The organism is Bradyrhizobium sp. SZCCHNPS1003, from assembly GCF_032381555.1.
Taxonomy (GTDB): domain Bacteria; phylum Pseudomonadota; class Alphaproteobacteria; order Rhizobiales; family Xanthobacteraceae; genus Bradyrhizobium.
Window position 1 is genome coordinate 115,344 of the sequence record NZ_JAUHIU010000010.1, and the last position, 57,671, is coordinate 173,014.

At 64.0% G+C, this 57,671-nt stretch carries 45 protein-coding genes (1 of these 45 only partly in view); 34 read left to right on the top strand and 11 right to left on the bottom strand.

Features of this window, described 5'->3' with window-relative positions; translation table 11 throughout:
• A protein-coding gene (locus tag QX126_RS18140) for a nucleotide sugar dehydrogenase (RefSeq protein WP_315782703.1) crosses the window boundary here: on the bottom strand, positions 1-125 show its beginning. The gene continues 1,159 nt to the left of window position 1, outside the view; only the first 125 of its 1,284 coding nucleotides appear in the window; the start codon lies at positions 123-125; the stop codon falls past the left edge of the window.
• 186 nt (positions 126-311) lie between these two features.
• Here QX126_RS18140 and QX126_RS18145 point away from each other — a divergent pair, with 186 nt between their 5' ends.
• Entirely contained in the window at positions 312-1,274 is a 963-nt protein-coding gene (locus QX126_RS18145) for a lysylphosphatidylglycerol synthase transmembrane domain-containing protein (protein WP_315777129.1), read from the top strand.
• Positions 1,275-1,376: 102 nt separating this feature from the next.
• Here the strand turns inward: QX126_RS18145 and asnB are convergent, their stop codons facing one another.
• The 3 genes from asnB to QX126_RS18160 form a co-directional block, all read right to left on the bottom strand.
• A complete protein-coding gene (asnB, locus tag QX126_RS18150; RefSeq protein ID WP_315782704.1) occupies positions 1,377-3,347 on the bottom strand; it encodes an asparagine synthase (glutamine-hydrolyzing) in 1,971 nt (656 codons plus the stop codon).
• A 38-nt stretch (positions 3,348-3,385) separates the two neighbouring features.
• Positions 3,386-5,341: a TIGR04372 family glycosyltransferase gene (locus tag QX126_RS18155; protein WP_315782706.1), complete on the bottom strand. Its 1,956-nt coding sequence runs from the start codon at positions 5,339-5,341 to the stop codon at positions 3,386-3,388.
• Positions 5,342-5,747: 406 nt separating this feature from the next.
• Entirely contained in the window at positions 5,748-6,797 is a 1,050-nt protein-coding gene (locus QX126_RS18160) for a hypothetical protein (protein ID WP_315777126.1), read from the bottom strand.
• Between the two features lie 455 nt (positions 6,798-7,252).
• Between QX126_RS18160 and QX126_RS18165 the strand changes: the two genes are divergently transcribed.
• From QX126_RS18165 to QX126_RS18240, 16 genes are all read left to right on the top strand, one after another.
• Positions 7,253-8,755, top strand: coding sequence for an MBOAT family protein (locus QX126_RS18165; RefSeq protein WP_315782708.1), 1,503 nt, complete (start codon positions 7,253-7,255; stop codon positions 8,753-8,755).
• Between the two features lie 45 nt (positions 8,756-8,800).
• On the top strand, positions 8,801-9,940 hold the full coding sequence (locus tag QX126_RS18170) for a hydrolase (RefSeq protein ID WP_315782709.1): 1,140 nt from the start codon (positions 8,801-8,803) through the stop codon (positions 9,938-9,940).
• Positions 9,941-10,088: 148 nt separating this feature from the next.
• On the top strand, positions 10,089-11,198 hold the full coding sequence (locus QX126_RS18175; RefSeq protein WP_315782710.1) for a hypothetical protein: 1,110 nt from the start codon (positions 10,089-10,091) through the stop codon (positions 11,196-11,198).
• A 482-nt stretch (positions 11,199-11,680) separates the two neighbouring features.
• On the top strand, positions 11,681-13,168 hold the full coding sequence (locus QX126_RS18180) for a PfkB family carbohydrate kinase (RefSeq protein ID WP_409997764.1): 1,488 nt from the start codon (positions 11,681-11,683) through the stop codon (positions 13,166-13,168).
• A gap of 9 nt (positions 13,169-13,177) precedes the next feature.
• Positions 13,178-13,900, top strand: coding sequence for a nucleotidyltransferase family protein (locus QX126_RS18185; RefSeq protein WP_315782712.1), 723 nt, complete (start codon positions 13,178-13,180; stop codon positions 13,898-13,900).
• Positions 13,901-14,008: 108 nt separating this feature from the next.
• On the top strand, positions 14,009-14,947 hold the full coding sequence (locus tag QX126_RS18190; protein WP_315738896.1) for an SDR family oxidoreductase: 939 nt from the start codon (positions 14,009-14,011) through the stop codon (positions 14,945-14,947).
• The gene (locus tag QX126_RS18195) at positions 14,944-15,552 is read left to right on the top strand and encodes an SIS domain-containing protein (protein ID WP_315712798.1); all 609 of its coding nucleotides are present in this window, start codon (positions 14,944-14,946) and stop codon (positions 15,550-15,552) included. The genes QX126_RS18190 and QX126_RS18195 overlap by 4 nt, the downstream gene beginning before the upstream one ends.
• 12 nt (positions 15,553-15,564) lie before the next feature.
• A complete protein-coding gene (locus QX126_RS18200) occupies positions 15,565-16,563 on the top strand; it encodes an NAD-dependent epimerase/dehydratase family protein (RefSeq protein ID WP_315777123.1) in 999 nt (332 codons plus the stop codon).
• A gap of 42 nt (positions 16,564-16,605) precedes the next feature.
• Positions 16,606-17,454, top strand: a complete 849-nt coding sequence (locus QX126_RS18205; RefSeq protein ID WP_315777122.1) for a transketolase — start codon at positions 16,606-16,608, stop codon at positions 17,452-17,454.
• Positions 17,451-18,374 (top strand): transketolase family protein, encoded by a 924-nt coding sequence (locus QX126_RS18210; RefSeq protein WP_315782713.1) that lies wholly within the window; start codon positions 17,451-17,453, stop codon positions 18,372-18,374. The genes QX126_RS18205 and QX126_RS18210 overlap by 4 nt, the downstream gene beginning before the upstream one ends.
• Positions 18,375-18,382: 8 nt before the next feature.
• Positions 18,383-19,420 carry a zinc-binding dehydrogenase gene (locus tag QX126_RS18215; protein ID WP_315782715.1) on the top strand — a complete coding sequence of 346 codons (1,038 nt, stop codon included), beginning with the start codon at positions 18,383-18,385 and terminating at the stop codon, positions 19,418-19,420.
• 9 nt (positions 19,421-19,429) lie between these two features.
• Positions 19,430-20,047 (top strand): hypothetical protein, encoded by a 618-nt coding sequence (locus QX126_RS18220; protein WP_315782717.1) that lies wholly within the window; start codon positions 19,430-19,432, stop codon positions 20,045-20,047.
• On the top strand, positions 20,025-21,071 hold the full coding sequence (locus QX126_RS18225; RefSeq protein ID WP_315782719.1) for an aminoglycoside phosphotransferase family protein: 1,047 nt from the start codon (positions 20,025-20,027) through the stop codon (positions 21,069-21,071). The genes QX126_RS18220 and QX126_RS18225 overlap by 23 nt, the downstream gene beginning before the upstream one ends.
• Positions 21,072-21,098: 27 nt before the next feature.
• A complete protein-coding gene (locus QX126_RS18230) occupies positions 21,099-21,761 on the top strand; it encodes a class I SAM-dependent methyltransferase (protein ID WP_315782721.1) in 663 nt (220 codons plus the stop codon).
• A 650-nt stretch (positions 21,762-22,411) separates the two neighbouring features.
• Complete coding sequence (locus tag QX126_RS18235) at positions 22,412-24,460, top strand: TIGR04372 family glycosyltransferase (protein ID WP_315782723.1); 2,049 nt, start codon at positions 22,412-22,414, stop codon at positions 24,458-24,460.
• Positions 24,461-24,611: 151 nt separating this feature from the next.
• Positions 24,612-26,540, top strand: coding sequence for an acyltransferase family protein (locus QX126_RS18240; RefSeq protein ID WP_315782725.1), 1,929 nt, complete (start codon positions 24,612-24,614; stop codon positions 26,538-26,540).
• 26 nt (positions 26,541-26,566) lie between these two features.
• Here the strand turns inward: QX126_RS18240 and QX126_RS18245 are convergent, their stop codons facing one another.
• A complete protein-coding gene (locus tag QX126_RS18245; protein ID WP_315782727.1) occupies positions 26,567-28,606 on the bottom strand; it encodes a TIGR04372 family glycosyltransferase in 2,040 nt (679 codons plus the stop codon).
• A gap of 148 nt (positions 28,607-28,754) precedes the next feature.
• Entirely contained in the window at positions 28,755-29,024 is a 270-nt protein-coding gene (locus QX126_RS18250; protein ID WP_315782888.1) for a hypothetical protein, read from the bottom strand.
• A 400-nt stretch (positions 29,025-29,424) separates the two neighbouring features.
• On the opposite strand from QX126_RS18250, the gene QX126_RS18255 reads away from it, so the two are divergent.
• The 11 genes from QX126_RS18255 (at position 29,425) to QX126_RS18305 (ending at position 43,616) form a co-directional block, all read left to right on the top strand.
• A complete protein-coding gene (locus QX126_RS18255; protein ID WP_315782729.1) occupies positions 29,425-30,630 on the top strand; it encodes a class I SAM-dependent methyltransferase in 1,206 nt (401 codons plus the stop codon).
• Positions 30,627-31,163 (top strand): WbuC family cupin fold metalloprotein, encoded by a 537-nt coding sequence (locus QX126_RS18260; protein ID WP_315782731.1) that lies wholly within the window; start codon positions 30,627-30,629, stop codon positions 31,161-31,163. The genes QX126_RS18255 and QX126_RS18260 overlap by 4 nt, the downstream gene beginning before the upstream one ends.
• A complete protein-coding gene (locus tag QX126_RS18265) occupies positions 31,160-31,900 on the top strand; it encodes an SDR family oxidoreductase (RefSeq protein WP_315782733.1) in 741 nt (246 codons plus the stop codon). Before QX126_RS18260 ends, QX126_RS18265 begins: the two co-directional genes overlap by 4 nt.
• A gap of 69 nt (positions 31,901-31,969) precedes the next feature.
• Positions 31,970-33,235 (top strand): class I SAM-dependent methyltransferase, encoded by a 1,266-nt coding sequence (locus tag QX126_RS18270; RefSeq protein WP_315782735.1) that lies wholly within the window; start codon positions 31,970-31,972, stop codon positions 33,233-33,235.
• A gap of 145 nt (positions 33,236-33,380) precedes the next feature.
• Complete coding sequence (locus QX126_RS18275; RefSeq protein WP_315738922.1) at positions 33,381-34,223, top strand: ABC transporter permease; 843 nt, start codon at positions 33,381-33,383, stop codon at positions 34,221-34,223.
• A gap of 32 nt (positions 34,224-34,255) precedes the next feature.
• Positions 34,256-35,005, top strand: a complete 750-nt coding sequence (locus QX126_RS18280; protein WP_315738923.1) for an ABC transporter ATP-binding protein — start codon at positions 34,256-34,258, stop codon at positions 35,003-35,005.
• Between the two features lie 42 nt (positions 35,006-35,047).
• Positions 35,048-36,115 (top strand): glycosyltransferase family A protein, encoded by a 1,068-nt coding sequence (locus QX126_RS18285; RefSeq protein WP_315782737.1) that lies wholly within the window; start codon positions 35,048-35,050, stop codon positions 36,113-36,115.
• A complete protein-coding gene (locus QX126_RS18290) occupies positions 36,112-38,220 on the top strand; it encodes a TIGR04372 family glycosyltransferase (protein WP_315782739.1) in 2,109 nt (702 codons plus the stop codon). Before QX126_RS18285 ends, QX126_RS18290 begins: the two co-directional genes overlap by 4 nt.
• 197 nt (positions 38,221-38,417) lie before the next feature.
• On the top strand, positions 38,418-41,309 hold the full coding sequence (locus tag QX126_RS18295; protein WP_315782741.1) for an NF038122 family metalloprotease: 2,892 nt from the start codon (positions 38,418-38,420) through the stop codon (positions 41,307-41,309).
• A gap of 151 nt (positions 41,310-41,460) precedes the next feature.
• Positions 41,461-42,618 (top strand): glycosyltransferase family 4 protein, encoded by a 1,158-nt coding sequence (locus tag QX126_RS18300; protein WP_315782742.1) that lies wholly within the window; start codon positions 41,461-41,463, stop codon positions 42,616-42,618.
• On the top strand, positions 42,615-43,616 hold the full coding sequence (locus QX126_RS18305; RefSeq protein ID WP_315782744.1) for a glycosyl transferase: 1,002 nt from the start codon (positions 42,615-42,617) through the stop codon (positions 43,614-43,616). The genes QX126_RS18300 and QX126_RS18305 overlap by 4 nt, the downstream gene beginning before the upstream one ends.
• 4 nt (positions 43,617-43,620) lie before the next feature.
• Here the strand turns inward: QX126_RS18305 and QX126_RS18310 are convergent, their stop codons facing one another.
• Genes QX126_RS18310 through rfaD form a run of 4 tightly spaced genes read right to left on the bottom strand, consistent with a single transcriptional unit; the run spans position 43,621 to position 49,295 of the window.
• A complete protein-coding gene (locus QX126_RS18310; RefSeq protein ID WP_315759118.1) occupies positions 43,621-45,534 on the bottom strand; it encodes a nucleoside-diphosphate sugar epimerase/dehydratase in 1,914 nt (637 codons plus the stop codon).
• Positions 45,531-46,808 (bottom strand): O-antigen ligase family protein, encoded by a 1,278-nt coding sequence (locus QX126_RS18315; RefSeq protein WP_315782747.1) that lies wholly within the window; start codon positions 46,806-46,808, stop codon positions 45,531-45,533. The genes QX126_RS18310 and QX126_RS18315 overlap by 4 nt, the downstream gene beginning before the upstream one ends.
• The gene (gene rfaE1, locus QX126_RS18320) at positions 46,805-48,277 is read right to left on the bottom strand and encodes a D-glycero-beta-D-manno-heptose-7-phosphate kinase (RefSeq protein ID WP_315782749.1); all 1,473 of its coding nucleotides are present in this window, start codon (positions 48,275-48,277) and stop codon (positions 46,805-46,807) included. Before rfaE1 ends, QX126_RS18315 begins: the two co-directional genes overlap by 4 nt.
• A gap of 37 nt (positions 48,278-48,314) precedes the next feature.
• On the bottom strand, positions 48,315-49,295 hold the full coding sequence (gene rfaD, locus QX126_RS18325; RefSeq protein WP_315782751.1) for an ADP-glyceromanno-heptose 6-epimerase: 981 nt from the start codon (positions 49,293-49,295) through the stop codon (positions 48,315-48,317).
• Positions 49,296-49,442: 147 nt separating this feature from the next.
• Between rfaD and waaF the strand changes: the two genes are divergently transcribed.
• From waaF to QX126_RS18340, 3 genes are all read left to right on the top strand, one after another.
• Positions 49,443-50,507, top strand: coding sequence for a lipopolysaccharide heptosyltransferase II (gene waaF, locus QX126_RS18330; RefSeq protein WP_315782753.1), 1,065 nt, complete (start codon positions 49,443-49,445; stop codon positions 50,505-50,507).
• 110 nt (positions 50,508-50,617) lie between these two features.
• Positions 50,618-51,157, top strand: coding sequence for a D-sedoheptulose 7-phosphate isomerase (locus QX126_RS18335; RefSeq protein ID WP_409998114.1), 540 nt, complete (start codon positions 50,618-50,620; stop codon positions 51,155-51,157).
• Complete coding sequence (locus tag QX126_RS18340) at positions 51,158-51,685, top strand: HAD family hydrolase (RefSeq protein ID WP_315759124.1); 528 nt, start codon at positions 51,158-51,160, stop codon at positions 51,683-51,685.
• Here the strand turns inward: QX126_RS18340 and QX126_RS18345 are convergent.
• Positions 51,667-52,713: a glycosyltransferase family 4 protein gene (locus QX126_RS18345; protein ID WP_315782755.1), complete on the bottom strand. Its 1,047-nt coding sequence runs from the start codon at positions 52,711-52,713 to the stop codon at positions 51,667-51,669. The two genes, QX126_RS18340 and QX126_RS18345, sit on opposite strands and share 19 nt — an antisense overlap.
• Positions 52,714-52,842: 129 nt before the next feature.
• On the opposite strand from QX126_RS18345, the gene galE reads away from it, so the two are divergent.
• The 3 genes from galE (at position 52,843) to QX126_RS18360 (ending at position 56,498) form a co-directional block, all read left to right on the top strand.
• The gene (gene galE, locus QX126_RS18350) at positions 52,843-53,856 is read left to right on the top strand and encodes a UDP-glucose 4-epimerase GalE (protein WP_315738944.1); all 1,014 of its coding nucleotides are present in this window, start codon (positions 52,843-52,845) and stop codon (positions 53,854-53,856) included.
• 102 nt (positions 53,857-53,958) lie between these two features.
• The gene (locus QX126_RS18355; RefSeq protein ID WP_315782757.1) at positions 53,959-55,764 is read left to right on the top strand and encodes an ABC transporter ATP-binding protein; all 1,806 of its coding nucleotides are present in this window, start codon (positions 53,959-53,961) and stop codon (positions 55,762-55,764) included.
• Between the two features lie 32 nt (positions 55,765-55,796).
• Positions 55,797-56,498, top strand: a complete 702-nt coding sequence (locus QX126_RS18360) for a fumarylacetoacetate hydrolase family protein (RefSeq protein ID WP_315782760.1) — start codon at positions 55,797-55,799, stop codon at positions 56,496-56,498.
• Positions 56,499-57,671: the final 1,173 nt, after the last annotated feature.

The window sequence follows — 57,671 nt, forward strand, 5'->3', positions numbered from 1 at the left end:
TCTGCGACGCGGGCCGCATCGATATCGAACCCGATCGCCGGGCAGCCTGTCCGCGCGAACGCAGCCGCGACCGGCAGGCCGACATAGCCAAGGCCTATCACCGCAATCTTCCGGCCATGAGACATAAATTGATATTCCGGTCGTTTCGGAGGCCATTGACGCCACCCCTGCGACTGTTTAGCCACCGGGGCATCAGGACCGCAAGGGGCGGCTACGGCTCCCCTTACCCGGGGTCCGGCCCTGCCAGGACGGGCGTTGCGCGTATCGCACTCGGCTTGGACCGTTTCAACCAAGAGCGAAGCCAGCCTGGCATGCGTGCGTTTTTGATTCTTCTCCTCCGGATCGTGGTGTCGCTGGCTCTGCTGTATCTCGCTCTGCGCGGGATCAACTTTGCGGCGATCCGCGAGCGGCTCAGTCAGATCAACATCGGCTGGATCGGGCTGGCGGTGGCTATCACGCTGGTGCAGATCTTCATCGGCGCCCTGCGGTGGCGCGAGATCTCCGCGCTGTGCGGCGCGCCGCTGACGGACATGCAGGCGTTCCGCTACAACATGATCGGCGCCTTCTTCAATCAGACCCTGCCGTCCTCGATCGGCGGCGACGCCGTGCGACTGTGGCTGATCGGGCGCACCGGCGCCGGCTGGCGCGCAGCCAGCTACTCGATCCTGACCGACCGCGCCGTCGGCTTCATCGCGCTAGCGCTGATCATCGTCGCGAGCCTGCCGTGGAGCTATGGCATGATCGCCGACCAGCACGGGCGCCTGGCCCTGGTGCTGGTCGACGCCGCCGCACTGGCGGCCGGCGTCGGCTTCCTCACCATCGGCCATCTGCCGGCGGCGTGGATGAAGGCGTGGTGGCCGACGCGCCACGTCTATGCCTGCTCGGTGATCGCGAACAGGGTAATCTTCGGCCGGACCACGGCCGCGAAGATCGCCGTGCTGTCGCTTTCGATCCACGTGCTGGCCGTCGTCATCGCCTGGTGCGCCGTGCGCTCCATCGCGGCGCCAGCCGCATTCGAACAGCTATTCCTGCTGACCCCGCCAATCATGCTGATCACGATGCTGCCGATCTCGATCGCTGGCTGGGGCGTCCGCGAGGCGACGATGATGGTCGCATTCGGCTATGCCGGGCTTGCGCCGGCCGACGGCACCGTGGTCTCGATCCTGTTCGGCGCGGTCTACTTCATCGTCGGCGGCATGGGCGGCCTCGTGTGGATTCTCAGCGCAGAAAAGGGCGCAGGCCGCCTCGCCGTTCCCGCGACGGTCGAAGACTGACCTGGATCATGATGCGATTCCACGGAATCGCATCATGATCTCATCTCTTTGTTTGAGCATGATCTTTTCGGAAAACCGGTTTCCACTTTTCCGGATCATGCTCTAGGCGGCGCGCGCCCATTCGTCGTGCCAGGCCTGCGCCATCAGCACGTTCCAAAGCCAGTAGGAATGATTGTGGCGGCGGCTGAGATGCTCGTCGAACATGCGCGTCACTCGCACCGGATCGAACAGACCCTGCCGCCTCAGCCGCTCCGGCGACAGCAGGTCCGAGGCCCATGATTTCAACGGCCCACGCAGCCACGCGTCGAGGGGAATGCTGAAGCCCGTCTTCGGCCGATCGATCATCTCAGCCGGCACGTGGCGATACAGCACCTGTCGTACCAACCATTTGCCGCGACCGTCCCGCACCTTCATGCCGGAAGGAACCTTGGCTGAAAACTCGACGACGTCCTTGTCGAGGAACGGCACGCGCGTCTCCAACGCCACCGCCATCGCCGCGCGATCCACCTTCTGCAGGATGTCGTCGCTGAGATAGCTGAGGGAGTCTGCCAGGGTCATGCGGTCGAGCGGGTCGAGCTGTGCCGCAAGCTGCCGCATCTCGTTCCCTGCCCAACTTTCCTGCTCCATGCCGCCCACCACCGTCCCGGCCGGATCCTGATCGATCGAGCACAGCGCCCGGTAGAGACCATCAAAGCCGTCGGCGGCAATGACGCGGCCGAGCTTGGCCGCCTGATCGCCGGCATGCCGAACCTTCAATCGGGCCGGCAACACCGGCTGCAGCGCCCTGAGAACCGTATCGGCCGGCTCTGGGGCGATCGCACCGAGAACGGCACCAATCGCACGCCGCAGCGGCATCGGCACGCGACCAAGGCGCGCCTGTAGCGCGCCGCCCCAGACATGCCTGTTGTAGCCGCCGAACAGCTCGTCGCCCGCGTCACCTGACAATGCGACAGTCACATGCCGGCGCGCGAGCTGCGCGACCAGATGCGTCGGGATCTGCGAGGAGTCGGCGAACGGCTCGTCATAGATCCGCGGCAGCTTGGGCACCACGTCCATCGCGGTCCGCGCATCGACATAGAGCTCGGTGTGATCGGTGCCGAGATGCTGCGCGACGTTGCGCGCGTCCTCGGCCTCGTTGTAGCCGCCTTCGGCGAAGCCGATGCTGAAGGTGCGCACAGGCTGGCCCGCCTGCGCCTGCATCAGGGCGACAATCGTCGACGAATCGACGCCGCCGGACAGGAACGCGCCGAGCGGCACGTCCGACAAGCACTGTCGCTTCACGGCCACCGACAGCAGCTGCTCCAGCCGTTCGACCGCCTCGCCCTCGTCGGCAATGCGATCGTCCTGAGCGGCGGCGACACGATCGCGCAGCGACCAATAGGGTTGCGGCAGCGGCCAGCCGCCGGGAGCCGCATCCGCGGAGAAGCTCACGAACGACGCCGAGGGCAGCTTGCGTATGCCGGTCCAGATCGTGGCGGGCGCCGGCACGTAGGAATAGCGCATGAACGCCGTGAGCGCCGCTCGGTCGAGCGACGGCGCCCAGGAGGGATGCGCCGCCAGCGCCTTGAGCTCGGAGCCGAACACCAGATCAGCGTTGCTCCAGCCGTAGAACAGCGGCTTTTCGCCGAAGCGGTCGCGTGCCAGGATCAATTGCCGAGTCTCGGCGTCCCACAGCCCGAAGACGAACATGCCGATCAGGCGCTGAAGCGTCGGTCGAACGCCCCATCGGCTGATCGCGGCGAGCAGCGTTTCGGTATCGGAATGACCGCGCCAATTCGGCGCGTCGCCACCGGCCTCCAGCTCGGCACGGACATCGAGATGGTTGTAGATCTCGCCGTTGAAGGTGACGGTGTAGCGCCCGCAGGCACTGTGCATCGGCTGCGCCCCGGCCTCGGAGAGATCGAGGATCGCCAGACGGCGATGTCCGAAGGCGAGGCCCCTCGCAGCGCTGATCCAACTGCCGGACGCATCTGGCCCCCGATGCGCCAGCGCCGTCGTCATGCGATCAATGATTCCGGTCAGTTGGGCCTCGTCGGCTCCGCCGGGGCGAAGCAGGCCGGCTATGCCGCACATGGTGCCATCTCCGCCACCCCGTCCCCCATCTGCATGGCTCAGTGGCCCTCGACGGCGTCGCGCAGCAACTCCGTCTCATGATTGGCCAGGAAACCGAGGCTCGGACGGCTGGTGCCGTAGTAATAGGGCAGCCCCAGCGCACGCCTCCAGCGCGACAACAGTCCTGCGCCATCGTGATCGCCTTCGAATTCAGCCAACCGACCGTCGGCGATGGCCAGGACCTCATCGGCCGTGTGGCGGATGTCGTCCGCCGAGTTGGTCTCCGGATGCGCACCGCTCCGGCCCAGCACGGCCGCATCGAACACGCGCCAGCGCCAGGGCGACGTCGTCAGTTGATGCTGCGTCAGCACGGTGCCGTCTGCTAGCCTGACGGGCTTGAGGGCAAAACGGACGTTGCTGTTCCACAGCTGGGCGTCGGTCGTGATCGCATTCACGATCGCACAAGGAATTCCGAAACTGACAGCGACATTCGTCAACCCGGACGTCGTCCCAATGAATGCGTGGGCATGGCGAATCAGGTGGATGTCCATCAGCTCCGATCTGAATTCGCTCAGCGCGTAATCGATCGTGCGAGCCATCGGCGGAAGCCTCGGCGAGTTCGGACCACCGAGCTTGATGACCCATCCGCCATGGGTGGTGATCAGACGAATGGCGTCCAAAGACGTCTCGATCGGCGCATTGCGATGGGTCTGCCCTGTGCCCATGAACTCGAAATAGTGCGCAGCGTCCCGCGTGTGCAGGCACACATACCAGTCGTCGGGCTTCATGCCGTGGCTGGAACGGAACGCGTCGAAGCCAGCCGCTGCGGCGGCCGCACTCCGATCGTAGGCGTCACGCAGCGGATGCCCTCTTCCCTCGCGCTCCCATTGTTCGATGGCGATCGCACCGGCGTCCTGCCAAGGTACGACCCGCCCGTCCGGCAGCCTGAACGCGTTGAAATTCAACCCGTACCAGCGCTGCAAGGACAGCAGTTCTTCACCCAGTCGCTCCGATACGGTTTCACCGATCACCACGACCTTGCCGAAACTTTCAAACAGCTTGAAGAAGACCGCATTGGCGATGCTGTCGGGGCGGACGACGATCACGGCTTCGCCTGACCACCAGCCCAGCTCTCGCATGCGAAACAGGATGTCGAGCATGCCCAGATGGCCGATCTGCGTCGCCCATTCCTCAGGAACGAGCCGCAGCGCATCCAGGGTCACGCCGAGCCGGTCGAGCAGCCGCCTCAAATCATCAGAAAGCGGTGGCGGCGATGCCCGGAGTTCCTGCTGCACGTTCAAAGCCCGCTCGTACAAGCGAATTGCAATCTCGCCGCGACCGACATGCATCACGCGCTGGCCCGTGAAGTTGCACAGGTCGAACAGCCGGCCGCGAGCCCCGCAGAGGAAATCGAGGCTGTTCGGGAAGTAACGCGGTGAATTCCGAGCCGCGATGTTCTGGTGGGGACGGAAAAAATGCAGGCTGCTCCGACACGCCCAGAACATCGCATCGAGCGCCGCCGCTTCATCCCCTTCGATGAGGTCGACCATGGCCTTGTAGAAGGCGAGATCGACCATCGCCTCGAGCTGTTCGGGCTTCGCTCCTGCCGCGGCGTCGCGCGCCTCCGAAAACTCGCCCAGCTCGAACAAGGATCGAACCAGCGCGTATCTGGTCTCCGCGTCATCGGACGCCAAGGCATCGCGGCCGACCATGCCGGCGGCCTCGCGATAGGCACCGATGCTGCTCAGGGCTCGAAGCGAGGCAGCGGGGAAATGGCGGCTGAGAGCCGTCGAAAAACGAAACTCCGGCCGAGTTGCAAGATATGACGTCACATAGGGAAAATACGCCTGAGCCAGGCGCCGCCTGAGCGGAAGTCTCGCGGCGAAGGCGATCACCAGACCAAGGAACACCACGCGTCGCGGCAGCAGATTGAGGGTCGCCCCGACTATGACAAAGACCTGGTAGACAAACCGTCGGCGCCCGCCGCGCATCGGCCTTCGCTTTTGCAGTTTCATACGACCAAGTTCCACACAACCTTGAAATCCCCGATTCCGCGCGTTCGGATCAAGGCAGAGCTTGGACGACCGGCCGTTCAAGTCGCCTGCGCTGCGCGCCCGGGATCACTTCTCGGGATGAGGACAGCACGCTCGCCGGGTCGAATGCGAGATTCCCCCAAGGAGACATCGCCCCGCAAATGCCAACCAGGGATTGAACCGTTTGGATCGCACCTATAACAGAGGTGTCGGGAATTTTCCAAGCCGAACATGGGGATGAACGCGAGCAAACCTAAGAGAGAGGAGAATTCAGAAATTCCGGCATCCAACCGCACCTGGTCACATCGCCCCTGATGGCAGGGAGACGTCGACGTCTCGGACGAACCGGCATGGCGCCGGCGTCGCCTTTTGCTGAAATCCCGCACAATCATTTGCCGTCGGGAAATGCCCGTTTGAAGGCCGCCGTCTTGACGATCTCGCGAGCAAGATGGCTCGTAAAGACCTGAGCGCCCTGCCGATCCAAATGGCCGCCGCCGTCAATCGTCGTCAGGCCATCGAATGGCGGCGCGATCAGCTCGATGTTCAATTCTTTCGCCAGTTCCGCGGCCTGCTGGACGCAAGACTGGCTATGCGGGACCAATGTGAGCACGACCTGTCCGCCCACCTCATTGAGAAATCTCTTCGCATAGTCGACAATCGCGGGGGTCGTATGGCAGTCAGGATTGCGGGCCGACAGCATCGGCTTGTTGCCCAAGGCGACGTAGCCCGGATTGGCATCCAGCGCCATGTCACCATCAGTGATGTTGCGATAGAGGCCGGTGGGCGAGAAATAGCCATTCTGATACGCCGCAACCAAGTCCTCGATACGCCAGTGCAAATTGCGGCCGATCACCGTCAGGTACCCCCGCATTCGATTGCGCTGGACGGCGGCAATGGGCTGTTTCTGCGGACCAAGAGTGACGTTGAGATCGTTGCTGAAAAAGTGCACGAACTGATCGTCGGCATTGATGATCCACAGACGCGGACGGATTTTCCAACGTTGGATCACGAGCCGCGAGAACTCACCGCCGCGAATGCCCACGAAGGCCATGTTGTAGATCCCCAATCGACCGAGCACCGGCGATTGCGCGAGCGTCTGCCGGTCCACGGCATAGCTGACGAAGGACGGACCAAGAAAGACAATGTCAGCCCGCTTGGCGGCTTCGACCGATCCTCCGAGGTTGCTGTAGAAGATATCCTGGTCCTGGATCTGCGGAATGCTGCGGCCTCCGAAATCACGATACCAGTTGGTGTCGCCTTGGCGCGGAATCTGCAGCACTCCATCGCGCAACGTCCACACGTCGGACGAGAACAGCGACAAACCGAGCGAAAACGCGAACGCGGCCGCCAGGCCCACAATTCCGACTGCGATGAGATAGCGCCCGAATCCACCCGGTTCAGCTGACTTTTCCGGTGCAGACCGGCCGACTGTCGACATGACGCAATTCCCGCTCGATAGGTTGTCTCGGTGGGTGTCGTGGCAGCTGCTTTCGGCTTCGACAACGAGAGTCTAGACACGACGTCAGCCGGTGGAACAGAGGGTTTCCCGCTCCTCCCCAGTTTGCTTTGCGCGCGAGAGCGCAGACCTATCGGGATGTCATCTGCATGGCCCATAGAGGGTTTCCTCGCCGCTGCGATCATCGGCGAGAGTGATTGCGCGAAACCCCATCATGGCGTCGTCGGATTGGCGTCGTTGGTCAGATTTTCGAGCTGCCATAGCAGAAGAATCATTGATCGAAAAGGGCCCGCCCTTTTCGAGAGGCCGGCCGCACGTCGCTGCCGTCAGGAGGCGGCATCCCCCGAAATTCGCAGCGGGAGAGGTGCACCCAACTTGGCAGCGCCCTCAATCATTGATAAAGCAACGCAATATGCAGCAACATCAAGAAACTTGTTATGCTTTTCACGCAGTTTGAGTTTCTGTTCCTGTTCCTGCCGGTGACCCTGGTCGGCTATTTTCTGCTGGCTCGCTTTTTCGCCGCCCCCGTCGTGCGCCTCAGCTGGCTCACCGCGGCGTCGCTCACCTTCTACAGCTATTGGGACATTCACTTCGTCCCGATCATCCTGGTCTCCATCGTCTTCAATTATACGATGGGTCTGCTGATTGCCGGACAGACCGGAAAGCTCCGCACTGGCCTGTTTTCAGCTGCCATCACGCTCAACCTGGCTGCGCTCGCGTTCTACAAATACACGAATTTCGGCATCCAGATCCTCAATGCGATCACCGCGTCGAAGCACCCCTCGCTCGCGATCGTTCTCCCGCTCGGCATTTCGTTTTTTACCTTCACCCAGATCGCCTACCTCGCCGACGTCTACGGGGGGTATTCCGATGAGCGAAGCTTCGTGAAATACGGCCTGTTCGTCACGTATTTCCCGCATCTGGTCGCCGGCCCGATCCTCCATCACCGCGAGATGATGCCGCAATTCGGCTCGGAGGAGAGCCGAAGGATTTCGCTCGAAAAAGTCGCGGTCGGCCTCACGATTCTGACCATTGGGCTATTCAAGAAGTCGTTCATCGCGGATGGGTTCGGCCTGATCGCGAATCCCGTGTTCCAGGCCGCCAATTCGAGCCACCTTCACCTGATCGACGCCTGGGGCGGCGCGCTCGCATACTCGCTGCAGATCTACTTCGATTTCTCAGGCTACTCGGACATGGCGATCGGCATCTCGATCATGTTCGGGATCCGGCTGCCCTTCAACTTCGATTCCCCCTACAAGTCGCTGAGCATCGTCGAATTCTGGCGCCGTTGGCATATCTCGCTGTCGCGCTTCCTGCGCGACTATCTCTACATCCCGCTTGGCGGCAACCGCTACGGCGAGCACCGGAGAAACGCCAACCTCTTCGCCACCATGCTGCTCGGCGGTCTCTGGCACGGCGCCGGCTTCACCTTCATCATCTGGGGCGCCCTGCACGGGCTGTTTCTGATCGTCAATCATCGCTGGAGCAAATTCGTCGCGCAGCGACCGGCCCTCACCCGCCTGTCGGCGACCGCCTGGTATGCGGTGGCGGCGCTATTGTTGACACAGTTCGTCGTGGTTCTGGCATGGGTTTTCTTCCGGGCCGACAATCCGAATGCCGCGGTCAGGCTGATCAAGGGGATGCTCACCCTGTCCAACCCGGAGAAGATCACGGCAACGAACCTCGTCGATCCGCGCGTCATGATCGCGATCCTGGCAGGCTATGTCGCCTGTTTCACCCTGCCCAACGTGAACACAATGTTCGAGCGTTGGAAAGTCGGGCTGGAAACCTACCACAACCCTCGCTCCTGGAGCATTCTGAACCTGAAGTGGCGACCGTCCTTGCCGTGGGCAATCGGAACTTCCATCGCGCTCGTGGCGGCGGTTCTGATGAACATCATTGCCGGAGACACCTCGCAGTTCCTCTATTTTCAGTTCTGAGCTACGTCGCATGCACTGCGGTACTTTGCGCTGGTGTTGATGGGCATGGGTTCAAACGGCAGCCGCTTGGATGATCAGCCACAGCCTTCAGCGCGGCCGATAGGTCGCACGCGGCGTTACGTCACGACGGTTCTGGCGACCTCTGCGTTTGCAGGCTACCTGCTTCCCATAGCTCTTTTTCAACTCGCTCGGCCTTTCGGAGCCTCAAAAGGGCTGCAGGATCTCGCCGAATCGCAACGAGATAACCCAGAGCAGGTCGTGCTCCCCTTCGATCTACGCTACAATGCAGCATTCAAGCTGACGAGGCTCGAGCAGGAGCGCCCGGAAGTCATCTGGATCAGTTCGTCGCGTGCAGGTACGTTTCGTGCGGCCCATTTTGCTCCGTACCGGTTCTACAATCTCTCGTTCACGGCTTGGACGACCGACCAGATGGTCGGTCTGTTCGAGCGCGCCACACGGCACACGCCTCCCAGGATCGCCATTCTCTCACTGGATCATTTCTTGTTTGCGGAGCGGTGGGAAGAATGGTTCGCCCTCCCACGAAAGATGCACTATGATCTCGCACCTACCTATTTGAGATCGAGCCTTTTGGATTTCGCGCGGACGGCAGCGCGCCATCCGGCGCCATTCCGGAACTACGTCAACGCGCCGACGGCCTTCGTCGGCACCCAGTCCATCTTTCGTGAGGAAGGCTTCCGCAGCGACGGATCCTACCTCTATTCGCCAGGACATATTGCCGATGCACGTTCACGCTATATGAACGCCGAAACGCTCGCCGAGAGCCTGCCCCGCGGAGCAGGCGTGTCATCATGGCTGAAGCAGCCGATTGCACGACTTGCCGAAATCGCAAGATCTCGCAAGGTAAAACTCATCGGCGTTCAGTTGCCGTTCATCCGAGCCGGCGTTGATCTGCTTGATCGTGAACAGGGCGGTCCTATGGGATTCGGGGCTTGGCGAGAGTTCGCTGCCGGGCAAACCCGAGACTGGTTGTATGAGATCGGAATCCGTTTCTTCGATCTGGCGCGCCTGCCGATGGAGGATGAAACGGCCAGCTTCGTGGACGCATACCATTTGGCCGAGTCCGGCTCTGCCAGGACGATGCTGCATCTGCTGAATGATCCGGATTTTCGAGCTGAGTTTCCGAGGATCGACCCCGCAAATATCCGGCGCTCACTCGCTTCTTAACGAAAGCCTGAGCACCATATGACGTCCTTGCTGCAGCGCCTCTGAGTCATTTAGCTCGACGCTCAGGCAATCTAAGATCGCCGAGCTTTGCGGCAGGAGATGCTATCGGATTGGATACGAACCGGTGATTCGGTATCTTGCAATAGTCGTGACGCTGTTCGCTGCTGTGTTCGTGCCGCTGCTTGCGGTGCTGGAATGGGCCGGCTGGCGATTGGGCGCCACTGTTCCTCTTTCGACAATCGCAGCTGAGCAGTCGCGCAGCGACCGGCTCGTCTGGCTCGGAACATTCAAGGACTATGCGGCTTACAAGCTCGAGCGAATCAGGCTCACTCGCCCTGAGATCTTGCTGGTGGGGAGCTCTCGCTGCGGCCAGGCCCGCGAGCAGATGTTTCGCCCCTATATCACTTATAATGCCTGCCTGACGGCTTGGCCTCTCACCCACGTCGTGGATTTCATCGATCGCGCAACCACGGCTGCGAACCCGCGGGTCGTCGTCGTGGCGCTTGATTATTTCCTGTTCGACGATTCCCTCGCCGACGCCTGGCGGAAGGAACGCACGATGGACTTCGCCCAGGGGCTCGATTCGCACCGGCGAAAGTTGCACAGCGTGGTAGAGTTCGCGATCCGGACTGGCGGAAACATCGAAGCGATACGGTCGGCGCTACTGATTCCACAAATCGAGCCTGTGGATAACAACAAACTGATGGGTCCAGATGCGATTCGCGGGAAGTTCGGATTCCGCAAGGACGGCTCTGTCATTGTTGCCCCCCCCTATCGAAATACGTCGGCCGAGTCACTGTCTCGAGGCGCTCAATACATCCTGTCGTTCTGGGGCACATCCGACCTCAGCGAAAGGCAGCTCCGCGAGGTCGAGCGCTTGTCCCGACTGTCTCGCGAACGAGGCTTCTTGGTGGTTGCGATCCAATATCCATTTCTGGAAAGCGCGGCCGCCTTCCTCGATACCGATGAAGCCTACCGGCGCTATTCTGGTCACTGGCGCGAGATCAGGAGTCCACAGACCGTCGAAAGATTTGCGCAGCTAGGCATTCAGTTCTTCGACATGAGCCGCACCGAGATATCGCGCGATGCCGGCAACTTCTTCGATCCCGCGCATCCTTCGGAACGGGGCATGCTCAAGACCTACCTCGCACTGCTGGACCGCCCCGAGTTCAGCAAGCTGTTTCCGCTGATCGACCGCAGCGCGTTGACGGCCGATCTTGAAAAAGGACAAGGTGAACAGTTCGACCTCTATCACTGAGACGTCCTGCGAGAGACTGGCGTCCCCGAGGCTTTTCCGCGTGGCCCGCCGACCAGCGCAACGCAGTCCGTCTCTCGCCGGAGCATTCCCGGATCCATCCTTCGCCTGATTCGTCTGCACAGCGCCGAGCATTGCCGTGAAGGACGATGAGCTCTCCGGAAGCCGCATTCCGACGCGACCACACAACCGCAAGCTAACAGGACTGTTTGTGCTGCTGCGCACACCTGATAAAGAGACCATTGGAAATGATCGGCCGCCGGCCCCTCCATCGCTCCGATCTCGGGGTCACGCTTGTTTTTTTCGCAACGAAATCAATGTCGGGCATGAAAGATGCAGATCGGAACGGGATTCGCGGTGCAGATGTGCCGGGCGACAGCGACGCTTTGCATCGGAGTTCTTCGGCCGGCGAATGACACGCTGGCCGGATGTCCTACCTCAGCCCGATCGAGCCGGAGGTGAATTCCTTGGATCAGGTGATCGATATGAGTGAGATGGATCTGGCCTGCCAGACTGTTCGCGCCTCTTGTGACTCCGGGGAGACGATTGCGTTCGTGTCCGGCAACTTCAACGTCGTGCACCCCGGACATCTACGGCTCTTGAAGTTCGCCGCCGAGCAGGCCGACGTGCTGGTCGTGGGCGTCAATCCCGATTCGACGCCCGGCGTGACCCTGGCGCAGGACATGCGCCTCGAAAATGTGCGTTCCATCGCCTTTGTGCACCATGCCGTGCGCTTGGATACGTCGGCGTCCGACTTCATCGCGCATCTGAAGCCGACCGTCGTCGTCAAGGGCAAGGAGTTCGAGGATCGCGCCAATCCCGAGCAGGAGGCCGTGGACGTCTATGGCGGGCGGCTGATCTTCTCGTCCGGTGAGTTGCGCTTTGCGTCGCTGTCGCTGCTGGAACGCGACGCCAACATCGACATCTCCACGGTTCGCAAACCGCAGGAATTTCCCAAGCGCCACGGCTTCGAGATCACGAATCTGAAGGATCTGCTCCGCAAGCTCTCCGGCATGCGGGTCGCCGTCATCGGCGACCTGATCGTCGACGAATATGTCACCTGCGATGCGGTCGGCATGTCCCAGGAGGATCCGACCATCGTGGTGACGCCGCTGATGACCCGCACCTTCGTCGGCGGTGCCGGCGCGGTTGCGGCGCATGCCCATGGCCTCGGCGCGGACGTGAAGTTCTTCACGCTCGTCGGCGACGACGAGGCGGCGCGATTCGCGCGCAACACGCTGGAACAGCATGGCGTCAACTTCAACGCCTTCACCGACCAGAGCCGGCCGACCACGCGCAAACAGCGTTTTCGCGCGCTCAACAAGACGTTGCTGCGGGTCAACCATCTGCGCCAGCACGCCTCGGACGCCGACCTGCAGCGGCAAATGCTGACATCGGTCGAGCGTGCCTTGAAGACCTGCGATCTGCTGCTGTTCTCCTGCTTCAACTATGGCTGCCTGCCGCAGGATCTGGTCGACGCGATCGCGGATCGCGCCCGCGCACAGGGCGTGATGATGGCGGCCGACAGCCAGGTGTCCTCGCAGACCGGCGACGTCTCCCGCTTCAAGGGCATGACCCTGCTGACGCCGACCGAGCGCGAGGCGCGCGTCGCGCTGAACGACTTCATCTCGGGCCTCGCCGTGATCAGCGAGCGGCTGGTCGAGCGGGCCCGCACCAAGAATCTGGTGATCACGCTCGGCGCCGAAGGCGCGCTGATCAACACCTTGGCGGATGGCACCTTCACCTCGGACCGGCTGCCGGCGTTCAATCCGTCGCCGAAGGACGTGTCCGGCGCCGGCGATAGCTTCTTCATGGCCTGCTCGATGGGCCTGCGCGCGGGCGCCGATATCTGGCGGGCCTCCTATCTCGGATCGCTGGCGGCCGCCCTCCAGGTCTCCCGCGTCGGCAACCTGCCGTTGACGACGGCGGAGCTGGTGCGGGAAATCGACGAGACCGGGTTCAGCCAGGAGTAGGATATCGTCATGCGTGCCCTCCTGCTCGCGGCGGGGATCGGAAGCCGGCTGCGCCCGCTGACCAATACGACGCCGAAATGCCTGGTGCGTGTGCACGACCGGCCATTGCTGGACTACTGGCTCGATCTCGTGTTCGAAGGCGGCATCGAGCGCGCGCTGCTCAACACACACTGGCTCGCCGAACAGGTGCGCGCGCACGTGGCGCAATCGCGCTGGCGGGACCGCATCGATCTCGTTCACGAAGATGAACTGCTCGGGACGGGCGGCACCGTGCTTGCCAACCGCGCCTGGTTCGGCGACCAGCCCTTCCTCGTGGCTCACGCCGACAATCTGACGGATTTCGACGTCGCGGGGCTGCTCTCCGCCCATCGCAACCGCCCTGATGGCTGCATCATGACGATGCTCGCGTTCCGCACCGATGATCCGAGCTCGTGCGGGATTCTCGAGCTGGACGATCAGCACAGGGTGATCGCCTTCCACGAGAAGGTCAAGAATCCGCCTGGGAACCTCGCCAATGGCGCGGTCTACGTGTTCGATCCTGCCGTCATCACCGACATCGCCGCGTTGGGAAAGCCGATCGTCGATCTCTCCACCGAAATCATCCCCAACTATCTCGGACGCATTTTGTGCGTGGAAACCAGCGGTTATCATCGGGATATCGGTAACCCGGAAAGCTTGCGCCGGGCCCATTTGGAGTTTAATCACGAACCGCGCCGTGGCGGGGACGTCTGACGGGCGGCTTGCGCCGCCGGGCTGGTCGCCTTCCCTAGCCAATTTGTATAAAGGTGCGCGCGACGCGCCAGCCGGCGACACGACAGGCGAGCCACGGGGATTGCTCAGATGAAGATATTCGTGACCGGAGCGTGCGGCTACAAGGGCAGCGTGCTCGTGCCGAAGCTCTTGAAGGCCGGCCACAAGGTGGTCGCGTTCGACATCATGTGGTTCGGCAATTTCCTCGAGCCGCATCCGGATCTCACCGTCGTCCAGGGCGACGTCCGCAATCCCGACGCGATCGACCTGACCGGGGTCGACGCCATCATCCATCTCTCCAGCGTTGCCAACGACCCCTGCGGCGATCTCGACCCCAAGCTGACCTGGGAGATCTCCTGCCTCGCCACGATGCAGCTCGCCGACCGCGCCTATCGCCACGGCATCAAGCGCTTCATCTACGCGTCCTCCGGCAGCGTCTACGGCGTGAAGGAAGAGGAGCAGGTCACCGAGGACCTCGAGCTGCTGCCGATCTCCGAGTACAACAAGACCAAGATGTGCGGCGAGCGCATCGTGCTGTCCTACAAGGACGACATGGTGGTGCAGATCGTCCGTCCCGCGACCGTGTGCGGCTACTCTCCGCGCCAGCGGCTCGACGTCTCCGTCAACATGCTGACGATGCAGGCGCTGATGAACGGCCGCATCACCGTGTTCGGCGGCGACCAGACCCGGCCGAACATCCACATCGACGACATCACCGACCTTTATCTCTTCCTGCTCGATCATCCTGAGCACACCGGGATCTATAATGCGGGCTTCGAGAACATCTCGATCCTCGACATCGCCAATCTGGTCACCAAGCACGTGCCGGCTGAGGTCATCGTGACGCCCTCGAACGACCCGCGCAGCTATCGCGTCAACTCCGATCGCCTGCTCGCGACCGGCTTCCGCCCGAAGAAGACGGTGGAGGACGCGATCAAGGAAATCATCGGCATGTACTCGCAGGGCCAGCTCAAGAACGACGATCGCTGGTACAATCTGAAATGGATGGAGAAGGAGGTCGTGAAATGAACGTCCTGGCCTTCAAGACCCCCGGCAGCCTGTTCGCCGACTACACCAGCCGCTTCAGCACCGTGCTGAAGGATTTCGACTGGAGCCCGGTCGAGAAGCTCGCCTATGATCTGCGCGACTGCTGGCAGACCGGCCGGCAGGTGTTCTTCTGCGGCAATGGCGGCAGCGGCGGCAACGCCAACCACCTCGCCAACGATTTCCTCTACGCGCTCTCGAAGACGCCGGGCTCGGGTCTGCGCGTGCACTCGCTGTCGTCGAACCCATCCGTGATCACCTGCCTCGCCAATGACGAAGGCTATGACCAGGTGTTCTCGCTGCAGCTCGCGGTGCTCGCGCGCAAGGGCGACGTGCTGATCACCTTCTCCGGCTCCGGCAACTCGCCGAACATCCTGAAGGCGCTGGAAGAAGGCAAGAAGATCGGCATGACCAGCTATGCCGTGCTGGGCTTTTCCGGCGGCAAGGCCAAGGCGCTCGCCGACGTGCCGATCCATTTCGCGGTCGACGACATGCAGATCGCCGAGGACGCGCAGATGGTGATCGGCCACATGATCATGCAGTGGCTGTACGCCCAGCGCGGCGACATCATCACGACGCGCGAGGTCTGACGGACAGGGACGATGGCTGCGAACGAAAAGTACCTGATCCTCGGCTCGAACTCGTTTTCGGGCGCAACCTTCGTCGACTTCCTGGCCGCGGCCGGTCACGACGTGATCGCGACCAGCCGCTCGGACGAGCCGCATGACGCCTTCCTGCCGTACAAATGGCAGAAGCGTCCCGGCAAGGTCCGCTTCCAGCGCGTCGATCTCAATCACGATCTCGATGCGCTCAAGGCGCTGCTGGCCTCGGAGCGGCCGACTCACGTCGTGAACTTCGCGGCCCAGAGCATGGTCGGCGAGAGCTGGCTGCATCCAGACCACTGGATGATGACCAACGTCGTCTCCGCGGTCCGGCTGCACGACATCCTGCGCAACTATGACGGCCTCGACCGCTACGTCCACGTCACGACGCCCGAGGTCTACGGCTCGACCGAGGGCTGGGTGCGCGAGGACGCAGCCTTCAACCCGTCGACGCCCTACGCCGTGTCGCGCGCGGCCGGCGACATGAGCCTGCGCACCTATTTCGCCAACTACCAGTTCCCCGTGGTCTTCACACGTGCGGCCAATGTGTACGGCCCGGGCCAGCAGCTCTACCGCATCGTGCCGCGCACCATCGTGGCGGCGATGACGGGGCAGAAGCTGCGGCTTGACGGCGGCGGCAAGTCGATCCGCGTCTTCATCCACATGACCGACGTGTCGGATGCGACGGTGAAGATCGGACGCAGCGGCAAGCTCGGCGAGACCTATCACATCTCGGGCTACGAGTTGGTCTCGATCCGCACCCTGGTCGAGATGATCCTGGCGCGTCTCGGCAAGTCGTTCGAGGATTGCGTCGAGATCGGACCGGAGCGCCCCGGCAAGGACACCGCCTACACGCTCGACAGCTTCAAGCTGCGCACCGAGCTCGGCTGGCGCGACACGTTCTCGCTGGAACAGGGCATCGACGACGTCATCGCCTGGGCGCGACGTTTCGAGGATGTCATGGCCAAGCTGCCGACCAAGTACGAACATAAACCCTGATCGACCCCTGCGCTTCCCGGAGAAGCGCGACTGGAGAGCACGATGAACGTTGCAGTCCGGAGCCCGGCGGCCAAGCCTGACGCCGCCGCCCTGAAGGCGCAGGCCGCAAGGTTGCGCGGCAAGATCATCGAGATGTCGCACAAGGCGCAGGCCGCGCATCTGGCCTCGTCGCTGTCCTGCGCCGATGCGATGACCGCAGCCTATTGGCATGTGCTGAACATCGACCCGAAGAATCCCACCGACCCGCTGCGCGACCGCTTCATCCTCTCCAAGGGTCATGCCGCCGCGGCGCTGTTCGCGACCCTGGCGATGAAGGGCTACTTCCCGATCGAGGAGCTCGACACCTACTGCCAGGACGGCGGCCGGCTCGCCGAGCATCCGCCGGCGAACCTTTTGCCCGGCGTCGAGGCGGCCACCGGCTCGCTCGGCCACGGCCTGCCGCTCGGCTGCGGCATGGCGCTCGCAGGGCGCATCAAGGGCGAGAACTACCGCGTGTTCGCCCTGCTCTCCGACGGCGAGAACAACGAGGGCTCGGTGTGGGAGGCGGCGATGTTCGCCGCCGCCCAGAAGCTCGAGAATGTCTGCGTCGTCGTCGACTACAACAAGTGGCAGGCGACCGCGCGCTCCAACGAAACCCTGATGCTGGCGCCGCTGCGCGACAAATGGGCCGCGTTCGGCTGGGACGCCCACGAGATCGACGGCCATGACATCGGCGCGCTGGCGGAAGCCATGCAGAACATCCCGAACGGCTCCGGCAAGCCGGTGGCGCTGATCGCCCATACCGTGAAGGGCAAGGGCGTGTCGTTCATGGAGGACGACAACAACTGGCACTATCGCGCCCCGACCGCTGAGGAAGTCGTCAAGTCGTTCAAGGAGCTCGGCCTGTCATGAGAAACGCGTTCGCTGACGAACTGACCAAGCTCGGCAACGAGGACAGCCGCGTCGTCATGCTCTCGGGCGACATCGGCAATCGCCTGTTCGACAAATTCAAGGACAAGCACCCCAGCCGCTTCTTCAACTGCGGCGTCGCCGAGGCCAACATGATGGGCGTCGCCGCCGGCATGGCCATGAACGGCCTCCGCCCAGTCGCCTACACGATCACGCCGTTCGTGACGACGCGCTGCCTGGAGCAGATCCGCACCGACGTCTGCTATCACGAGGTCCCCGTGACCATCGTCGCGGTCGGCGCCGGCCTCGCCTATTCCGGCCTCGGCCCGACCCACCACGCCTGCGAGGACATCTCGTTCCTGCGCTCGATCCCGAACATGGTCGTGATCTGCCCGGGCGATGCCTTCGAGGTGCGCGGCGCGCTGCGCGCGGCGATGCAGCAGGACCGCCCGGTCTACATCCGCATGGGCAAGAAGGGTGAGCCTGTCGTTCACAAGGGCCCTCTTGCGGATTTCAAGATCGGCAAGGCCATCACGATCGAGGAAGGCAGCGACGTCTGCCTGCTCTCCACCGGCAACATGCTGCCGGAAGTCATTGAAGCGGCACATAAGTTGAAGGAGAAGGGGATCTCCGCCGAGGTCGTCAGCTTCCACACCGTGAAGCCGCTGGATGAGGACAAGCTCAAGCAGGCCTTCGGCCGCTTCAAGCTGGTCGCGACCATCGAGGAGCATTCGCTGATCGGCGGCTTCGGCTCCGCCGTCTCCGAATGGCTCGCCGATACCGAGACGAAGCACCAGAAGTTCCTGCGCTTCGGCACGCCGGACGCCTTCTTCAAGAAATCAGGCGAACAGGAATACGCCCGCGAGGTGCTGGGACTGACCGGCCACCAGATCGCGGACAAGATCATCCACGCGTTGAGCTGAGACATCACATGAAGACCCAAGCTGCCCTCCTGGTCCAGACCGGCCAGCCGCTCGTCCTGGCCGAGATCGAGACGCCGGCCCTGAAGCCGGGGCAGGTCCTGGTCGAGATCGCCTATTCCGGCGCCTGCGGCACGCAGGTGATGGAGTGGCGCGGCGACAAGGGCGAGGACAAATGGGTGCCGCACTGCCTGGGCCATGAGGGCACCGGCACGGTGATCGAGGCCGGCAGCGCCGTCACCAAGGTCAAGGTCGGCGACAAGGTCGTGCTGTCCTGGATCAAGGGCACGGGCATCGAGGCCGGCGGCGCCGTCTATGACTGGGATGGCAAGAAGGTCAACGCCGGCGGCGTCACCACCTTCCAGCGCCATGCGGTCGTCAGCGAGAACCGCCTGACCCTGCTGCCGCCCGACCTGCCGATGGATGTCGCGGTGCTGCTCGGCTGCGCCGCGCCGACCGGCATGGGCGCGGTCTACAACGTGCTCAAGGTGCAGCCGGGCGACGCGGTCGCCGTGTTCGGCACCGGCGGCATCGGCCTCAACGCGCTGATGGCAGCGGCGCTCGCGGGCGCCATGCCGGTGATCGGCATCGATCCCAACCCGACCCGCCGTGCGCTCGCCCAGATCTACGGCGCGACTCACGTGATCGACGCTGGTGGCGACGTGCTGGCCGAGATCAAGAAGATCGTGCCGCAGGGCGTTGATCTCGCGGTCGAATCCTCCGGCATTCCGGCCGTGATGGAACAGGCGATCAACGCCACGCGCCAGCAGGGCGGCCGCGCCGTCGTGATCGGCAATGCCAAGCATGGCGCGGCGCTCACGCTGAATCCCGGCGTCTTCAACCAGGGCAAGAGCCTGCTCGGCACCTGGGGCGGCGACAGCGTGCCGGATCGCGACTACGGGCGCTACGGCCGGCTGCTGAGCTCCGGCCGCTTCCCGGTGCGGGATCTGCTGTCGAAGCCCTACAGCCTCGCCCAGGCCGACCAGGCGCTGCAGGATCTGGCCGCCGGCAAGGTCGGCCGTCCGCTGATCGACATGTCGCTGCGTTAAGTCCAGGCCATGCGGATCGGGATCGACTTCGACAACACGATCGCCTGCTATGATGGCGTGTTTCATGCGGCCGCACTCGAGCGCGGCCTGATCCCGGCCGATCTCGGCCGCGACAAGAACAGCGTCCGCGACCATCTCAACGGCAGCGGGCGCAAGGACGATTTCACCGAGCTGCAGGGCTATGTCTACGGCGCCCGTATGGACCTGGTGTCGCCCTATCCCGGCTTCGCGGAGTTCGTCGATGCGGCCCGTGCCGCCGGCCATGACCTGTTCATCGTCAGCCATAAGACCAGGCACCCCATTCTCGGACCGAAGCACGACATGCATGCCGCAGCGCGCGGCTTCCTGACCGACCGCGGCCTGATGGGATCAGCGCCCGGCCAGATCGCGCCGGACCGGGTGTTCTTCGAACTGACCAAGGACGACAAGGTCGCCCGCGCCCACGCGCTGGCCTGCGAGCTGTTCGTCGACGACCTGCCGGAGATCCTGGCCATGGCCGGATTTCCGCAAGGCATGCGCAGGGTGCTGTTCGATCCGGAGGACCAGTTCGCGACCAAGGCCACGGGCTATGAGCGCCGCACCTCCTGGGCCGAGATCGCGGCGGATGTCGTCCGTGACCGCGGCTGAGGCCAACGCCGACGCCGCCCTGCTGGCGCTCGCCCAGCGCCTCGCCGCGCAGGCCGGCAAGGCGAGCCCCAGGGCGCTGACGCGGCTGGCCGGCGGCCGCAACAACCAGGTCTTTCGCGTCGACACCGCCGACGGCCCGCTGGTCCTCAAGCGCTACTTCACCGATGCCCGCGACACCCGCGACCGGCTCGGCGCTGAATGGAGCTTCATCAGCCATGCCTGGTCGCGCGGCGTCCGCGTCGTGCCGGAACCGCTGGCCTGCGACCGCGCCGAGCAGGCTGGCCTCTACAGCTTCGTCGAAGGACGCAAGCTGACGGCTGCCGAGCTGGCACCTGTTCATGTCGAGGCCGCGATCGATTTCGTGCTCGCGGTGAACGCCCCGCCCCGCCCTGCGCTGGCGCCGGGCTCGGAAGCCTGCTTCTCGCTGGCCGAGCACATCGCGACCGTCGAGCGCCGTGTGGCGCGGCTGGCGACACTCGATTCCGACGTACCGCATGTGGCCGAGGCCCGGCAATTCGTGGCGACGCAGTTGCAGCCGGCCTGGGCAGACGTCAAGGCGACCGTTCTGAGCGGCGCCGCGGCCGAAGGGCTCGGCCTGGAGGCCGCCATCCCCGCCGATCAGGTCTGCCTGTCGCCGTCCGACTTCGGCTTCCACAACGCGCTGATCGACGACGCGGGCAAGCTGACCTTCCTCGATTTCGAATATGCCGGCCGCGACGATCCGGCCAAGCTGGTGTCGGACTTCTTCTGCCAGCCGGAGGTGCCGGTGCCGCTGGCGGTGCACGAGCATTTCACCGAGCGGCTGACCGAGGGACTCGGGCTCGATGCGGCCAGCGTCGCGCGCTGCCGGCTGCTGCTCGATGCCTACCAGGTCAAGTGGACCTGCATCATCCTGAACGACTTCCTGCCGCTCGGCGCCATCAGGCGCGCCTTCGCCGACACCGGCGCCTGGGCGCAGCGTTGCGCCGCGCAGCTCGCCAAGGCCGAGGCGCAGCTCGGCCTGATCGGCGCCACATCCGACTAACCGACAATCCCACGCCCGGAGATCTTCATGGCCTATCGCGAGTTCGTCAGTCTCGTCCACAAATCGACCAAGCGCGACTATCTCGCGCGTGTCACCCAGCGCGACAAGGCCGATGTCGCGGAGATGGCGATCAAGTACGATTACGACTATTGGGACGGCAGCCGCGAGACCGGCTATGGCGGCTACAAATATGACGGCCGCTGGCGCAAGGTCGCCGACGCGATGATCGAGACGTACGGCATCAAGCCGGGCATGCGCGTGCTCGACGTCGGCTCCGGCAAGGGCTTCATTCTGCACGATTTCCGCGAGGCCATCCCGGATCTCGAGGTCGCCGGCATCGACATCTCGTCCTACGGCGTCGAGCACACGATGGAGAGCGTGAAGCCGTTCTGCCAGGTCGGCACCGCGGCCAAGCTGCCCTACCCCGACAAGCACTTCGATCTGGTCATCTCGATCAACACGCTGCACAACCTCTACAACTACGATCTCGATGCCGCCCTGCGCGAGATGGAGCGCGTCAGCCGCGGCGCCAAATATCTCTGCGTCGAGGGCTACCGCAACGAGCGCGAGAAGGTGAACCTGATGTACTGGCAGCTCACCTGCCGCATCTTCCACACCCCCGAGGAATGGGCCTTCGAATTCAAGCGCTCCGGCTACACCGGCGACCACGAATTCATCTTCTTCGAATGAGTGCGAGCTGAGAGCGTCGACAGGCGCTCTCGCGACGCATTGGCGTCCGACGTCGAGAGGCCAGGACCACACGACTTCGCCATCCGCGCCAGCTGCGCTCGTCTGGCGCAGCCGTCACGTCCATCGCAGCCCACCTCCACGTATCGTGACGACGCGTACGTCCCTCTGCACGAGGCGGGATGTGACAAGACAACCACATTTTCTGTCAAAACGAAAGACAATAATTTTTGGGGACGGGACTGGACAGGAGTCATGCCATTGAAACGTAACGTGATTTCTATTCAGATCTCGGGGGCTTTAACCTCCGAGGTCTAGGGCAGAAAGACGGGCGGCAGCGACCACGGTCGCAGACGTCTCTGGCATCGGTGTTCCGGACCAGATCGCGGCTGACTCCCCCAGCGGATTCGCGCGTCCTCGTTGGCGTGTCCGCCAACTGCGTAATGTATGAGCGTTGCCAGCAGAAACTCTGTTCAAGACTCTCATTAAGATTGCGAGCGGTGGAGCGCCGCGATTAAATTAGCCGCGAATGCCCCCTATTTTTTCGTGGGTCAAACGTGAAACCGCGCGCTCCAGCCAGCTCGCGCATCCATACATTTCCTTAAGCCCCTGAACCAGTGCGAAGCTACTGCGGAGCATCAAGAGAACGATCAATGATCCGCACCAACTTCGATCTTGACATCATTGCCGCCAAATTCGTTTCGATCGGTCTACGTGCAGCCTCGCGGCTCGGGATCGATAACTTTCTTATCAACTGCCTCTTTGTTTTTCTTCCGCTTCGCTGGTCAACTCGGCTGGTCATTCTGCTTCGAAAGCACCGGCACAATCGAGACCTAGACCGCCATTTCCGATTCTTCTGCGGACCCGAGCTAGGGCGAGACCTGTCGTGGCTCCGCTCCTCTCTTGTCGAGCGGGGATACGCGAATGAAGTCTGGTACTATCTTTATCTGACCGACCACTATCAACTCGCCCTTGATCTGTTTCCGCAACTGGATTGGCAACAAGCCGACAATGACATCCTCAAAGCGTTGAATGAATTCGCCCAGGGCGCCGATTCCGGCTACTTGATGAACTTGTTAGCCCAGATTCACTTTGTTGACTGGAGCGCAACCGAGAAAAACAACTTATTCGCCTTTTCAAAAGCCACCCGCACGATGATGGACAACCGCGTATTTGAAGTTGAGGAACGGAATTATAGGCATAAAGAGCTTTCCAATCCCGATCTCGCGCATGCCGAGATCGACCGTTACATCCCTCATTTCTTTAGAAACAAGTGGATCATAGAGAGCTTGCAGTCGGCGCTTGGTCTCCACCGGCATCAGGACATTGCGTCACAGCTCGAAAACGCGGGTCAGTATTGGGAACCCTATCCGAACGCGAACACGCCGGAAGCCGCAAGTGTTGCTTGCTACTATGCCTATAACTATCTGCAGGCGCGCACTTACAACAACGGCGAAGGAGCGCGTGTGAGTGCGCTTGCGCAGGCGGCCGTGCGCAACCGAAACGGCTTAAGGGCCCACATGCCCATCGCGTCCAAGGAGCTCAGGGCAGCTCTCGAACAAGCCGGCATTGGCGAACTGCACGAGCTCCGTCTATTGTCTCCAGACTGGGGAGCGGTCATCGGGCACTCCGGTCACCTCAACGTTCACCTGATGATGAGGGAGCTCGGCTGGTGGTCCGGCTCCCCGCTACTTCTCACTTACGCGGACAAGATCGCCAATCGACCGTTTCTCAAGCTGATGGAAGATCGATGCCCGACGTGGATCGCCGGCGAAAACGTCAGCTTCAGCGTATGGCACGAACTCGCCGGTCTCACGCCCTTTGTCAGCGAGGCTCAAACCTTCGAGCTTCCTGATGGACGGATAGTCAATTGGAACGACGCAGGGGCTATGGCTGTCGCTGAATGGCAGCGACAAGGCCGCGGCGCTCATCTTCGCGACAGGTACGATGGGTTGAGCACGACGGGCGAGGTCTGTGCGCGGTTCGACCGGCTTCGCACCTCGTGGGGCATGACGCCCAAGGATTGGTATGTTTGCCTGCATATGCGGGATGCCGCAACGCGAGGGAATGTCGAGGGCGAAGGAGAGTCAATCAGGAACACAGAGCTGAGGAACTATTTCGACGCCGTAAACCACATCGTATCGCTGGGCGGCTGGGTCGTTCGAATGGGCGGACCAAAGGCTCCACAACTCCCCCCGATGAAGCAGGTCATCGACTACGCCCATTCAGTGGATAAAAGCGCTGAAATGGACATCCATATTGTCCGACATGCACGAGCATTCATCGGTACGACATCCGGATTTTCCTACGTCGCGTCGAGCTTCGACATTCCGTCGGCAATCGTTGACGCGATTTCGTCGATAGGACTTCTCTGGACCAAGAACACTCGCTTTACGACGAAGCTGGTTCGCACTCAGCAGGGACGTCTGCTTTCGCTTGCGGAACTCACGTCTGAGCAATTTCGCTGGTCATTGGCCAATTTCGAAAGTCTCGATCGGGCCGGGTTGACAGTCGAGGACAACAGCTCCGACGAGATCTTGGAGGCGACCAAAGAAGTCACAGGACTGGCCCTGGTCGAGCCGGACGCCAACGCGCCTACGGCGGACCCGTCGTGGACAAGAGGCTTCGAAAATCCCGACTTCTTTGGCGCCTCTCGCCCATCCAGATATTTTATCGACAAGCGACGCGAATTATTGCAATGAACCATCGTTTTCGGGCTCTGCCGCGCGGGGGCAGCACGGTCTTGAATAGAGTTTTGCGCGCCGGTCGGAACCACGATCCCGTAGCCAACCAATGGGTGGACGCAGGCGTCATGCACTCGCGGATTCCTTCCTACCCATAATGTGAGCCGGCATGCCTCAGTCTCCCAATCACTCGTATCGCCCGGATATCGACGGGCTGCGTGCCGTGGCAGTCATTGCCGTGCTCATGTATCACGCATTGCCGAGCATGCTGCCTGGAGGCTTCTTCGGTGTCGACATCTTCTTTGTAATCTCTGGCTATTTGATTACGGGCATAATCCACCAGCAGATTCAACAGAACCGGTTCAGCCTCGCGGAATTCTATATGCGGCGCATCCGCCGCATATTTCCCGCACTCGTTTTGGTCATCGCGATCACCTTTGCGGCGGGCTGGTTTCTCCTGCCCATGCGCGAGATGAAGTCTCTGGGCGCCAATATTGCCGGGGGCGCGATCTTTGCCCAGAATTTTATCCTGCTCGGTCAGATCGGCTATTTTGATTTAGCAGCTGACAAAAAGCCCTTGCTGCATCTTTGGTCTCTTGGAATTGAGGAGCAGTACTACCTCGTGTGGCCACTTGCTCTCCTGGGCTTGCGCCGGAAAGCTCCAAGCGCTCTACTCGCCATCGTTTCGTCGCTCGCAGTCGCATCGTTCGTTCTCTGCATCGCGATCGGAACCTACGCGCCCGACCTTGCCTTCTATCTTCCCGTGACACGCGCATGGGAACTGCTGGCCGGCTCCGCCCTCGCAGTATGGCAATTCCGAAGCGCCAATGATCTGACCGAGGCACGCATCGGACGGTTCGAAGAGGCTGCTGCCGCGGGAGCCATAGCCGTCGTCGCAGCGAGCTTGTTCGCCTATCGTCCGTGGATGCAGGTTCCGGGTTGGGTCACCCTGCTGCCCGTGCTCGGCACTGTCGGAATCATCGGAAGCGGAGCCACGCTGATTCATCGCCGCATTCTCGCGTGTCGTCCGATGGTCTTCATCGGGCTTATCAGCTATCCGCTCTATCTATGGCATTTCCCGCTCCTGGCGTACGCACGAATCCACTTCGTCGATGGACTACGGCTACGACAGAGCGTCACCATCCTGCTGGTCAGCGTCATTCTCGCTTGGCTCACGTACCGACTGCTGGAATGCCCCGTGAGATTCGGCAAAGGCAACCAGAAGATCAAGGTGGCGGCTCTGACCGCCGCGATGCTCGCACTCGGAATCGTAGGTCTCACTGCGGACCTGACCAACGGCTTGCCGATCAGAATTCCAGATTCCATTCGCCCATTCATGCTGACGGGTGACGAATCGTTGCCGAACTTCCGGTCCGCAAAATGTCTGCTGCTTCCGCACCAGGGACCTGAGGATTTCGATAGTCAGTGCGGCGGCAGCGGCCGACGACCGCTCATTCTGATCTGGGGCGATTCTTACGCCGCTTCGCTGTACCCTGGACTCCGGCATTCCGCCGAAGAACGAGCAGTCGATGTCGCGCAGTTCACCTCTTCCGCTTGTCCGCCGCTGGTCGGGTTTGTCAATCCCGAACGACGCTTTTGCAAGGCGAACAACGACTACATCCTGAAGCAGGTCTCCGAGCTGCGCCCCGACGTCGTCATCCTGTTTTCGACGTGGAGCTATCACCGCAATCGCGATGACCTCAGACGAGATGTACGACACACCGCCTCACTGATTCAGCCGTTCACAAAGAAGATCGTCGTTATAGGTCCTGTAGCCAGCTGGCTTGGCCAGGGATTGCCGGCGAACGTTCTTGACTACTACTATGAAAGTGGAAATTTCTCGATCCTGCCGGAGCGGACCTGGTACCGCTCGAACGACAACTGGACCAGCGCGGCGGAATCCGCTCTCGAGCCGGAGGTCAAGGCGTTGGGGCTGGACTACATCTCGGCACATCGAACGATGTGCAATGCAGATGGATGCCTTGCCCGTATTGGCCCGGACGGCTCGGATCTCACCACGTATGACAACGGCCACCTGACATATACAGGATCGCTCTATCTGGCCGCTCAGTGGATCGATCAGATTATAAAGGATTGACCGCCGTCCGCGTCTTCGCTGCCTGATCAGAGCGGCGCCAGGAAGCCGTTCTCGTACTTGTCCAAGTAGTACTGATTGATCTTGCTGGTTCCATAATGGAAAGGAACAGCGAGATGCTTCTGCCATTGCAACAGAAGATCCTGCTTGCACGTTTCATCGAGGCGATTTGTCGCCACCTGCTCGACTTCCTCGACGGCTGCGCAGATTTCATCGGCTGTATTGTTGCACGGAAACGCTCCACTTCGGCTCAACACACCGGCATCGAAGAGACGCCAACGCCACGGTGGTGACGTGAGTTGCGCCTGGGTCAGCATCGTCCCGTCGGTGAGCCGTACCGGCTTGGGCACGAACCGCACGAGGCTGTTCCAAAGCTGCGAGTCGGTGGTGATGCCGTTGACGATGGCGCTCGGAATGCCGAAGCTGATTGCGACGTTGGTCAGGCCCGATGTCGTCCCGATGAACATCCTGGCATGACGAATGAGACAGACGTCCATCAGCTCGGACCGGCAGTCGCTCACAGCGTAGTCGAACGTCCGCTCGAGTGGCGGAAGCTGAGGCGACTTCGGACCGCCGAGCTTTATCACCCAGCCGCCCTTGCTGGTGATGAAGCGTATCGCATCGATATAGCTCTCGATGGGCGCATTGCGATGTGTCTGCCCGGCTCCCGTGACCTCGCCATAATGGGAGGCGTCGCGAACGTGAAGACAGACATACCAGTCGTCGGGCTTCATGCCGAAGCTCCCGAGCATGCCCTGGAATTCGTCCTGTACTTTCGGCGATGCCCACAACACCCGGTCGAATTCGTCACGCAGGGGATGCCCCCGGTCCTGCTCCTCCCATTGCGAGATGGCCAGCGCTCCCGCCTCCTGCCAAGGGACCACGCTGCCATTCGGCAATTCGAATACGTTGAAATTCATTCCGTACCAGCGCTGCAAGGACAGGAGCTCCTCGCCGACGGACTGCGAGACGGTCTCGCCAACCACCACGACGTGGCCGAAGCGCTCGAACAGGCGGAGAAATACAGCGTTCGCAACAAAGCCTGGACGAACGACGATCAATGCGACACCCGACCACCAGCCCAGTTCTCGCATTCGGAACAGGATATCGAGCATCCCGAGGTGACCGATCTGGGTGCTCCATTCCTCGGGAATGATCCTGAGCTGGTCCCGCGGGGCATTGAGCCTGGCCAACAACAACGTCAGTTCCGCGGATATCGGCGGCTGCAGCCGAAGGCGGAGGTTGGACTGCGCAGCGAGCGCCCGCGAGAACAACTCGATGCCGAGATCACCGCGGCCGACATGCGTCACACGCTGGCCCGTGAAGTTGCAGAGGTCGAACAGCCGTCCTTCGGGACCACATGCAAAATCGAGCGGATTGGGACGATAATTTTGCGCGGGGCGCGAAGCCAGATTCTGATGAGGACGCATGTAGTCGCGACCGTCGCGGCAGGCTTCCGTCATGGCTTCCACGGCGTCAGCCTCGTTGCCGTGGATGACGTCCAGCATCGCCTTCAGGAACGCCAGATGGCAGTTTCCGACCGTTCCCCTCGGCGATGTCACCGTCGACAGCATGCGATGGGCTTTTCCGAACTCCTCGATCTCGAACAGGGTTTGGACGAGGTGCTCGACGGTGTCGGTCGATTTCAAGACCCTGGGATTCTGCATGGCCACATCGTAGGCTTCCTGCAGGGCGCCGATTCGAATCAGAAGGCCGGCTGCTCGGGCAGGAGATCGCCGCGCCAGCGGTCCCGAAAATTGCCAGGCTGGATTGTTCGCCAACAGCGACGCAACGTGACGCCTGTAGGCGCTCTCGACGCGGCGCCTGCCTCGCAGATCGAGGACGTCAAAGGCCATCAACAGCACGAAGGCCAGCCGCGGCGGCAGCAGGCTCAGCAGCTTGGTGGTCCCGACGATCAGGATGCGCGCCCATCGCTGCGGCCCCAGCAGAGACCGCTCTCCCCAACGGGCCGATTCGGCTGGCAGAGTCTCCAGTGCGTTGAACAGCTCAAGGAATCCGCGTCTGCGCACTGGGCTCTGCAGAACTAGCGGCTCCTTGAAGCGCTGCATCGGCTACCCCAAATCCGTCTTCGGCTCACGGCCAGGCCCCGTTCTCGAACATCCAGACCGCCCTGCGGCAGACCAGGAGAAGGCTATGCCGTTTGTCGCCTGTCTCGAATTGGCTGTCGGCAATACACGCCGCATGCCTGTCGGGCTGTCAAGCCAACCTACGACCAATGAGTGTGACGAGCCCATGAACCCACTCGGTGATCGGCAACAGCCCTGCCCTGTCGACAATCAGCAGAATTGTCGACCACAGAGCCAGCTGCTCGAGCACGAGCCGGCCGATCCCCAGCAAGATGAAGACGAAAGCCACAAATCCCGCAAGCAAGGCGTTGAGGAACCCTGCGCCGACTGCAAGAAGAACACAGAAGAGGACCGTGCTCACGCAGACGGTGCGCAAGATCGATCTTAAAACGAAAACCATATCCTTCACGCCGGCGCCCCCTCTTACCAACGTTAGATCTCATGCGGCGGAACAATAGCCGCCAAAGCCCCTGGTCATCATGTGTAGCATCTTCGCTGGAAGACTGCCCAGTCGCACAATCCCCGCTACTGTAGAACAAATATCTACTGGCGTTCTTGACACTGATTCGTCGGTTGAACCGAGAAGGAGTGATGCGAGCGCTCAAAGAGCAATAGTAACGCGAAACATCACAAATGACGCGAGTTCCAGGGTCTGTGCCAAGCCGAACATTTTACGTTGTCATGTTCCCGATTACACTGCTATGGAGGTTGCCTCCAGATGGCAACATCCATAGCAGCCGGCGCGCTGGACGCAGCGGCGAGCCTGAGCGTGTCCATTGATCGAGCGATCCAGCCGAGCCATGTCCACCGGACCACGATCCGGCTGCCGATTGTGCGGTCAGCCGATCTCCACGCAGGCGCTCCCGCTTGGTGAGCTCCCGGTCTGCAACCGGTTCGCGCGTGAGAACCATGTCCAGCTTCGGATAACCCTCGACATCGTCGCGTGCGACACGTGTCAGCTCGTCCAGCTCCACGAGCCTCCACCGCCAGACGTGCTTGTTCCCGAGGTGCCATGGATCCGCTACCGGGAGCCGGAAGGCCATCTCGACGCCCTGGTCGGAGAACTGCTGTCGTTGAAGCCGCGGGCCTGCACCGCCCTCGGCACCGGTCCGTTCGAGGGGCCCCTGCTGGGCAGGTTGCAGGCCCGCGGGCTCACCGCGAGCGCCCTTGCGCTCGGTGTCGACGGCGCTCCGGGGCGCTATCCCTATCTGGAAACCTGGCAGGCCACCCTCCGTGCCGAACGGCTGGCTGCAGAAGCGGCGCAGCTTGGCACTTTCGACATTGTATCGTGCCGCTACATCCTCGAGCACACGCCGGAGCCGGTGCAGGCGCTGCAAGCACTCAAGGTTCTGCTAAATCCCGACGGCCTGCTGCTGATCGAGGTCCCCGACAGCAGCAAGTTCCTCGCGGCGCGCGACTACTGCTTCCTGTGGGAGGAGCACAGCTGCTACTTCGTCGAGGACACGCTGCGGCGTCTGGCTGAGGTGAGCGGCTATCGCGTTCTGGCCCTGCTTCGCTATCCGGGCGCCCTGGAAGATGCCCTGGTCGTCGTCCTCACCCCGGCCGATGGTCCCGCCCCGCCGGTCGCGCCTCGCGGACCTTCCAGCCTGTTCCAGGCCTATCGTGACAATTTCGCCGCCACCCGCGCGCAACTGCGCAGCAAGCTGATGGCCCTGGCCGGTCCCGACCGCGACCGGATCGCGCTGTTCGGCATCGGCCATCACGCCATCATGTTCGTCAACGCCTTCGGCCTGGCCGACCTGATCGCGGTGGCCGTCGACGATGACGCCGACAAGGCGGGCTTTTTCCCCCCCGGTCTCCATACGCCTGTGGTAGGCTCGCAACGATTGCTGGATGACGAACGGATCAGGCTGTGCCTGTTCGCCGTGGCCCCCCATATCGAGGGCAAGGTGCGTGAAAAGCTTGCTCCGCTTGCCGCCAGGGGCGTGGAATTCCGCTCGATCTACGCCGCGCTCGACAATTCGATCATGAGGGATCACGCATGACGCTCGTCCAGAAATCCCCCGAGGTGTTCCTCGCCGAGGGCCCGATTGCGGCGGTCGGGCAGGCCGAGATCAGCACCCTGAAGGCCGCGGTGAAGGCCAGCCCGAAGCGGCGGGCCCGGATCAACGCCCATCCGGACGGCGATGACACCCTGCATGAAATGATCATCGCCATCGATTCCAGCTCCTACATCCGGCCGCACAAGCACCCGGGCAAGAGCGAAGCGTTCCACATCATCGAGGGCGAGGTCGATATCGTGGTGTTCGACGACGACGGCCGGATCGAGCGCGTGGTCGAATTGGGGCCGCCGGGCGGAGCGCGGCCGTTCTACTACCGGATGTCGAACGCGTTCTTCCATACGTTGATCATCCGCAGCGACCTGCTGATCGTGCACGAGATCACCAACGGCCCGTTCCGCCCCGGCGCCAGCGTGTTCGCCGACTTCGCGCCGGAGGACAGCGACACCGCCGGGGCCGAGGCCTATCAGGCCGATCTCGTCCGGCGTGTCGCCGCACGGCAGGACGCCGCCGCATGACCAGCCATGCCGTCGTGGTCGGCGGCACCCGCGGCCTCGGCCGCGTGGTCGTCGAACGCTTCCTGGCGCGCGGTTGCGCCGTCAGCGTCGTGTCGCGGCAACGCCCGGCCGATTTTCCCGATCAGCCCGGCTTGAAGCATTTTTCCGCCGATCTCGAGCGCAGCGAGAGCTTTGCCGGGCTCTGGGGTGAGATCGCCGAGGCCAGCGGCCCGGTCCGCTACCTCGTCCTGAGCCAACGCTTTCGCGGCCAGGGCGATCCCTGGGCCGGGGAAATCCAGGTCGGCCTGACCGCCTCGCGCGACCTGATCGAGGGCTTTTCCGGCCATTTCGCTGATGATGGCGACCGCGCCATCGGCGTGGTCAGCTCGGTCTATGCCGAATTCGTCGGCAGTTCGCAGCCGGTCGGCTACCACGTCGTGAAGGGCGGCCTCAATGCGATGGTCCGGCATTACGCCGCGACGCTCGGCCGGCGCGGCATCCGCGTGAACGCGATCATGCCGCTGACCTATCTGAAGCGCGAATCGCGCATCTTCTATGAGCAGAACGAGAAGCTGATGGAGACCTACCGGAAGCTGGTCCCGCTGGGCCGGCTCGGGACGGCCGAAGAATGCGCCGACGCCCTCGACTTCCTCTGCAGCCCGCGCGCTTCGTTCATCAACGGGCAGAGCCTGTTCCTGGATGGCGGAGTGTCCACAGTCTGGCAAGAAGAGGTCGCCAAGAGCTTCGCGGGCCTGTAAAACCCGCCGCAAACTCCTCTCCGGCCGACCATCCCGCCTGCGGGATCGCCAACCCAGGATCGACACCTCATGCAGCACGTCAAGCACAAGACCGATTGCCGCCTGTGCGGCTCGACCTCGCTCGATCACGTGCTGCCGATCAGGCCTTCGGCGATCGGCGACGCGTTCGTGACGGCGGACCGGCTGAGCGAGACCCAGGACCTCTACCCGCTCGACTGCTATCTCTGCCTCGACTGCGGCCATCTGCAGAATCTCGACGTCGTCGATCCCGACATCCTGTTTCGCGACTACACCTACCGCACCTCGGTCTCGCTCGGCCTCGTCGAGCACTTCAAGCGCTATGCGCAATCGGTGGTGTCCTCGCTCGCCATACCCAAGGGCAGCCTGGTCGCCGAGATGGGCAGCAATGACGGCTCGCTGCTCAAGGCGTTCAAGAACGAGGGCATGCGCGTGCAGGGCATCGACCCCGCCCGCGACATCGCGGCGACCGCCACCAAGGAAGGCGTGCCGACGATCCCGGATTTCTTCACCAGCGCGCTGGCGGCCCGCATCAAGTCGGAGCAGGGCGAAGCCAAGCTGTTCTGCGCCAACAACGTGTTTGCGCATATCGACAACATGTCCGACGTCGTGAAGGGCATCCGCCTCCTGCTCGCCGACGACGGCGCCTTCGTTTTCGAGGTCTCCTACATCGTCGACATGATCGACAACATGGTGTTCGACACCATCTACCACGAGCACGTCTCGCATCACGCGCTGATCCCGCTCGAGACCTTCCTGAACCGGCACGACATGACGCTGTTCCATGTCGAGAGGACAGGCACCAAGGGCGGCTCGATCCGGGCCTTTGCGCAGCCGAAATCGACCGGCAAGCGGCCGCGCTCGGCGGAGCTGTCGAAACTGATCGCCGAGGAGGAGCGGCGCGGCGTCACCAAGCCGCTGATCTACCGGGACTGGTTCGTCGCCATCGAAAACTGCAAGCGCAGGGTGCTCGCCACCCTCGACGAGGCCATCGCCGCGGGCAAGCTGGTCGCGGCCTACGGCGCCTCGACCACCACCACCACCCTGCTCTACCATTTCGAGCTGGAAAGCCGGATCAAGTTCATCGTCGACGACAACCAGCTCAAGCACGGCCGCTTCAGCCCGGGCGCCCACATCCCGGTGCTGCCCTCCAGCGAGCTCGCGACGCGAAAGCCCGACATCGTCGTCATCCTCGCCTGGATCTATGCGGACCCGATCCTGAAGCGCAACCAGGCCTACCTGGACGCAGGCGGCCGATTCCTGGTGCCGCTGCCGGAGCCGCGGATCGTCGGCGCCGCGGGCTCGGTCGCGATCTGAGCCGCGGCGGCGGCCTGAGCTGACCGGTTGACAGTGCCCTCGTAACATGGTCCAGCAAGCCCCGGCGATTGGCCGCCGGCGTGGCGGGGGTCCAACCGCATTCGGCTGGTAAGACAAACACTTACGGCTCACGCGAGGTACAAGGATGACCACCCTGACCGATGGACAGGTCGAGCGGTTCGTGGTTGCGGATCGGCGTCGCATCTCCTGGGCGCGCTGCCGCGAGGACATCGCACCTTTCATCACCCGTCACGTCACCTGGCGCGCGCTCGCTGCCGGTGACATCCGATCGAAATACCGCCGTACCATGCTGGGCCCGTGGTGGATCACGGCCACCAACGCGATCACCGCCCTGATCATGGGCACGGTGGCCGGCCGCTTCCTCGGCGCCGACATGAAGACCTACCTGCCCCACTTCATGGTCAGCATGACCATCTGGAGCTTCATCTCGTCCTCGCTCAGCGAAGCCTGTTACACGATGATCAATGCAGGCGGCATGATCAAGGCCGTCGACATGCCGATTCTGATCCATGTCATGCGTATGGTTCAGCGCAATCTGATCATCTTCCTGCACAACATCGCGGTGATCCCGTTCATCTGGCTCGTCTATCCATGGTCGATCGGATTCGGAATGGTCCTGGCCATCCTCGGCCTGATGATCGTCTACGTCTTCGTCGTCAGCGCCTCGGTGATCGTCTCAATGATCTGCGTGCGCTATCGCGACGTGCCGCCGGTCATGGCGGCGGTGCTGCAGCTCTTGTTCTTCGTCTCTCCGATCATCTGGGAACCGTCGAGCATCCGCGGCGGCGAGTTCATCGTCACGCTCAATCCGATCGCCTATCTGTTGGCGGTCACGCGCGGTCCGCTGATGGGCGACGTTCCCGGCCTTGCGACCTGGGCCGGTGCCATTGGATCGGTCGCGGTCCTGACCGCCGCCATGATCTATATCTACACGCGCTATCGGTCGCGCGTCGTGTATTGGGCCTGATATCATGGCCGGGAGCTCTGGATCCGCCTCGAATGACTCTCATTGAAGCCAAGCAAATCGGTATCGAATTTCCGGTCGCGCCGCCGAACGCACGATCATTCCGGCATCTGGCCATCAAGGCGGCCTCACGCGTCGGCGGCCGGGTCTCGAAGAGCGACGGCTCGTTCCAGTTCGTCCAGGCGCTCGACGACATCAGCTTCACCCTGAAGCAGGGCGACCGGCTCGGCCTGATCGGCCACAACGGCGCCGGCAAGACCACGCTGATCCGCGTGCTCGCCGGCATCTACGAGCCCACGCGCGGCTCGTTGCGGGTCGTCGGACGGAACGTTCCGATGTTCGACATCGGTCTCGGCATGGACGAAGAGGCGTCGGGGTATGAGAACATCAGGACGCGCGGCCTGATCCTGGGGCTCTCGCCCGAGGAGATCGAGCAGCGCGTGCCGGAGATCGCCGAATTCGCCGAGCTCGGCGATTATCTGGAGCTGCCGATCCGGACCTATTCCTCAGGCATGCTGCTGCGTCTGGTGTTCTCGATCGCAGCCTCGATTCACGGCGACATCATCCTGATGGACGAGTGGATCGCGGTCGGTGACGCGCAGTTCCGCAAGAAGACCCACGGCCGGCTGCAGGACATCACGATGCGCTCGGGAATCGTCGTGCTCGCCACCCATGATCATGGCCTGCTGCGCGACACCTGCAATCTCGGGCTCTATCTCGATGGCGGCCGCGTGCGGGCCTTCGGCGCCCTGGACGACGTTCTCAAAGAGCTGCCCAAGGTTTGAGCGGCCGGGCTCGACAGCATGCGGCAGGAAGCTCGCTGAACCATGACCACGACGACCGCCCGCGCCGCCTCCCCGACCGTCACGCTGGTCGTCCCGAACTTCAACCACGCCCACTACCTGCCCGAGTCGCTCGGCAGCATCGCGAACCAAACCCGAGCCCCAGACCGCGTCATCATCATCGACGACTGCTCGACGGATGACAGCATCGCGGTCATTTCACGCTTCGTAGCGGACCGGCCGAGCTGGCGGCTGATCCGCCACGACGCCAACCAGGGCGTCGTGCGCGGCCAGAACGAGGCGCTGGCGATCGCGGACACCGAATGGATCGGATTTCTCGGCGCCGACGATGCGCTGCATCCGGCCTATCTCGAAAAGGCGATGGCGCAGGCGGCCAACCATCCCGAAGCCGGCCTGGTCTTCGCCTGCTGCGAGATCATCGGCCCTCAGGGGCCGTCCGCAAGACGGATGCTGCGGCCGATGATGCTGCCCGCGTCGTCATCGGCGATGCTGGCGCCCGCGGACGTCCGCCGAATCCTGCGGCAGGGCGACAACTACTTCTCCGGCACGACCTCGCTCTATCGCCGCACGGCCTTGCAGGCGCTCGGCGGGTTCGACGTCAAGCTCGGCTCGTTCTCCGATGCCTTTCTCGCCCGGCGGCTGGCCTTGACCTATGGCTGCTACTTCGTCGCCGAGGCGCTCGGCTACTGGCGCATCCACGGCCAGAACTATTCGACGGCGACGGCAACCGATCCGGCTTCGCTCGACGCCAAGCTCGCGGACATCGGCGCACTGATTGCGCAAAGCAGGCTGTTCCCGGAAGGGTATGAGGAGGTCTTCGCGCGGCGCAATCGCTTCGGCGCGGCACGGATGGTGCTGGACGGCGATACGCCCCCGGCGGCCAAGGCCGCGCGCGTATCCGCATTGATCGACGGCAATGCATTCGACACATACGTGCTTGGATTGATGTTGAGCTTGGGACGCTTGGGCCATTTGGCTGCGCTGGCCTGGATCACGCTGCGGACGCGGCCGATGTCGTTGACGCGCCTGCTCGCCCAGCACGGGGCGCGACGTCAGATCATCTCCGCAACGCCAGCGTACCGCGCGCCATGACGAAGCGCGCCCCCTTCGGTTCTCTGCGTCATCGCTTTGGCAAGCGGCAGCTGACGTCCCCTCCGACTCCCAGCGTGCCCGCCGCACCGCCCTTGCAGGCGCCACGAAGCCGCTGGTCGCCGCGGACGTGGCTGACGGCATCGGCGTTCCGTCTCTATGCGTTCCTGAGCGCGCGGCGCCGGCAATTGCTGCCGCTGACCACCCGCGCCGCCGACATCGTCGACAGCAGGCTGGTCGTTGCGCCGGCCGGCGCGAGATTGCTGCGGCTGATGAACAAGCAGCTCGAACGAGGCACGTTCATCGGCCCGGTTCTGGCGCTGACGACCTCGACCACGCTGGCCGCGGCGGCGCAGGTTCATCTCGCCGCGAGCCGCAAGCCGAGCGCGCTGCGCGCCGTGCGGATCTTGAACCTGATCTTCCGCAGCAACGTGCGCGCGCGGGCCGGTGTGGGCGCGCAGGCCTATTTCACCACCCTGGCGCTGTGCAGCGCCTATGACCGGATCGTGCGTGAGGTGCCACGGCCCGAGACGATCGACAGCTTCGCCATCAATTTCGCGGTCGGCGTCGCCCACATGTATCGCGGCAATCTTCCGGTCGCGGCGCATTTCCTGACAGCGGCTGCGGCTTCGGGCGACGGCAACGCGTTGCGCAAGCTCGGTGCCGTCCATGCCCTGGCGGGCGACCACGTCCAGGCCGCCGCGTGCTTCGAGGCGTCGGTCGCACGCGATCCCCGCTCGGTGATGGCGCACCAGAACTATGCCGGCGGCTACGATCCATCGACCTACACGCCGAGCGCCTGGGAGCTGGAGCATGCCGGCGAGCTCCTGATCTACGACAATCTGATCCAGCTCGGCGAGAACTTCTATCACCAGGGCCGTTACGAGGACACGTTCCGCTGCTATCAGGCCGCGCTCGACCATCAGGACGCCTTGGCGGCCAAATGGTCGATTCCCGACGCGCTGATCCAGCGCATCGCCTCCACCAGCAACATCTTCGATCCCGCGCTTCCGGTCCGGCTGCTCGGCTACGAATGGGTGACGCTGATCGGCCACATCGGTTTCATCGACTGCCATTTGCGCATGGCCGCGCTCGGCATGCTGCCGCGCGCCAACTACGTGCTGCTTGCCCCGCCAAGCAAGGTCGTCAACCAGCCGTTCCTCAAGCTGTTCGCGCCGCATGTCACGATCGTCGAAGACCCCGCTCTCGTCGACGATCTGCTGCCCTATCAGCGGCTGGTCGGTGACCAGTTCATCGCCGTCCGGGGCAAGGACGGCCTGGCCGAGCCATGGGCCCACGCGGCGTCGCGCGCGCAGGTCGCCTGGGCCGAACAGCAGCGCCGGCCGATCGTGAAGGTCCCATCGGAGCTGATGGAAACCGGGGCTGCCAGGCTGCGCGCCGCGGGTGTCACCGCCGACTGGTTCGTCGCGATGCACATCCGCGAGGGCGGCTATCACGGCGACGGGCCCGGCACCACGCGGCAGCATCGCTCCGCCAATGTCGGCGACTACCTCGACGCCATCGCCGCGATCACCGCACGCGGCGGCGCCGTGGTCAGGCTCGGCGATCGCAGCATGACGCCGCTGCGCGGCATGGCCGGCGTGTTCGACTACGCGCACAGCGACATCAAATCGGCGGACATGGACCTCTATCTCTGCGCCGCCGCTCGTCTGTTCGTCGGCACGACATCGGGCCTGACCACGGCCGTGCAGGCACTGGGAACGCCGATGCTGCTGGTCAACTGCATCTCCAACGACTGCCAGTTCTGGCATGAGCGCACCGACTTCACCGTGCGCCCGGTCTACGACCGCCGTACGCGGCGCTATCTGTCGCTACGAGAGACCTATCGTCAGCCCTTGCAGGCGCTGCTGATCGACACAGCCGTGCTGGCGCGTCACGGTCTCGATATCCATCCGAATACCGCGCATGACATCGCCGCAGCGGTTCGCTACAAGCTCGACTGCCTGGACGAACCAGGCCGGTCGTTGCGCGCAGGAGGGCCCCTGCTCGATCGCTATCGCGCCGCACTCAGCGGCAATCCCTATAACTTTGGTGCTGCATTACCAGTGCCGGATTTTCTCGATCGGCTTCCGGAATTGCTCGGATGAACGCGCGACCGAAGCCCGTTCGATCGACGCCCACATCAGTCGCCACCCGTCGTTTTCCGCACTCTCGCAACGCCCATTAACCTTCGGGCAAGACGATCGGCCTGATAGGTAACGTCGGCACGGTCGCGAATCGCCTTGAGCGAGACTCGACATTTGCGATCCGTGCTCCGTCGATCCGAACGGCAGGGACTGAGGCAATGCCAGCGTTGTTACAGGGCTCCCCTAACACCGACCCGATCGACGAGGGGGTCGGCCCTCCTCCGTCCAACCCCGTCGAGCTTCCCGAAGAAGCCGTCGAATCCCTGCTCGCGCAAGGCGATTTCGCGGGTATCGGCGCGGTCACCGCGGTGAGCGCCGGCGGACTGACCATCAATTTGCTGTTCGACACGGCGGCGATGAATGCGCCTGCGAGCTTTCGCGCCGGCATTCAGCAGGCCGCCGCGATCCTCACCTCGATGATCTCGGATCGCATCACCGTCAATATCAAGATCGACTATAGCGGCGTCGGCGGCGGCGCGGCGGCCGGTCCTGACGGCGGTCAGTGGATGAGCTACTCCTCCGTCAGGTCCAACCTGATCAACTATGCCAGCCCAGGCGATACTACCTTCAATGCCTTGCCGGCGGGATCCAGCATCCAGGGACAGTCCTACGTCGCGGTGTGGAATTCGCAGCTGAAGCTGTGGGGCGGCCTCGGTGCCAACGATGCGACCACCGACGACGGCAGCGCGACCTTCGCGACCGACATCAACTCAAACCTGCTGGTCGGCGTGGCGCTGCACGAATTGACGCACGCGTTCGGCCGCGTGCCCTACGGGCCGCAGCCGGACGTGTTCGATCTGTTCCGCTTCTCCAGCCCGGGCGTCCGGCTGATGACCGGCGGCGCGACGGCGGGGACCGCCTATTTCTCCCTCGATGGCGGCTATACGAAGCTCGCGGATTACGGCCAGTCCTCGGACCCCAGCGACTTCCTGAACAGCGGCGTGCAGGGCGGCAACGATCCGTTCAACGAATTCTACACCTACAGCACGCTGCAGACGTTGACAGCCGTGGATCTCAAGCAGCTCGACGCGCTCGGCTTCCACGTAAGCGGCTCGTCCGGTACGGTAATCCAGACGAACGGAGATACCAGCCTGACGTTGTTGGGAGGCCGCTATTATCTCATCAACAGGGCGACCGGAACCGGCCCTGAAATGAAGTACGGGGGCACACCGGTCACGGTCGGAGAGTTCGGCAACGTCGCTCCGATAGGCGCTGTTCAGACGAGCTCCGGATACAATATCGCCTGGCAGGTTGCAGGCGCTAATCAGCTTACCTTCACGACCGCCGACCACAACGGGAACTATACGTCGAACATTTGCGGCGTGGTCTCAGGCAATAGTCTAACTTCTGAACTGCAGGAAACGACCTTCGGCCAGGACTTCAACCGCGACGGGACCGTCGGGGTCACAGCGTCGCTTGTCCACGCCAACGGCAACACGAATCTGCTCGAGATTGCCGATGAATATTTCATGTATGTGAACGGCTCCGGCCCAGCGATCAAGATTGGCGGCGCTCCCGTCGTTGTTGGTCAATTGGGAAATGCCGCCCCGATCGGAGCGATTCAAACGCCGTCCGGCTACAACATCGTTTGGAAAGATTCGAGCACCGGTCAGTTCACCTTCACTGCCGCTGACAGTAACGGCAACTACACGTCCAACCTCAGCGGATGGGTGTCCGGAGCTAGCGCGACGGCGGAATCGGAAGAAGTCATCTTCGGTCAAGATTTCAACGGCGACGGCACGATCGGACCGATGATTACGGTCATCCAGGTCGACGGATCGACCAGCTTGGTCCAGATCGGCAACAGCTACGGACTCTATACCTCCGGCTCTGGCCCGACAATCAAGATCGGCGGCACGCCTGTAGTCGTCGGCCAACTCGGCAACACAACTCCGATCGGCGCCATTCTAGTCGGATCCGGTTACGATATTGCCTGGAAGGATCCGACCACCGGCCAGTTCACGTTCACCGCTGCCGACAGCAACGGCAACTACACATCCAACCTTAGCGGATGGGTTTCCGGAACGAGTGCGACAGCGAAGACGTTCGAAACGACCTTTCACCAGGACTTTAATGGGGACGGTGTGATCGGTATGTCAGCGCCAATCGTCATTCAGACCGATGGATCGACCAGCTTGGTCCAGATCGACAATAGCTATGGCCTGTATACTGGCGGATCCGGCCCAACGATTAAGATCAGTGGCGCGCCGGTGATCATGGGCCAGCTGGGCAACACTATTCCGATCGGCGCTATTCAGATAGGATCCGGCTACGACATTGCTTGGAAGGATCCGACCACGGGCCAATTCACCTTCACAACTGCTGATAGCGATGGCAACTACACGGCTAACCTCAGCGGGTGGATATCAGGGACCAGTACGACAGCTGAGAACCTCGAAACGGTATTCCATCAGGACTTCAACGGCGATGGCACGATCGGTATCCCCTCCTCCGGTAGTCCGCTGATAGCAAGCCCACAATCGGCAACGCCTGAAGCCAACTACAGCCTGAAGGTGTCGACCGACTTCAGCGGCAATCTCATTGGATTCGGCGGCACGGCCGCTCAGATCGATCTCAAGAGCATCGCATTCACGTCGCTTCAGATGCATTTCGACGAAACCAGCGGAATGCTGTCGCTGAGCGATGGGGCGAACAGCGCGTCGCTGCATTTCGTCGGCCCGCTGTCGCAGGACAACTTCCACTTCGCCACTGACGGCCAGGATGGCACTTTGATCTCCGGCACTTTGATCTCGGGCGTGGCAGCCTCAGCAGGCGGCACGGCATCCCAATCGGTGTCGCTGCAGGGTCACGACACCTTCGTGTTCGCCGAGCACTTCGGTCAGGTGAGCATTGCCGACTTCGCGGTCGGCACCGACAAGATCGCGTTCAGCCAGAGCATCTTCGCAGACCCGTCCGCATTGCAGGCCGCCATCCACGACGACGCCGCGGGCAACGCCGTCATCACCGATGCGGTACTGGACACCATCACGATTCAGCACGTGTCGACGGCCGAGCTGCTGTCTCACCTGTCGAGCTTCCATCTGGTCTGAGGACCGGCGGCATTCGAGGCGTCGTCTCCGCCGTTCGGGGTCGAAGGGTGCCCGGCAGGTGGTTTTCCGCCCGTCACAGGACAGATAACGGCTCGCGCGAGGCTCGCTCTTGGCCTATACGGCGCTTCGACCGCCCGAGATCGTGAGTTTGATGTCCCCGCCCCGCTTCCCTTCGCCGCGCCGCCTGCTCTACGTGGCCAACGAGGACTACGCCTTCCTGATGCACCGCCTGCCGATGGCGCGCGCAGCGCGCGAGGCCGGCTACGAGGTGCATGTCGCGACCAACGTCAATGCCGGCGCCGCCGCGATCGCCGCCGAGCGCTTCATGCTGCATCCGATCCCATTCCAGCGCGGCGGGCTGTCGCCGTCATCAGCCCTGCCCACGATCCGCGCGATCCGCGCCGTCGAGGCTGCGATCAGCCCCGACGTGGTGCATCATTCCGGGTTGCAATCGAGCGTGCTCGGATCGCTCGCCGCGCTCGGACGCACCACTCCGGTCGTCAACGCCATGACCGGCCTCGGCTATGTGTTCACGTCGGCGAGCTGGCGCTCGCGTCTGCTCAAGCAGGGCCTGCTGTGGCTGCTGCCGCGGCTGATGAACCGGGCACCGAGCTGCGTGCTGGTGCAGAATCCGGATGATCGCAACGCGCTTCAAGCCATGGGCGTCCGGGGCGACAAGATCACGCTGATCCCGGGCTCGGGCGTCGACACCGATCGCTTCCAGCCGCTGCCGGAGCCGGACGGACCGATCACCTTCGGCTTCGCAGGAAGGCTGCTGACCGACAAGGGCGTCCGCGCCCTGGTCGCTGCGCACCGCATGCTGCGCCAGCAGGGCCGCGACGTCCAGTTGCTGATCGCCGGCTCGCCTGATCCGGCCAACCCGGCCTCGGTCTCGGCCGAGGAGGTCGAGGCCTGGCGGAAGGAACCCGGCATCACCCTGCTCGGCCAGATCAAGGACATCACCGAGCTCTGGCGCCGCTGCCACGTCGCCGTGCTGCCGTCGCATCGCGAAGGACTTCCGGTCAGCCTGCTGGAGGCCGCCGCCTGCGCCCGGCCGCTGATCTCCACCAATGCACCCGGCTGCCGCGAGATCGCGATCCACGGCCAGACCGGCCTCTCCGTGCCGGTCGAGGACGCGCCCGCGCTGGCGCAGGCAATGGCGCAGCTGGCGACCTCGCCCGAGCTGCGCGCCCGCTATGGCGCGGCGGCCCGTCAACTGGTCGAGGACAAGCTCTCGGCCAGGATCATCGGCCGCTCGGTGGTCGCGCTCTATGACCGCCTCACCTCGGCGCCGGACGCGCGCGGATGATCGTCCATCCAGCCGCAATTCTCGTCACCATTGCCGTGCTCGCGGCCGCAATGTGCGGTGTGCTGATCGTGCTGCTGCGCCCGGTGCTGCAGCGCTACGCGCTGGCGCGGCCCAACGCGCGCTCCTCACACAAGATCCCTACGCCCCAGGGTGCCGGCATTGCCGTCGTCGGCGCAACGCTTGTGGTCGGCGGCGCCTTTGCATCCGTGACGGGCTTTGCACCGCTGCTCATGCTGTTCATCGCGGCACCGATGCTGGCGCTGGTCGGCCTGGTCGACGACATCCGGCCGATCCCGGTGCTGCCGCGGTTCATCCTGCAGGGGATCGCCGTCGGCCTAATCCTGTTCACGGCACCGGCTGACCTCAAGCTGTTTCCGATGCCACTGCTGGTCGAGCGCACGCTGCTGCTGATCGCCGGCCTGTGGTTCGTCAACCTCGTCAACTTCATGGACGGGCTCGACCTGATGACCGTGGCCGAGGCCGTGCCGATCACGGTGACTCTCGCCCTGTTTGGCCTCTCCGGTGAACTGCCCTGGCCGGCGACCGCCATCGCTGCGGCGCTGGGTGGCGCCATGCTCGGCTTTGCGCCCTTCAACCGTCCCGTCGCAAAAGTCTTTCTCGGTGATGTCGGCAGCCTGCCGATCGGGCTGCTGCTCGGCTGGGGCCTGCTCCATCTTGCCTGGCAGGGCTACGTCGCGGCGGCGCTGCTGCTGCCGCTCTATTATCTGATCGATGCCACCTTCACCCTGTTGCGGCGGATGGCACGGCGCGAGTCATTCTGGGCGGCGCACCGCACGCATTTCTATCAACAGGCCACCGATAACGGCTTCACCGTCTCGCGCGTCGTCAGCGAGGCGTTCATCCTCAATGTCGTGCTTGCGACGCTCGCAGCCATCTCGGTCGCGCAGCGTTCCATGACGGCCGACGCCATCCTGCTCGTCTTCGGTCTCGGCGCCGTCACCTGGGTGCTGAGCCGCTTCTCGCGGCGGCGCCATTGAAGACTCAGGCCGCGCTCGAGCCGAATTCCGGCACCGCATCCTTCAGCACCGACTTGATCGTCACCGGATCATTGCGCGCGATCGCCTGATCGAGCGCAGCAATCCATGCCTTCAGCGTCTGCATCGGAGGCTCGTTCGGGGTGGCCGCCATGACGCCGGCGACGCCGATCTCGACCGGCGGCTCCTCGCTCGCGAACAGGATCTCGTTCAGGCGCTCGCCGGGCCGGATGCCCGTGAACACGATCTCGACGTCGTAGCCGGGCTGCAGGCCGGACAGGCGAATCATGCGCTCGGCCAGATCGACGATGCGGACGGGCTGGCCCATGTTCAACACATAGACCGAGACATCCGGGCGCTGCGGCGCCAGCGCATGCGAAGCCGCCGTGATCACGAGATCGCAGGCCTCGCGGATCGTCATGAAGTAGCGCACCATGTCCGGGTGCGTCACCGTGACGGGGCCGCCCGCCTCGATCTGCGCCTTGAACTTCGGCACCACCGAGCCGTTGGACGCCAGCACGTTGCCGAATCGCACCGAGATCAGCCGCATCGGCGGCCGTCCCGTCGGCCGGTCGGCGAGCTGGCGATCGAGCGCCTGGCAGTACATTTCGGCGAAGCGCTTGGTGAGGCCGAGCATCGACACCGGCTCGATCGCCTTGTCGGTCGAGATCATCACCATGGCCTCGGCCCCTGAGGCCACCGCGGCATCGGCCACGTTGATGGAGCCGAAGATGTTGGTCTTGACGCCCTCGCTCCAGTCGCGCTCGAGGATCGGCACGTGTTTCAGCGCCGCCGCGTGGAAGACCAGATCCGGCTTGAACTCGCCGATCAGCGCGAACACCCGGTCGCGATCGCGGATGTCGGCGATGCGCCCCTCGACGGCGACGTTCGCCTCGGGATCGGCAGCGAGCGCCTCGGTAATCGCATAGAGCGCCGGCTCGGAATTCTCCAGAATGAGCAGCCGCGCCGCGCCGAATGCCACGACGCGCTGGCAGATCTCGGCGCCGATCGAGCCGCCGCCGCCGGTCACCACGACGGTTTTGCCACGCACCAGCGCTTCCAGCCGGCCGTAATCGATCTTCTCGCTCGGCCGCAGCAGGAGGTCCTCGACCGCGACCGGCGCGAGCCTCGGCGCATCGCCACTCTCCAGCGACGGCAGGCGGCTCACGATCAGGCGCAACCGGCGCGCCCGCATCAGGAAGGTCTCCGGATGACAGTCCGGATCGAACGCGGTCGGCATCATCAGGGCGCGCGCGATCGGCCGATCGCGACGGGCAAAGTCGGCGGCGACGTCCTCGACATCATCGATCCCGCCCAGCACCGGCACGCCGCGGATCAATTGGCCGCGGTCGGCGGTCGACGGCGAGAGAATGCCGATCGGCCAGATGCGCTTGACCGCGCCGCTCTCGATGCCGCGCAGCACGACCTCGGCGTCGGCCGCACGGCCGATCAGGAGCGCGGGGGCGGCGTCCTCGGACCGCGCGTGCCGTCGCACCCGCGTGTAGCGGAAGTAGCGATAGGCGAAACGCAGCGCGCTCAGCGCAAAGATCTCCAGGAACCAATAGAGAATGATCGTGAGCTTGCCGAAGAAGAAGGTGCCGCGGACGTTCGGCGCGACGATGATGTAGTCGAGAACCAGCAGCGCCAGCGTCAGCACGGTCGCGACGCGGACGATGTTCAGCGCGTCCGGCAGCGAGATGAACCGCCACTTCGTCGTCAGAAGGTTCGAGAAGTAGAAGACGACGAAGCTGAAGGCGATGAAGTACGGCAGGATCTGCAAGAGCAGCGGCACCCGCTCCCAGAAGGTGCTGGCGCCTTCGAAGCGGATATAGAACGCTGCGAACAGCGCGACGACGCTGACCAGGAGGTCATGCGCGGCGATCAGCAAGTTTCGGGAGGTGAGTTGCGAGAGGCGCGTCATGCTGTGACGGGCTCCGCATCGGGCTTTATCCTCGATCGCAGCACCATGCCGCCGGCCACGCCGACGCCGATGACATACATCCACCCCTCGTGGAAATCGAAGATGTGGGAATTGAAGAGCGAGGTGAAGATGTTCTGCACGACCACGAGAAGTCCGATCCAGGGCACCAGCCCGTCACCGCGGAACAGCAGGAGGTGCACGGCCCACATCGCGTAGAGAATGACGATCCCGAACGCTCCCCATTGGACCGCGACGTAGAGCGTCTGATTGTGCGGATTGCCGACGACCTGACTCGAGGAGAGGTCGCGCGACCCGCTCGCGGCCAGCTCGAACAAGTGACGCGTCGAGCCCGAGCCGTGTCCGATCAGCGGCGCGTCGGCCAGGAACCGCAACGACTTGCGCCAGAATTCGAGCCGCTCGCCGATCGACGTGACGGCGCGATCGTTCCTGTAGTCCTGATATTGGCTCGTGAACGTCGCCACCTTGCCCTGCAATTGCGGGGACACGGTCCATGCAGCGAGACCCAGCGCAAGGGCACCGGCCGCGATCAGCAGGTTGTCGCGCCATTTCAAATGGATCAGCCCGAACACCGCAAGCAGGATCGGGATCGTCACCAGCGCGGTACGCGAGACAACGATGAAGATCATGTTGGCGAGGAACGCGATCATGATCGCGGTGAGCAGGCCGGCCGGAAGGAAGCGGCGGGCGCGCAGCAACTGGGCGATCGGATAGGCCAGGGCCACGGCGCAGAGCGAGAACTCCTGGCCCTGGTCGATGTAGTTCTTCACGAAGATGCCGCGATCGGCATTGGCCTTGAGCGCGAGCGCAGGATTGAACGCGACCGCGGTCGACGCCACGACCATCAGCACGCAGGAGGCAAGAAACGCGGTGAAGACCCACAGGCCGCGCTCCGACCGCTGGAAATGGTAGAGCAGCGCGGGCAGCACCAGAAGCTTCGCCGCCGGTCCCACCGCGTAGAGCCGTGCGCCCCACGCCACGTCCGACCACAGCGTTCCGATCAGCGCCAACAGGAAGAGCGCGATCGGCGCCAGCGAGATCGGCCGCTTCAGGACCTGCAGCAGACGCTCGACGTCGAGAAACGGCAGCATCGTGATCAGCATGACCACGCCCAGGATCGACACCAGCGACGTCGACCACGGCAGCGACGCCGCCAGCAGAATCGCCACGACATCGACCGTCGTCCGCCACGCCGCCGGATCGCGCCAGCGGCGCGCCAGCAGCGCTGGGCCGGGATGACCTGCCAGCGCGCTCATCGCGCCTCGCTCCGGGCGCGATCGACCAGCGCGGTCGTGCTGTGCCCTTTCAGGATGTCGATCAGAATCACCTCGCCGCCGGCGGCTTCGACGATCTCGTGCCCCACGACCTGCTCGCGCGTATAGTCGCCGCCCTTGACCAGCACGCTTGGCCGGACCAGCTCGATCAAGCGGAGCGGCGTGTCCTCCGCGAAGATGGCGACGACATCGACCGCCTCGAGCGCGGCCAGCACCTCGGCGCGCGCGCGCTCGTCCTGAACCGGGCGGCTCTCGCCCTTCAGCCGCCTGACCGAGGCATCGCTGTTCAGCCCGACCACGAGACGGTCGCAGGCGGCGCGCGCCGCGGTCAGCACCTTGACGTGGCCGGGATGCAGAATGTCGAAGCAGCCATTGGTAAAGCCGACGCGCAGGCCCTCTCCCCGCCACCCCTCGACACGGGCGGCGAGTTCGTCATCGCTCTCGATGATCTTCTCCTCAGCGGCACGATAGGCATGCGGCAGGATCTTTCGGCGCAGTTCGGCCGATGTCACGCTGGCGGTGCCCTGCTTGCTGACGGCCACCGCCGCTGCGGCGCTCGCCATCCGCAACGCATCCGCCCAGGCGGCGCCGGCCGCGAGCGTCGCAGCAAGCACGGCAACAACCGTGTCGCCGGCGCCGGAGACGTCGCGCACCTTCACGGGATAGGCCGGCACGTGAATCGGATCGCCCTCGCGCGGTACCAGCGTCATGCCGCGCTCGCTCTGCGTCACCAGAATTGCCTCGCAGTCGGCGAGATAGATCGCATCCTGCGCGGCCGCGGCGATCTCGTGCTCGGTTTCGGCCCGGCTGCGGGTCGCTTCCGAAAACTCCTTGCGGTTCGGCGTCAGCACGCTCGCGCCGCGATAGATCGCGAGATTTGCGCTCTTGGGATCGACGATCACGCGCTTGCCGGCCTTGCGGGTCGCGTCGATCACGTTGCGCAGCACGCGCGCGGTGAGCACGCCCTTGGCGTAGTCCGACAGCAGCACGATGTCGGCCCGCGCAATCAGCGGCAGGATGGCCTCGATCAGCTTCTGCTCGACCTCGCCGATCGCCGGTGAGGCGCGCTCCCAGTCGGCGCGCAGCATGTGGGTGGAGAAATGCTCGGAGACGAAGCGCACCTTGCGCGTCGTCGGCCGCGAGGGATCGCGCACAAGCACGCTCTCGATGCCGCCCTCCTTGGCGAGCTCGGCCTCCAGCTGGTCGCCGGCCGCATCCTGCCCGACGAGGCCGACGAAGATGCAGCGGGCGCCGAGCGCGGCGATGTTGCGCGCCACGTTGCCGGCGCCACCGATATTGGTCTCGCTGCGCTGGACCGCGATGACAGGCGCCGGCGCTTCGGGGGAAATCCGCGACACCTCGCCATAGACGAACTCATCCAGCATGAGGTCGCCGATGCACAGCACCGTCTGGCGGGCGATCGCTTGCGAGAGATCGTCAAAGTCAAACATCAGCGGCAGTCTCGGTGAGTGGTCAGAACCAGATCGTCTAGCGGAAGCGGTCGGTAGAATCGAGATAGTCTCGGACATAGCCAGCGACCGCGTCCTCGAGCGACGTGAAGCCGCCGTTGTAGCCGGCGGCCAACAACCGGTCGACCTTGCTCTGGGTGAAATACTGGTAGCTGCCGCGAATCGCTTCGGGCATGTCGATGTACTCGATCCGGGGCGTCGCACCGAGCGTGGTATAGGCCGCCAGCATCATGTCCTTGAAGCTGCGCGCCTGTCCCGTGCCGACGTTGAACAGGCCCGAGACGGTGGGAGAGGCCAACAGCCACAGCATCACGCGGACGACGTCGTCGACGTAGATGAAGTCGCGGCGCTGGTCGCCATCGGCGATGCCTTCACGGTGCGACTTGAACAGTTGCAGGGTGTGCCCGGCCTTGATGTCGTCGAAGCGGCGGGTCAGCACGCTCATCATCGATCCCTTGTGGTATTCGTTGGGACCGAACACGTTGAAGAACTTCAGCCCGGCATATTGTGGCGGCAACCTTTCGCCGCGCTCGGCGCGCGCAGCGACCGCCATGTCGAACAGATGCTTGCTCCAGCCATAGAGATTCATCGGCCGCAACGTCTTCAGCGCCGCGAGCGACGGATCATCCACGAAGCCCTGCGCGCCGTCGCCATAGGTCGCCGCCGACGAGGCGTAGATGAACGGCGTGGAACTTTCGGTGCACCAGTCGAGCAGGCGCAGCGAACTCCGGAAATTTTGCTCCATCACGAGGTCGCCGTCGGTGACCGTCGTGGCGGAAATGGCTCCCATGTGCAGGACGGCGTCGAGCCGACGGCCCCTTAGCCATTCGCCCAGATCGGATGGCGGCACGACGTCCGCCAGCTGCCGCTTGGCGAGGTTGCGCCACTTGCCCTCGCTGCCGAGCGTGTCGCAGACGACGACATCCGTGCGTCCCGCGTCGTTCAACGCCGCAACCAGATTCGATCCGATAAACCCGGCGCCGCCGGTCACCAGCAACATTCAGCAACCCGTCCTGATCCCGAAAACCCCGCCCTCGCGTAGCGCATGCGACGGCAAAGTGTAAGCGCTTTGGTGTCGGCTCGCTCGGGCCACTTTACCTGCGGCGGCCGAGCGGCTACCAGCGCGCCAAAGCCAGGCAGACAAAGAATGAATTCGAATTCGACCAAGGTCGAGGTGGACGCGGCGGACACCAGCCCGATCCTGATCATTCCCTATATGTGGATCGGCGATTTCGTGCGCGGCCACACCGTCGTGCGGGTGCTCAAGGAGCGCTGGCCGAACCGGCCGGTCGACCTGCTGGTGACCTCGCTGTGCGCGCCGCTGGTGGATTACATGCCCGGGGTCCGCTCCGGCATCGTCTGGGATCTGCCGCGCAGCCGGCTGGCGCTCGGCCGGCAATGGCAGCTCGCCGCGATGTTGCGCGAACGTCGCTATCGGACCGCCCTGGTGATGCCGCGAACCTGGAAATCGGCGCTGGCACCGGCGCTGGCCGGCATCCCCGAGCGGGTGGGCTTCGTCGGCGAGGTCCGCTTCGGCCTGCTCAACCGCTGGCGCTGGGGCGAGAAGGCGCTGCCCCGCTTCATCGACAAGAATGCCGCGCTGGCGCTGCCCGACGGGGCGCCGCTGCCGCCGGAATGGCCGGTCCCGCAGCTGCGGGTGCCGCCGGAGGACGTCGCGCGCTGGCGCGAGGCCAATGACCTGGGGAACCGCCCGGCCGTGGCGCTGGCACCGGGGTCGGTGGGTGCCGCCAAGCGCTGGCCCTATTACGGCGAGGCGGCCCGGCTGTTGCGCAATGCCGGCCTCGACGTCTGGGTGGTCGGCGGCCCCGGCGAGAAAACGCTCGCCGCCGAGATCGTCGCCACCGGCGGACCGGCCGTCCGCGACCTGACTGGAACCGACTTGCGCAACGGTATCCTGGCCATGGCCGCGGCCGGCGTCGCCATCTCCAATGATTCGGGGCTCATGCACATCGCCGCGGCGCTGGGGACGCCGACCATGGGTATCTTCGGTCCGACCAGCCCCTACCATTGGGCGCCGCTGAACGGTCTTGCGGCGACGGTCCAGACCAGGACACAGGTCCCCTGCCAGCCCTGCCACCGCCCGGTCTGCCGGATGAACGACCACCGCTGCATGCGCGACATTCCGGCAACCGATGTTGCCACCATCGCCCAGCGGATCCTTGCTGACGCGGCCATACCGGTCGTGCACTAGCTTGCGAAGCGACACCGCGCCCCATACACCGGCCCCGACGTAACCCGAGCCGCCACGTGACCCGCGCCCCCGACCCGATCGCCAACCATCTCGCCCGCTCCCGCGCCGCCATGGAGCGCGCCGCCGACGATGCCGCGATGCTCGCCAGCGCCCGACGGATCGCGGCGAGGATCATCGCGGCGCTGCGCGGCGGCCACAAGCTGCTCATCGTCGGCAATGGCGGAAGCGCGGCGGACGCCCAGCACATCGCGGCCGAGATCGTCGGCCGCTACAAGCAGGAACGGCCGGCCTACGCCGCCATCGCGCTGACCACCGACACCTCGGCGCTGACCGCGATCGGCAACGACTACGGCTTCGATCACGTCTTCGCCCGCCAGGTCGAAGGGCTCGGTACACCGGGCGACGTGCTGCTGGCGATCTCGACCTCCGGCCGCTCGCCGAGCATCCTCAATGCGCTGCGCAAGGCGCGCGAGCGCGGGCTGGTCACGGTCGGCTTCACCGGCGCCAAAGGCCTCGCGATGGGCGAATCGTGCGACGAGATGCTGGTGGCGCCGAGCGACGACACGCCGCTGATCCAGCAGATCCACCTCGCGACGGCGCACGGCATCTGCGAGGTGATCGAAGCGGCGCTGATGCAGGACGAGGGCTAGATGACGACTGCTCAGCTCAAGCCGGCGGCGTTTCTCGACCGCGACGGCGTCATCAATCACGACGACAACTACATCGGCTCGCGCGAGCGCATCCGTTGGATGCCGAATGTGGCCCACGCGATCCGGCGCCTCAATGACTCCGGCTATCACGTCTTCCTGTTCACCAACCAGTCCGGGGTTGCCCGCGGTCTGTTCAGCGAAGACGACGTCATGGGTCTGCACGACTGGATGCGGGCGGAGCTCGCGGCGCAGGGGGCTGTGATCGACGACATCCGCTATTGCCCCTACCACACCGAAGGCTCGGTCGAGCGCTATCTGCGCGAGCATCCCTGGCGCAAGCCGGCGCCCGGCATGATCCTCGACCTGATGCAGCACTGGCCCATCAGGCGCGAGGGCAGCTTCGTGATCGGCGACCGCACCTCGGACATCGCGGCTGCCGAGGCGGCCGGCCTGCCCGGCTTCCTGTTCGCCGGCGGCGATCTCGATGCGTTCGTCGCCGACATCATCGCTCAGACCAGTCGCCGATAAACGGCGGCGATCTTGTCGGCCTCGGCCTCGAGGCTGAATTTCTCCACCACGCGCTGCCGCGCCCGCGCGCCCATCGCCTGTGCGGCATCCGGATCCTGCATCAATGGCTCGAGCGCTGTGACCAGCGCATCGACGTCGCCGGGCGGGACCAGCACGCCTGTGACCCCATGCTCGACCACGATCTCCGCCGCGCCGGCGCGCGCCGCGACCAGCGCCGCTCCTGCCGCCATCGCCTCGATCAGCGTGAGACCAAAGCCTTCGTTGCGCGAGGTGAAGGCGTAGATCGTGAGACGCTGGTACCAGCGCTGCACGTCGGCGATGTCGAGCTCGCCGGTGATGACGATGCGCTGCTCCAGGCCCGCGGCGGCGATCTGCTTCTTCAGCTCGCTCGCGAACGGCATCTGCTCGGGCGTCACGGCGCCGACCAGCACGGCGGAAAAATCCGGAAAACGCGGCAGCAGCCGGCACATCGCGGCGACGAACACATCGCTGCCCTTCTGCGCACGGACGCGGCCGAAGCAGCCGATGGCATATTTTCCCGGCAGTCCGCTCTCGGCGAAGGCCGCGGCGCGATCCGCTGGCGGCGTATAGATCTCGGTGTCGACGCCATGCGTCACCACCGTCGCGTCGCGCTTCAGATAGGACGCCGAGATGTCGCTGGTGGCGATGATCGCGTCCATGCGGCGGATCAGCCAACGCGTGATCCAGCTGTGATGGCGCTGCGCGGCCGAGGTGAACACCAGCTTGAACGGCCAGCCGAGCGCGCGCATGATCACGCCGACGATCATCTCGTTGTTGCGGCGCGCGTGCCAGATCAGCGGCCGCCGCCGACCCCACAGCTTGAAGAGATCGCTCGCACCGATCCGCGCAATCCCATCCGGCGCGTAGGAGCCGAGCCAGGCGGCGCGCACGCGCTGCGCCAGCTTCGGCGCCACCATCCGGTTGGTCGCCGTCACGCCGGAATAGCGCCGGTGCAGGTTGGGCACGATCACGTCGAGATCGGCGGCAGAAACACGCTCGGCTTGCACCACTCACTCCAATTGCAGCGGTTCCCTATACGCAACATTAAGCATCGCCGCCAGTTCGCTATGCACGCAAGAGGTCCTTCACTTCGCCGGCGTTAGTTTGCCGGAAACAAACAGGGATCGCGTCAAACAATGACCGTGCTCGTGACCGGCGGCGCCGGCTATATCGGCAGCCACATGGTGCTGGCGCTGGCGGAAGCCGGCGAAAGCGTCGTGGTGATCGACAACCTCTCGACCGGCTTTTCGGCATTCGTCCCGGACGGCGTGCCGCTGTTCATCGGCGATGCCGGCGATGAAAATCTCGTGGATGGCGTCATCAGCCAGCACGGCGTCGACAGCATCATCCATTTGGCGGGCTCGGTCGTGGTGCCGGAATCGGTGCGCGATCCGCTGCTCTACTACCGCAACAACACGATGACCACGCGCAGCCTGTTGAATGCGGCGGTCAAGCGCGGCGTCAGCCGCTTCGTGTTCTCCTCGACCGCGGCCGTCTACGGCAATCCGGACGAGGTGCCGGTGCCCGAGAGCGCGCCGACCCGTCCGACCTCGCCCTACGGCACCTCGAAGCTGATGGCCGAGATCATCCTGCACGACGTCGCCTCGGCCTATGACCTCAACTACGTGGTGCTGCGCTACTTCAACGTCGCCGGCGCCGATCCGTTCGGGCGCAGCGGGCTTGCCACCGTCGGCGCGACACATCTGATGAAGATCGCGATGGAGGTCGCGACCGGCCAGCGCGCCAAGATCGACGTCTTCGGCACCGACTATCCGACCCCCGACGGCACCTGCATCCGCGATTTCATCCATGTCTGCGATCTCGTCCAGGTGCACCGCGCCGCGCTGGCCTATCTGCGCACCGGCGGCGGCTCGGTCACGCTGAATTGTGGGTACGGCCGCGGCTATTCCGTGCTCGAGACCATCGAGGCCGTCCGGCGCGTCTCCGGCCGCGCCATTCCCGTCCAATACGCGCCGCGCCGCCCCGGCGACATCATGAGCATGGTCGCCGACACCAGCCGTTTGAAGGCGCTGCTCGACTGGACCCCGACCTATGACGATCTGGAAACAATCGCCGCCCACGCCCTGACCTGGGAGGAGAAACTGTTCCTGGAACGCCACAGCGGCACGCTGCAGCGGGCCTCGGCCTAGAATCAACGACTTAGCCGGACGCCGGGGGGCTTGAAAAAGCCGCCCCGAGCGGGCAAGCACTGCTGTCCGCCCGGCGATTTGTCCCGGCGGCCAGGGACCAGAATGGCCGAATTTCCGAAGAAGATCACCGACGATCCCTATGGCGCCGCGATCCTGATCCGCCGCCTCGTGATGGAACAGGGCATCCTCTACTGGCGTCGCTATCTCACCGCTTTCGCGCTGATGGCGGTCTCGGCCGGCGCCAGCGCCGGCGCCGCCTACATCCTCGGCCAGGTCATCAACAAGGCCTATGTCGACAAGAGCATCCCCGGCATCGCGGTGCTCTCCGGCGTCACCGTGTTGCTGCTGTTCGTCAAGGGCGTCTCGACCTACGGCTACGCCGTCATCCTGTCGAAAATCTCCAACGCGATCCTCGCCAACAACCAGCGCCAGCTGTTCGCCAAGCTGATGAGCGAGAGCATCAGCTTCTTCTCCGAGCGTCACTCGTCCGAGTTCCTCGCGCGCCTCACCGCCGGTGCCAAGTCGATCACCGACGTCCTGACCATGCTGATCAACGCAATCGGCCGCGACCTGCTGCTCTTGATCAGCATGATCGCCGTGATGGTCGCGCAGGATCCCTGGATGTCGCTGCTCGGCCTGGTCGTCGTGCCGCCGGCCATGCTGGTGTTGCGCAAGCTGGTGAAGCGCATCAAGGGCCTCGCGCACAGCCAGTTCACCGGCAATGCGGACATCCTGGAGACGATGCAGGAATCGCTGCAGGGCATCCGCACCGTGAAAGCGTTCACGCTCGAGGACGCGATGCGCGCCCGCATCGACGAGAACATCGCGGTGGTCGAGCGCAACGCCAACAAGATGGCCCGCGTCTCCAACCGCTCCAACCCGCTGATGGAGATGCTGGGCGGCTTCGCGGTCGCCGGCTGTTTGATGTATGGCGGCTATGCCGTGGTCGCGCTCAACGCCACACCCGGCCAGTTCTTTTCCTTCATGACCGCCTTCCTGATGGCGACCGAGCCGGCCAAGCGGCTGGCGCGGCTCAACATCGATCTCAACAGCCAGCTCGTCGGCGCGCGCATGCTGCTCGAAGTGGTCGACAGCCCCGCCAGCGAGCAGCCTGACGACGACAAGCCGGCGCTGAAGCTGACGCAGGCCAGGATCGAGCTGCGCGACGTCAGCTTCGCCTATCGCGACAACGAGCCGGTGCTCAACCGCATGAGTTTCGTCGCCGAGCCCGGCAAGGTCACCGCGCTGGTCGGCCCGTCCGGCGGCGGCAAGTCGACGGTGCTGGCGCTGCTGTTGCGCTTCTACGAGGCGACCTCGGGCGACATCCTGATCGACGGCCAGTCGATCTCGAACGTGTCGCGCCGCTCCCTGCGCGAGCAGACCGCCTATGTCGGCCAGGACGTCTACCTGTTCCGCGACTCGATCCGCGCCAACATCGCCTTCGGCAAGCCGGGCGCGACCGAGGCCGAGATCATCGAGGCAGCGAAGGCCGCCTGCGCGCACGACTTCATCATGAGCTTCCCGCTCGGCTACGACACGCCGGTCGGCGAGCACGGCACCCAGCTCTCCGGAGGCCAGCGCCAGCGCATCGCGGTCGCCCGCGCGCTGATCCGCAACGCGCCGATCATCCTGCTCGACGAGGCTACCGCGGCGCTGGACTCCGAGTCGGAGCGGCAGGTGCAGGAGGCCATCGAGCATCTCTGCCAGAACCGCACCACCATCGTCATCGCGCATCGCCTGCACACCATCATGAACGCCGACGCCATCCTGGTAGTCGAGGCCGGCGAGATCGTCGAGCGCGGCCGGCATGACGATCTGTTGCGCCGTGGCGGCCGCTATGCTTCGTTCTTCCGCCTGCAACAGCGCGACATGGGGCCGAATGTGATCCCCATGACCGCCACCTCCTGACCCGCCCATTTCACCGCACCCGAGATCGTTTCATGAGCGCCTCCACCGTCATCCCGGCCCTGCCGCAACCGTCGCTGCCCGTGGTGGGCGAAGCCGGCGTCTTTCCCGTTCGCCGCATCTGGTGCGTCGGCCGCAACTATCTCGAGCACATCCGCGAGATGGGCAATGACGAGCGCGATCCGCCGTTCTTCTTCGCCAAGCATGCCGACATGCTGGAGCCGGACGGCGCCGTGATCCCCTACCCGCCGTTGACCAAGGACATGCATCACGAGGTCGAGCTGGTGGTCGCGCTGAAGAGCGGCGGCCTCAACATCCCCACCGACAAGGCGCTCGAGCACGTCTACGGCTACGCCGTCGGCATCGACCTCACCCGCCGCGACCTGCAGCTCGCCTCCCGCAAGATGCAGCGCCCCTGGGAGGTCGGCAAATCGTTCGACCATTCCGCGCCCTGCTCCGCGGTGGTGCCCGCGTCCAAGATCGGCCATCCGGCGACGGGAAAGATCTGGCTGTCGGTCAACGGCACCGAGCGTCAGAAGGGCGACCTCTCCGAGCTGATCTGGAACGTGCCCGAGATCATCTGGAAGCTGTCCCAGCAGGTCGAGCTCGCCGCCGGCGACATCATCATGACCGGCACGCCCGCGGGCGTCGCCGCCGTGGTGGCCGGCGACACCATCGAATGCGGCGTCGACAGCGTCGGCACGCTGAAGGTCTCGATCGGGCCTGCGGCGGCGTAAGCGGCGGCTGCCTGAAGGCAGCGGCCTGCCCCTTGCTTGCAGACATCGCTTTCAAAAAGGCCGCGCCGTGCGCGGCTTTTTTAATTGGTCATCCTGCCCGAAGGCGGACACGCTGCCGGCGCCACGGACGGTCCACTCCCCTCCCCCTTGCGGGGAGGGGTCGGGGGTGGGGGTCCACGAATCCCGCTCTCTCGATCGACCGAGACAAACTCGCGCAACGTCATCAACTCTCACATCGGCGCTCCAACGCGTAGCTCGGCCCATCTGCCTCCTCGCGCCCCCGAAGCGCCGTCCAAGAGGAAAGATCGGACGCGCTCCTCATATCGTTCAGCGCCCGGAGACCCCCACCCCCAACCCCTCCCCGCAAGGGGGAGGGGAGCTCACCGTCTCCGCGGCGAGACGTCGCGTCCCCGACGGACAAGGCCCGCACACCCCCTGCTCCGCCCGCGCTTGATCACCGCGCCCGATCGCAGCCAAGCCCCGGGGTCACCCTCCCCTGGAGGGGGAGGGTCGCCTCACGAGGAGCGAAGCGACACGTGAGGCGGGGTGGGGTGATCTCTCCACGACCACCGGCGCCCGCTGAGAGATCACCCCACCCCGCTCGCCCGCTTCGCGCGCGAGCGCCCCTCCCCCTTCAGGGGAGGGTGAGACCTGCTTTGCGACATCATCTGATCCACAATCTCAAACAGCGTTCAGGCTGAGACGAGCACCCACCCTCTCGCGACGCATTCCGCGCCCGAGCTATGCCCGAAAGTCCCGCCCTCACCGAATGGAGGGCGCGAGGAAGGCCGGACCTCGGCTGAGGCCCGTGGCCCGCCTGCAGAAAAAAAGCAGGCGGCAGTCACCACAGGTACAGCCGGACAGACCCGGCCTTCCCCGCGCGATGGTTTTAACAAGCTATAGCGCGCTCTTCCTGGTGCACCGGGCTTTCTGGCCACCATGTCGCGCCATGCGCTTCTCGCGCATGACGCTCGATACTAGCATCGGAGTATCAGAACCACACGCCTTCACCGTCCGCGAGGCCAGCGTTCGTCCGTGCTCATCGCACTGCGCCCGCCCGCGTCCACCGCATCCCGCTGCCAACGTCCGTGACGACCGCGAACCGTCCCCTACAGTGCAACGGGACGGGCGCGACAATAATGCTGATTTGGGGGAGCATCCAAGCGATTTATG

Bases quoted from the DNA above. Each gene is read 5' to 3' on its own strand.
- QX126_RS18185 (WP_315782712.1), top strand. From the start codon at position 13,178: ATGCGTGCCCTCCTGCTCGCGGCGGGGATCGGAAGCCGGCTGCGCCCG.
- QX126_RS18300 (WP_315782742.1), top strand. From the start codon at position 41,461: ATGTCCCCGCCCCGCTTCCCTTCGCCGCGCCGCCTGCTCTACGTGGCC.
- QX126_RS18340 (WP_315759124.1), top strand. From the start codon at position 51,158: ATGACGACTGCTCAGCTCAAGCCGGCGGCGTTTCTCGACCGCGACGGC.
- QX126_RS18250 (WP_315782888.1), bottom strand. From the start codon at position 29,024: ATGGTTTTCGTTTTAAGATCGATCTTGCGCACCGTCTGCGTGAGCACG.
- QX126_RS18195 (WP_315712798.1), top strand. From the start codon at position 14,944: ATGAACGTCCTGGCCTTCAAGACCCCCGGCAGCCTGTTCGCCGACTAC.
- QX126_RS18335 (WP_409998114.1), top strand. From the start codon at position 50,618: ATGGAGCGCGCCGCCGACGATGCCGCGATGCTCGCCAGCGCCCGACGG.
- QX126_RS18210 (WP_315782713.1), top strand. From the start codon at position 17,451: ATGAGAAACGCGTTCGCTGACGAACTGACCAAGCTCGGCAACGAGGAC.
- QX126_RS18285 (WP_315782737.1), top strand. From the start codon at position 35,048: ATGACCACGACGACCGCCCGCGCCGCCTCCCCGACCGTCACGCTGGTC.
- rfaE1 (WP_315782749.1), bottom strand. From the start codon at position 48,277: ATGTTTGACTTTGACGATCTCTCGCAAGCGATCGCCCGCCAGACGGTG.
- QX126_RS18205 (WP_315777122.1), top strand. From the start codon at position 16,606: ATGAACGTTGCAGTCCGGAGCCCGGCGGCCAAGCCTGACGCCGCCGCC.
- asnB (WP_315782704.1), bottom strand. From the start codon at position 3,347: ATGTGCGGCATAGCCGGCCTGCTTCGCCCCGGCGGAGCCGACGAGGCC.
- QX126_RS18315 (WP_315782747.1), bottom strand. From the start codon at position 46,808: ATGAGCGCGCTGGCAGGTCATCCCGGCCCAGCGCTGCTGGCGCGCCGC.
- QX126_RS18200 (WP_315777123.1), top strand. From the start codon at position 15,565: ATGGCTGCGAACGAAAAGTACCTGATCCTCGGCTCGAACTCGTTTTCG.
- QX126_RS18245 (WP_315782727.1), bottom strand. From the start codon at position 28,606: ATGCAGCGCTTCAAGGAGCCGCTAGTTCTGCAGAGCCCAGTGCGCAGA.
- QX126_RS18225 (WP_315782719.1), top strand. From the start codon at position 20,025: ATGTCGTCCGTGACCGCGGCTGAGGCCAACGCCGACGCCGCCCTGCTG.
- QX126_RS18280 (WP_315738923.1), top strand. From the start codon at position 34,256: ATGACTCTCATTGAAGCCAAGCAAATCGGTATCGAATTTCCGGTCGCG.
- QX126_RS18255 (WP_315782729.1), top strand. From the start codon at position 29,425: ATGTCCACCGGACCACGATCCGGCTGCCGATTGTGCGGTCAGCCGATC.
- QX126_RS18275 (WP_315738922.1), top strand. From the start codon at position 33,381: ATGACCACCCTGACCGATGGACAGGTCGAGCGGTTCGTGGTTGCGGAT.
- rfaD (WP_315782751.1), bottom strand. From the start codon at position 49,295: ATGTTGCTGGTGACCGGCGGCGCCGGGTTTATCGGATCGAATCTGGTT.
- QX126_RS18260 (WP_315782731.1), top strand. From the start codon at position 30,627: ATGACGCTCGTCCAGAAATCCCCCGAGGTGTTCCTCGCCGAGGGCCCG.
- QX126_RS18295 (WP_315782741.1), top strand. From the start codon at position 38,418: ATGCCAGCGTTGTTACAGGGCTCCCCTAACACCGACCCGATCGACGAG.
- QX126_RS18145 (WP_315777129.1), top strand. From the start codon at position 312: ATGCGTGCGTTTTTGATTCTTCTCCTCCGGATCGTGGTGTCGCTGGCT.
- QX126_RS18160 (WP_315777126.1), bottom strand. From the start codon at position 6,797: ATGTCGACAGTCGGCCGGTCTGCACCGGAAAAGTCAGCTGAACCGGGT.
- QX126_RS18180 (WP_409997764.1), top strand. From the start codon at position 11,681: ATGAGTGAGATGGATCTGGCCTGCCAGACTGTTCGCGCCTCTTGTGAC.
- QX126_RS18240 (WP_315782725.1), top strand. From the start codon at position 24,612: ATGCCTCAGTCTCCCAATCACTCGTATCGCCCGGATATCGACGGGCTG.
- QX126_RS18310 (WP_315759118.1), bottom strand. From the start codon at position 45,534: ATGACGCGCCTCTCGCAACTCACCTCCCGAAACTTGCTGATCGCCGCG.
- QX126_RS18290 (WP_315782739.1), top strand. From the start codon at position 36,112: ATGACGAAGCGCGCCCCCTTCGGTTCTCTGCGTCATCGCTTTGGCAAG.
- waaF (WP_315782753.1), top strand. From the start codon at position 49,443: ATGAATTCGAATTCGACCAAGGTCGAGGTGGACGCGGCGGACACCAGC.
- QX126_RS18360 (WP_315782760.1), top strand. From the start codon at position 55,797: ATGAGCGCCTCCACCGTCATCCCGGCCCTGCCGCAACCGTCGCTGCCC.
- QX126_RS18170 (WP_315782709.1), top strand. From the start codon at position 8,801: ATGGGTTCAAACGGCAGCCGCTTGGATGATCAGCCACAGCCTTCAGCG.
- QX126_RS18235 (WP_315782723.1), top strand. From the start codon at position 22,412: ATGATCCGCACCAACTTCGATCTTGACATCATTGCCGCCAAATTCGTT.
- QX126_RS18165 (WP_315782708.1), top strand. From the start codon at position 7,253: ATGCTTTTCACGCAGTTTGAGTTTCTGTTCCTGTTCCTGCCGGTGACC.
- galE (WP_315738944.1), top strand. From the start codon at position 52,843: ATGACCGTGCTCGTGACCGGCGGCGCCGGCTATATCGGCAGCCACATG.
- QX126_RS18305 (WP_315782744.1), top strand. From the start codon at position 42,615: ATGATCGTCCATCCAGCCGCAATTCTCGTCACCATTGCCGTGCTCGCG.
- QX126_RS18265 (WP_315782733.1), top strand. From the start codon at position 31,160: ATGACCAGCCATGCCGTCGTGGTCGGCGGCACCCGCGGCCTCGGCCGC.
- QX126_RS18355 (WP_315782757.1), top strand. From the start codon at position 53,959: ATGGCCGAATTTCCGAAGAAGATCACCGACGATCCCTATGGCGCCGCG.
- QX126_RS18270 (WP_315782735.1), top strand. From the start codon at position 31,970: ATGCAGCACGTCAAGCACAAGACCGATTGCCGCCTGTGCGGCTCGACC.
- QX126_RS18215 (WP_315782715.1), top strand. From the start codon at position 18,383: ATGAAGACCCAAGCTGCCCTCCTGGTCCAGACCGGCCAGCCGCTCGTC.
- QX126_RS18190 (WP_315738896.1), top strand. From the start codon at position 14,009: ATGAAGATATTCGTGACCGGAGCGTGCGGCTACAAGGGCAGCGTGCTC.
- QX126_RS18155 (WP_315782706.1), bottom strand. From the start codon at position 5,341: ATGAAACTGCAAAAGCGAAGGCCGATGCGCGGCGGGCGCCGACGGTTT.
- QX126_RS18220 (WP_315782717.1), top strand. From the start codon at position 19,430: ATGCGGATCGGGATCGACTTCGACAACACGATCGCCTGCTATGATGGC.
- QX126_RS18230 (WP_315782721.1), top strand. From the start codon at position 21,099: ATGGCCTATCGCGAGTTCGTCAGTCTCGTCCACAAATCGACCAAGCGC.